This window comes from Leucobacter triazinivorans (assembly GCF_004208635.1).
In the GTDB taxonomy this organism is placed as follows: domain Bacteria; phylum Actinomycetota; class Actinomycetes; order Actinomycetales; family Microbacteriaceae; genus Leucobacter; species Leucobacter triazinivorans.
Window position 1 is genome coordinate 2,918,383 of sequence record NZ_CP035806.1, and the last position, 56,570, is coordinate 2,974,952.

52 protein-coding genes, 1 tRNA gene and 2 pseudogenes (2 of these 55 only partly in view) are annotated in these 56,570 nt (G+C 67.3%); 37 read left to right on the top strand and 18 right to left on the bottom strand.

Annotated elements, in window-relative coordinates; genetic code table 11:
- The 4 genes in view from EVS81_RS13230 to EVS81_RS13245 are tightly spaced (at most 60 nt apart) and all read right to left on the bottom strand, a layout consistent with a single transcriptional unit that may run on beyond the window.
- Nucleotides 1-202, bottom strand: partial view of a thiamine pyrophosphate-dependent dehydrogenase E1 component subunit alpha gene (locus tag EVS81_RS13230; RefSeq protein ID WP_130110782.1) — the start only. The gene continues 905 nt to the left of window position 1, outside the view; only the first 202 of its 1,107 coding nucleotides appear in the window; its start codon is at nucleotides 200-202; the stop codon falls past the left edge of the window.
- The gene (locus tag EVS81_RS13235; protein ID WP_165384269.1) at nucleotides 199-1,395 is read right to left on the bottom strand and encodes a glycosyltransferase; all 1,197 of its coding nucleotides are present in this window, start codon (nucleotides 1,393-1,395) and stop codon (nucleotides 199-201) included. The genes EVS81_RS13230 and EVS81_RS13235 overlap by 4 nt, the downstream gene beginning before the upstream one ends.
- Nucleotides 1,385-2,128: a patatin-like phospholipase family protein gene (locus EVS81_RS13240; protein WP_165384270.1), complete on the bottom strand. Its 744-nt coding sequence runs from the start codon at nucleotides 2,126-2,128 to the stop codon at nucleotides 1,385-1,387. The genes EVS81_RS13235 and EVS81_RS13240 overlap by 11 nt, the downstream gene beginning before the upstream one ends.
- 60 nt (nucleotides 2,129-2,188) lie before the next feature.
- Nucleotides 2,189-2,764: a TetR/AcrR family transcriptional regulator gene (locus EVS81_RS13245; protein WP_130110785.1), complete on the bottom strand. Its 576-nt coding sequence runs from the start codon at nucleotides 2,762-2,764 to the stop codon at nucleotides 2,189-2,191.
- Between the two features lie 146 nt (nucleotides 2,765-2,910).
- Between EVS81_RS13245 and EVS81_RS13250 the strand changes: the two genes are divergently transcribed.
- The 3 genes from EVS81_RS13250 to EVS81_RS13260 all read left to right on the top strand — a co-directional run bounded on the left by EVS81_RS13250 (nucleotide 2,911) and on the right by EVS81_RS13260 (nucleotide 5,981).
- Nucleotides 2,911-5,217: an MMPL family transporter gene (locus EVS81_RS13250; RefSeq protein ID WP_130110786.1), complete on the top strand. Its 2,307-nt coding sequence runs from the start codon at nucleotides 2,911-2,913 to the stop codon at nucleotides 5,215-5,217.
- A gap of 90 nt (nucleotides 5,218-5,307) precedes the next feature.
- Nucleotides 5,308-5,511 (top strand): twin-arginine translocase TatA/TatE family subunit, encoded by a 204-nt coding sequence (locus EVS81_RS13255; RefSeq protein ID WP_130111511.1) that lies wholly within the window; start codon nucleotides 5,308-5,310, stop codon nucleotides 5,509-5,511.
- A 113-nt stretch (nucleotides 5,512-5,624) separates the two neighbouring features.
- Nucleotides 5,625-5,981 (top strand): hypothetical protein, encoded by a 357-nt coding sequence (locus EVS81_RS13260; protein WP_130110787.1) that lies wholly within the window; start codon nucleotides 5,625-5,627, stop codon nucleotides 5,979-5,981.
- On the opposite strand, the gene EVS81_RS13265 is transcribed toward EVS81_RS13260, so the two are convergent.
- A protein-coding gene (locus tag EVS81_RS13265; protein WP_130109595.1) for an IS5 family transposase occupies nucleotides 5,964-6,843 on the bottom strand; the annotation gives its coding sequence in 2 pieces (ribosomal slippage) (nucleotides 5,964-6,485 and nucleotides 6,487-6,843; 879 coding nt in all). The two genes, EVS81_RS13260 and EVS81_RS13265, sit on opposite strands and share 18 nt — an antisense overlap.
- A 171-nt stretch (nucleotides 6,844-7,014) precedes the next feature.
- Between EVS81_RS13265 and EVS81_RS13270 the strand changes: the two genes are divergently transcribed.
- The 21 genes from EVS81_RS13270 (at nucleotide 7,015) to EVS81_RS13365 (ending at nucleotide 28,536) form a co-directional block, all read left to right on the top strand.
- Nucleotides 7,015-7,389, top strand: a complete 375-nt coding sequence (locus EVS81_RS13270) for a helix-turn-helix domain-containing protein (protein ID WP_240739856.1) — start codon at nucleotides 7,015-7,017, stop codon at nucleotides 7,387-7,389.
- Between the two features lie 226 nt (nucleotides 7,390-7,615).
- Nucleotides 7,616-8,698: an ArdC-like ssDNA-binding domain-containing protein gene (locus EVS81_RS13275; protein ID WP_205879341.1), complete on the top strand. Its 1,083-nt coding sequence runs from the start codon at nucleotides 7,616-7,618 to the stop codon at nucleotides 8,696-8,698.
- On the top strand, nucleotides 8,698-9,594 hold the full coding sequence (locus EVS81_RS13280) for a bifunctional DNA primase/polymerase (protein WP_130110789.1): 897 nt from the start codon (nucleotides 8,698-8,700) through the stop codon (nucleotides 9,592-9,594). The genes EVS81_RS13275 and EVS81_RS13280 overlap by 1 nt, the downstream gene beginning before the upstream one ends.
- A complete protein-coding gene (locus tag EVS81_RS13285; RefSeq protein WP_205879342.1) occupies nucleotides 9,594-10,286 on the top strand; it encodes a DUF2637 domain-containing protein in 693 nt (230 codons plus the stop codon). The genes EVS81_RS13280 and EVS81_RS13285 overlap by 1 nt, the downstream gene beginning before the upstream one ends.
- A 158-nt stretch (nucleotides 10,287-10,444) precedes the next feature.
- The gene (locus tag EVS81_RS13290; RefSeq protein ID WP_130110790.1) at nucleotides 10,445-10,714 is read left to right on the top strand and encodes a hypothetical protein; all 270 of its coding nucleotides are present in this window, start codon (nucleotides 10,445-10,447) and stop codon (nucleotides 10,712-10,714) included.
- Nucleotides 10,715-10,789: 75 nt separating this feature from the next.
- Nucleotides 10,790-11,668, top strand: coding sequence for a hypothetical protein (locus tag EVS81_RS13295; protein ID WP_130110791.1), 879 nt, complete (start codon nucleotides 10,790-10,792; stop codon nucleotides 11,666-11,668).
- Nucleotides 11,665-12,732: a ParB N-terminal domain-containing protein gene (locus tag EVS81_RS13300; RefSeq protein ID WP_130110792.1), complete on the top strand. Its 1,068-nt coding sequence runs from the start codon at nucleotides 11,665-11,667 to the stop codon at nucleotides 12,730-12,732. The genes EVS81_RS13295 and EVS81_RS13300 overlap by 4 nt, the downstream gene beginning before the upstream one ends.
- A gap of 80 nt (nucleotides 12,733-12,812) precedes the next feature.
- Nucleotides 12,813-13,511: a hypothetical protein gene (locus EVS81_RS13305; RefSeq protein WP_130110793.1), complete on the top strand. Its 699-nt coding sequence runs from the start codon at nucleotides 12,813-12,815 to the stop codon at nucleotides 13,509-13,511.
- Nucleotides 13,512-13,694: 183 nt separating this feature from the next.
- A complete protein-coding gene (locus EVS81_RS13310; RefSeq protein ID WP_240740081.1) occupies nucleotides 13,695-14,702 on the top strand; it encodes a M23 family metallopeptidase in 1,008 nt (335 codons plus the stop codon).
- A complete protein-coding gene (locus EVS81_RS13315; protein ID WP_130110795.1) occupies nucleotides 14,699-14,965 on the top strand; it encodes a DUF6112 family protein in 267 nt (88 codons plus the stop codon). Before EVS81_RS13310 ends, EVS81_RS13315 begins: the two co-directional genes overlap by 4 nt.
- A 117-nt stretch (nucleotides 14,966-15,082) precedes the next feature.
- Nucleotides 15,083-15,352: a DUF6112 family protein gene (locus EVS81_RS13320; RefSeq protein ID WP_024355940.1), complete on the top strand. Its 270-nt coding sequence runs from the start codon at nucleotides 15,083-15,085 to the stop codon at nucleotides 15,350-15,352.
- Between the two features lie 30 nt (nucleotides 15,353-15,382).
- The gene (locus EVS81_RS13325) at nucleotides 15,383-16,795 is read left to right on the top strand and encodes a TrbL/VirB6 family protein (protein ID WP_130110796.1); all 1,413 of its coding nucleotides are present in this window, start codon (nucleotides 15,383-15,385) and stop codon (nucleotides 16,793-16,795) included.
- Between the two features lie 3 nt (nucleotides 16,796-16,798).
- Nucleotides 16,799-18,262, top strand: coding sequence for an SCO6880 family protein (locus tag EVS81_RS13330; protein WP_130110797.1), 1,464 nt, complete (start codon nucleotides 16,799-16,801; stop codon nucleotides 18,260-18,262).
- A 12-nt stretch (nucleotides 18,263-18,274) separates the two neighbouring features.
- The gene (locus EVS81_RS13335; RefSeq protein ID WP_130110798.1) at nucleotides 18,275-19,096 is read left to right on the top strand and encodes a hypothetical protein; all 822 of its coding nucleotides are present in this window, start codon (nucleotides 18,275-18,277) and stop codon (nucleotides 19,094-19,096) included.
- Complete coding sequence (locus tag EVS81_RS13340; protein WP_420813290.1) at nucleotides 19,057-20,574, top strand: ATP-binding protein; 1,518 nt, start codon at nucleotides 19,057-19,059, stop codon at nucleotides 20,572-20,574. Before EVS81_RS13335 ends, EVS81_RS13340 begins: the two co-directional genes overlap by 40 nt.
- A gap of 181 nt (nucleotides 20,575-20,755) precedes the next feature.
- Entirely contained in the window at nucleotides 20,756-21,769 is a 1,014-nt protein-coding gene (gene dprA, locus EVS81_RS13345; protein ID WP_130110799.1) for a DNA-processing protein DprA, read from the top strand.
- Nucleotides 21,666-24,863, top strand: coding sequence for an RHS repeat domain-containing protein (locus EVS81_RS16145; protein WP_240740082.1), 3,198 nt, complete (start codon nucleotides 21,666-21,668; stop codon nucleotides 24,861-24,863). Before dprA ends, EVS81_RS16145 begins: the two co-directional genes overlap by 104 nt.
- 249 nt (nucleotides 24,864-25,112) lie before the next feature.
- Complete coding sequence (locus tag EVS81_RS13350; protein WP_240739857.1) at nucleotides 25,113-25,595, top strand: hypothetical protein; 483 nt, start codon at nucleotides 25,113-25,115, stop codon at nucleotides 25,593-25,595.
- Nucleotides 25,592-27,409 carry a type IV secretory system conjugative DNA transfer family protein gene (locus EVS81_RS13355; protein WP_130110800.1) on the top strand — a complete coding sequence of 606 codons (1,818 nt, stop codon included), beginning with the start codon at nucleotides 25,592-25,594 and terminating at the stop codon, nucleotides 27,407-27,409. Before EVS81_RS13350 ends, EVS81_RS13355 begins: the two co-directional genes overlap by 4 nt.
- 47 nt (nucleotides 27,410-27,456) lie before the next feature.
- Nucleotides 27,457-27,921, top strand: coding sequence for a single-stranded DNA-binding protein (locus tag EVS81_RS13360; protein ID WP_130110801.1), 465 nt, complete (start codon nucleotides 27,457-27,459; stop codon nucleotides 27,919-27,921).
- A 9-nt stretch (nucleotides 27,922-27,930) separates the two neighbouring features.
- Nucleotides 27,931-28,536 (top strand): hypothetical protein, encoded by a 606-nt coding sequence (locus tag EVS81_RS13365; protein WP_130110802.1) that lies wholly within the window; start codon nucleotides 27,931-27,933, stop codon nucleotides 28,534-28,536.
- A gap of 114 nt (nucleotides 28,537-28,650) precedes the next feature.
- On the opposite strand, the gene EVS81_RS13370 is transcribed toward EVS81_RS13365, so the two are convergent.
- The gene (locus tag EVS81_RS13370; RefSeq protein WP_165384271.1) at nucleotides 28,651-30,132 is read right to left on the bottom strand and encodes a recombinase family protein; all 1,482 of its coding nucleotides are present in this window, start codon (nucleotides 30,130-30,132) and stop codon (nucleotides 28,651-28,653) included.
- An 83-nt stretch (nucleotides 30,133-30,215) separates the two neighbouring features.
- Between EVS81_RS13370 and EVS81_RS13375 the strand changes: the two are divergent.
- Both EVS81_RS13375 and EVS81_RS13380 read left to right on the top strand, forming a co-directional pair.
- Nucleotides 30,216-30,713, top strand: a pseudogene (locus tag EVS81_RS13375) (ABC transporter ATP-binding protein); the annotation flags it as partial.
- Nucleotides 30,714-30,780: 67 nt separating this feature from the next.
- Nucleotides 30,781-31,510, top strand: a pseudogene (locus EVS81_RS13380) (transposase); the annotation flags it as partial.
- Between the two features lie 110 nt (nucleotides 31,511-31,620).
- On the opposite strand, the gene EVS81_RS13385 reads toward EVS81_RS13380, so the two are convergent.
- The 3 genes from EVS81_RS13385 to EVS81_RS16295 form a co-directional block, all read right to left on the bottom strand.
- Nucleotides 31,621-32,040: a type II toxin-antitoxin system VapC family toxin gene (locus EVS81_RS13385; protein WP_130110804.1), complete on the bottom strand. Its 420-nt coding sequence runs from the start codon at nucleotides 32,038-32,040 to the stop codon at nucleotides 31,621-31,623.
- Nucleotides 32,037-32,270, bottom strand: coding sequence for a FitA-like ribbon-helix-helix domain-containing protein (locus tag EVS81_RS13390; RefSeq protein WP_130110805.1), 234 nt, complete (start codon nucleotides 32,268-32,270; stop codon nucleotides 32,037-32,039). The genes EVS81_RS13385 and EVS81_RS13390 overlap by 4 nt, the downstream gene beginning before the upstream one ends.
- A gap of 95 nt (nucleotides 32,271-32,365) precedes the next feature.
- Complete coding sequence (locus EVS81_RS16295) at nucleotides 32,366-33,571, bottom strand: zinc ribbon domain-containing protein (RefSeq protein ID WP_240739858.1); 1,206 nt, start codon at nucleotides 33,569-33,571, stop codon at nucleotides 32,366-32,368.
- 650 nt (nucleotides 33,572-34,221) lie between these two features.
- On the opposite strand from EVS81_RS16295, the gene EVS81_RS13410 reads away from it, so the two are divergent.
- The 4 genes from EVS81_RS13410 (at nucleotide 34,222) to EVS81_RS13425 (ending at nucleotide 38,405) form a co-directional block, all read left to right on the top strand.
- Nucleotides 34,222-35,721 (top strand): arylsulfatase, encoded by a 1,500-nt coding sequence (locus EVS81_RS13410; protein ID WP_130110808.1) that lies wholly within the window; start codon nucleotides 34,222-34,224, stop codon nucleotides 35,719-35,721.
- Nucleotides 35,718-36,653 carry a formylglycine-generating enzyme family protein gene (locus EVS81_RS13415; RefSeq protein WP_130110809.1) on the top strand — a complete coding sequence of 312 codons (936 nt, stop codon included), beginning with the start codon at nucleotides 35,718-35,720 and terminating at the stop codon, nucleotides 36,651-36,653. The genes EVS81_RS13410 and EVS81_RS13415 overlap by 4 nt, the downstream gene beginning before the upstream one ends.
- Entirely contained in the window at nucleotides 36,650-37,540 is an 891-nt protein-coding gene (locus EVS81_RS13420; RefSeq protein WP_130110810.1) for an HAD family hydrolase, read from the top strand. The genes EVS81_RS13415 and EVS81_RS13420 overlap by 4 nt, the downstream gene beginning before the upstream one ends.
- Before the next feature lie 106 nt (nucleotides 37,541-37,646).
- Complete coding sequence (locus EVS81_RS13425) at nucleotides 37,647-38,405, top strand: SDR family NAD(P)-dependent oxidoreductase (RefSeq protein ID WP_130110811.1); 759 nt, start codon at nucleotides 37,647-37,649, stop codon at nucleotides 38,403-38,405.
- On the opposite strand, the gene EVS81_RS13430 is transcribed toward EVS81_RS13425, so the two are convergent.
- Nucleotides 38,389-39,846: a pyridoxal phosphate-dependent decarboxylase family protein gene (locus EVS81_RS13430; protein ID WP_130110812.1), complete on the bottom strand. Its 1,458-nt coding sequence runs from the start codon at nucleotides 39,844-39,846 to the stop codon at nucleotides 38,389-38,391. The genes EVS81_RS13425 and EVS81_RS13430 overlap by 17 nt on opposite strands.
- 182 nt (nucleotides 39,847-40,028) lie before the next feature.
- Between EVS81_RS13430 and EVS81_RS13435 the strand changes: the two genes are divergently transcribed.
- Nucleotides 40,029-41,114, top strand: a complete 1,086-nt coding sequence (locus tag EVS81_RS13435) for an S-(hydroxymethyl)mycothiol dehydrogenase (protein ID WP_130110813.1) — start codon at nucleotides 40,029-40,031, stop codon at nucleotides 41,112-41,114.
- A gap of 50 nt (nucleotides 41,115-41,164) precedes the next feature.
- Nucleotides 41,165-41,800 carry an MBL fold metallo-hydrolase gene (locus tag EVS81_RS13440; protein ID WP_130111522.1) on the top strand — a complete coding sequence of 212 codons (636 nt, stop codon included), beginning with the start codon at nucleotides 41,165-41,167 and terminating at the stop codon, nucleotides 41,798-41,800.
- Between the two features lie 312 nt (nucleotides 41,801-42,112).
- Here the strand turns inward: EVS81_RS13440 and EVS81_RS13445 are convergent, their stop codons facing one another.
- Nucleotides 42,113-42,799 carry a TetR/AcrR family transcriptional regulator gene (locus tag EVS81_RS13445; RefSeq protein ID WP_130110814.1) on the bottom strand — a complete coding sequence of 229 codons (687 nt, stop codon included), beginning with the start codon at nucleotides 42,797-42,799 and terminating at the stop codon, nucleotides 42,113-42,115.
- Between the two features lie 174 nt (nucleotides 42,800-42,973).
- Here EVS81_RS13445 and EVS81_RS13450 point away from each other — a divergent pair, with 174 nt between their 5' ends.
- A complete protein-coding gene (locus tag EVS81_RS13450; protein WP_130110815.1) occupies nucleotides 42,974-44,200 on the top strand; it encodes an acyl-CoA dehydrogenase family protein in 1,227 nt (408 codons plus the stop codon).
- Nucleotides 44,201-44,293: 93 nt separating this feature from the next.
- On the opposite strand, the gene EVS81_RS13455 is transcribed toward EVS81_RS13450, so the two are convergent.
- Nucleotides 44,294-45,895, bottom strand: coding sequence for an aminotransferase class I/II-fold pyridoxal phosphate-dependent enzyme (locus EVS81_RS13455; protein WP_130110816.1), 1,602 nt, complete (start codon nucleotides 45,893-45,895; stop codon nucleotides 44,294-44,296).
- Nucleotides 45,896-45,969: 74 nt separating this feature from the next.
- On the opposite strand from EVS81_RS13455, the gene EVS81_RS13460 reads away from it, so the two are divergent.
- Nucleotides 45,970-46,926: a LysR family transcriptional regulator gene (locus tag EVS81_RS13460; protein ID WP_130110817.1), complete on the top strand. Its 957-nt coding sequence runs from the start codon at nucleotides 45,970-45,972 to the stop codon at nucleotides 46,924-46,926.
- Here the strand turns inward: EVS81_RS13460 and EVS81_RS13465 are convergent.
- From EVS81_RS13465 to EVS81_RS13485, 5 genes are all read right to left on the bottom strand, one after another.
- Complete coding sequence (locus tag EVS81_RS13465; RefSeq protein ID WP_165384273.1) at nucleotides 46,857-47,975, bottom strand: amidohydrolase; 1,119 nt, start codon at nucleotides 47,973-47,975, stop codon at nucleotides 46,857-46,859. The genes EVS81_RS13460 and EVS81_RS13465 overlap by 70 nt on opposite strands.
- On the bottom strand, nucleotides 47,972-49,408 hold the full coding sequence (locus EVS81_RS13470) for a YfcC family protein (protein ID WP_130110819.1): 1,437 nt from the start codon (nucleotides 49,406-49,408) through the stop codon (nucleotides 47,972-47,974). Before EVS81_RS13470 ends, EVS81_RS13465 begins: the two co-directional genes overlap by 4 nt.
- Nucleotides 49,405-50,520, bottom strand: coding sequence for a mandelate racemase/muconate lactonizing enzyme family protein (locus tag EVS81_RS13475; RefSeq protein WP_130110820.1), 1,116 nt, complete (start codon nucleotides 50,518-50,520; stop codon nucleotides 49,405-49,407). Before EVS81_RS13475 ends, EVS81_RS13470 begins: the two co-directional genes overlap by 4 nt.
- A gap of 147 nt (nucleotides 50,521-50,667) precedes the next feature.
- The gene (locus EVS81_RS13480; protein WP_130110821.1) at nucleotides 50,668-52,077 is read right to left on the bottom strand and encodes a hypothetical protein; all 1,410 of its coding nucleotides are present in this window, start codon (nucleotides 52,075-52,077) and stop codon (nucleotides 50,668-50,670) included.
- 88 nt (nucleotides 52,078-52,165) lie between these two features.
- Nucleotides 52,166-52,813 carry a TetR/AcrR family transcriptional regulator gene (locus EVS81_RS13485; protein ID WP_130110822.1) on the bottom strand — a complete coding sequence of 216 codons (648 nt, stop codon included), beginning with the start codon at nucleotides 52,811-52,813 and terminating at the stop codon, nucleotides 52,166-52,168.
- 154 nt (nucleotides 52,814-52,967) lie between these two features.
- On the opposite strand from EVS81_RS13485, the gene EVS81_RS13490 reads away from it, so the two are divergent.
- Nucleotides 52,968-54,683 (top strand): amidase, encoded by a 1,716-nt coding sequence (locus EVS81_RS13490; RefSeq protein ID WP_130110823.1) that lies wholly within the window; start codon nucleotides 52,968-52,970, stop codon nucleotides 54,681-54,683.
- A gap of 26 nt (nucleotides 54,684-54,709) precedes the next feature.
- On the opposite strand, the gene EVS81_RS13495 is transcribed toward EVS81_RS13490, so the two are convergent.
- Nucleotides 54,710-55,246, bottom strand: coding sequence for a MarR family winged helix-turn-helix transcriptional regulator (locus EVS81_RS13495; protein WP_130110824.1), 537 nt, complete (start codon nucleotides 55,244-55,246; stop codon nucleotides 54,710-54,712).
- Nucleotides 55,247-55,349: 103 nt separating this feature from the next.
- On the opposite strand from EVS81_RS13495, the gene EVS81_RS13500 reads away from it, so the two are divergent.
- Nucleotides 55,350-55,421 (top strand) — tRNA-Gln (locus EVS81_RS13500).
- A 135-nt stretch (nucleotides 55,422-55,556) separates the two neighbouring features.
- Nucleotides 55,557-56,570: the 5' portion of a bifunctional UDP-N-acetylglucosamine diphosphorylase/glucosamine-1-phosphate N-acetyltransferase GlmU gene (gene glmU / locus EVS81_RS13505; RefSeq protein ID WP_130110825.1), read on the top strand. 429 nt of this gene lie beyond the right edge of the window; 1,014 of the gene's 1,443 nt are visible here — the first part of the coding sequence; the start codon lies at nucleotides 55,557-55,559; the stop codon falls past the right edge of the window.

A 56,570-nucleotide genomic window follows, 5' to 3' on the forward strand; every position in this document is an offset into this window, starting at 1 on the left:
ACAGTGCGAGCTCACCTTGTCGTTGGAGTGCGGTGGATGCGTCGTCGAGCCGACGGGTGAGGGTCATCTCCCGGTAGAACCGTAGGAGGTCGTCGGTGCTGAGCGTCTCGGCGTCTGTCGCATACGGTTCCGCGACCGCCTTTGGCTGGTATAGCCCTTGCGGGGTGAGGAACTGGATCGGTGCAGGGTCGTGCTCGTTCATGCCACAGGGGTCCAGGTTTGGCGGTAGAGCTGTTCATACTGCGCGGTAACGGTGAGAGCGTCGTGGGTGCGGGCGGTCGCGAGGGCGGCCTCGCTCATCCGCATGTACTTTTCGGGTTCGAGGTGCAGGATGCGTTCGATGCTGTCTGCGAACTCGCGAGCGTTTCGTGGGTGTACGAGGTATCCCTCGCGCCCGGAGGTGACGAGATGTGGGAGGGCCATTGCGTCAGCGAGGATGACGGGGGTTCCCGAGGCCATAGCTTCGAGGGTCGCGATGGATTGCAGTTCGGCGGTGGACGGCATGACAAACACGGTTGCCCGGCGGTGTATGTCGGTGAGTTGATCATCACCGACGTAACCGTGGAAGGTGACCCTATCTGTGATGCCGAGGGCTTGTGCGTGTTCTTGGAGGCGGGAGCGTTCTGAACCGCTACCAACGATGTCCAGGTGTGCGTGGAACTCTGCCGAGATGAAGTTGAACGCGGTCAGGAGTGTGGCGAGGTTCTTTTCTGGGTCGAGACGACCGACAAACAGCACCCGGTTCTCGACGGGTCGTGTCTGCTTCGGGGTGAAGCGGTCGACATCGATACCGCAGGAGACGGGGATCACGTCGAGGAGTGATGTCTGTGCTTCGAGGTATCTCGCGGCGATCGCGGTGGGGCTGGTGACGATGTCTGCTTTGGAGTAGACCTTCGAGGCGAGGTTCCACCCGTATCTGGTCAGTCGGGGGTGGAAGCGTTCGGGGAGGCCACTGAATTCGACGATGTTGTCGGGCATGACGTGGTTAGTGGCTACGATGGGCACCCCGAGTTTGTGAGCTTCGTAGGCAAGGCCCCGGCCGATGTCGATGAAGGACTGTATGTGCACTACCGCAGGTGCGACATTCAGGAGAATCTGGCGGGCCTGGGTCCGCACCTCCCAGGGCGGAGTGACGCGCAGCCAGTCGTGGAGCGGCCATTTCACACTCCGGAGCCGGTGCACGGTGATCCATTGCCCGTCGAATACTTCCGTCCGAGAGAGGGACCGCGTGTTCGTGGCGGGGGCGACGATGTGCACATCGTGGCCGCGGCGGGCGAGGCGTACCGCATGGTCTTGAGTGAACCGAGCGGCCCCGTTGATATCGGGGAAGAACGTGTCTGCGCCGATCAGGATGGTCGCTCGGGTGTCGGTGAAGGGACCAGTCTTAGGCGGCATGGCGTTGTGTGACCCTCCAATCCTGGAGCGCATCGTGCGCGGCACGATATCCAGCGTCGATGATGCGCGGTACATCGTTTCTCGACCACTGCGAGAGGCCGGCAAGGTCTGGGCGGATCACGAGCACATCGGAGCGAGTCTCCAGTTCCGCGATCGCGTCCGCGGAGCGGACGACGGGCACGTACTCCCACTCCGGTCTCAACCGGACTGCGATCGTGAACGTCGCGCCGAGATGCTGTGCTGCTTCGATGGGCAGATTTGCGGCGAGACCGCCGTCGACCAGCAGCCTGTCGCCGATCACGATGGGTGAGAAGACTCCGGGCACGGCGATGCTCGCCCGCAGCGCGGGTCCGAGGCGGCCCCAATCGAGGATCACTCCTTGCCTGGTGCGGAGGTCGGTGGCGACCGCGGCGAACCGGCGTGGCATGTCCTCGATCAACGGTTCCCCGCCAAGCCGGTCGATCGTATCCAGCAGAGCAGCGCTGTCGAGGAGGCCGAAGCGTGGGCTGGGGCGGAGGCGTCCGAACACGGACCAGTCTGCATCCCTTACGTTCTGATCGATCTTCGCCAGCGGAAGACCCGCGGCGTATGCGGCACCGACGAGTGCGCCGGCGCTGGTTCCAGCGATGACTTTCAGGTGAATGCCGTGTTCATGCACCGCGCGCAACACACCGACATGCGCAGCCCCCAGCGCACCGCCACCACCGAGCGCAAGTCCCACGATCGGCCGCACAGAGCCGGGCTCGTCCCTTACGGATCGCATCACATCATCCTTCTTCTAGGGTTCATGGGGTCAGATGGCGGGCAGCCGGTGGGCCTGGGCGGGGTTCAGACTGTCCAGTAGCAGGCTGAGGTAACGGCGACGGTGCGGACCCACGGGGATGGACCCGAATCCGGCGGCGATCATCGTCATCAGGTTCGGGATGTCCTCCGGGGTAATATCTGCCCGCAATGTCCCTACTGCCTGTGCGCGCCGCACGGCCTGCTCGTTCGCATCCGTGTTGCGGCTCATCAGCTCACGGGTCGCTTCGGCCAGGTTTGCGAGCGAGCGCACGAGGCCCCGTTCGCGGTCAAGCACAGCCAGAAGACGTTCCCCGAGTTCGAGGAGCACATCGCGGGGCGCGTCCGTCTTCTCGAACTCATCGAAGATCGGCTGCACCTCGGCCGCGAACACCTCGTCGTAGACCGCGAGGGCAAGCGCTTCCCGGTTCGGGAAATGCCGGTACAGGGTCGCGATCCCCACCCCGGCCTCTTTCGCGATCCGATTCAAGGTGCCTGATCCGTCGCCTAGGGAGAACACCCGCCGCGCGGCGCCGAGAATCTTCGACATGCTCGCCGCCGCATCCACCCGTATAACACCCGCATTCATCGTCCGCTCCTCCCGTGTCAGTTTGACAACCTCGCAATGTGATACCAGACTATCACAAGTGATAGCTCACTATCACTTGTTCGCGTTGAGGCGGCGTGCGCGGTCCTCACGGGCCACGCGTGCCCGGAAAGAGAAGAGGATGTCGGATGTCGTCACTGCTGTATCGATGGGGTGCGCTCGCGTACCGAGGGAAGTGGTGGGTCACCGCGATCTGGGTGGTGCTGATCGCCGCGATCGTGGGCCTGATCGTGATGAGCCCCCCGAAGCTCAGCAATGAGATCCGCATTGATGGGACGGCCGCGCAGGAAGTGATTGACGATCTCGCCGACCGTCTCCCCGATGCGTCCGGCGGGCAGGGCATCCTCGCCCTGCACTCCACTGACGGGGAGCGCATCGACGAGGGCGACAACCTCGCCGCGCTCCTGGACGCCGTCGAGGAGGTCTACGCCGAGGAGCACGTCATCGATGCCCGTGAGGTGATGGCCGATGAGCTGGCGAAGGGTCCCGAAAGTCTGCTGCTGCAGGCTTCCGGCGCGATCGCGCAGGCACAGGCCGCCGAGGGCACCCCCGCATCGGATGCGCCCATGCCGCTCGTCGTGGAGCAGATGCCCGTCCCGGGTGTCGTGATTTCTGCCGATGGTGAGACCGCGCTGTTCCAGTTCGTGTTTGACGCGCAGACGTTCGAGCTCCCCGAGGGGACCGTGGACGACACGATCGAGGCCGCCGAGTCCGCGTTCGAAGGTGAGAACGTGGAGGTACTGCCCTCATCGACGATGATCCAGATCCCTGAACTGATCGGTGTCGGGGAGGTCGTCGGCGTGCTCATCGCCGCGCTCGTCCTGATCGTCACACTGGGCTCGCTTGTCGCGGCTGGCTTGCCGCTGGTGTCCGCGCTGTCGGGTGTCGCGGTCGGTGTGGGCGGGGCGTTCGCGATCTCGAGCTTCGTCCCGATGCACTCCCTGACCGCGGTGCTCGGATTGATGCTCGGGTTGGCGGTCGGGATCGACTACGCCCTGTTCATCGTGAACCGGCAACGCCGCTTCATCCTCGACCAGCGCCTCACCGCCCCCGAAGCCACCGCCCGCGCGATCGGCACCGCAGGCAGCGCCGTGTTCTTCGCCGGTACCACGGTCATCATCGCGCTCCTCGCACTCATGGTCGTGCAGATCCAGCTGCTCACGACGATGGCACTCACCGCGGCCGCGACCGTGCTGATCGCCGTGCTCTCCGCGATCACCCTTCTGCCCGCCCTGCTCGGGTTCATCGGGGAACGCATCTGCTCGAAGAAGGCACGGTTGAATGCGGGCACCGCGCACGACACCGGTTCTTCGCACCGCATTGCGAACACCTGGTCCAGACTGCTCGTAAAGAACAGGTGGGTCGCCGCGGTCGGCGCAGTCGTGATCGCGGGGGTGATTGCCGCACCAGTCCTGGACATGAACCTCGGCCTTCCGTCCGGGGCGAGCTACAACCCGGACACCCCGCAGCGTGACAGTTTCGAGGTCACCAGTGACGCATTCGGCGAGGGATACAATGGCCCCCTCGTCGTCGTCGCCACCTCACCCGATGATGAGACGATCCCCGCGACCGACCTCGCCGCCCTATACACCGACCTGAGCAACATTGACGGCGTCGAAGCGGTCTCCCTCGGCGGACTTGACGACGAAGGTACGACCGCCGTGTTCTCTCTCGTTCCCGAGACCGCACCGACCTCCCAGGAGACCGCGGACCTCGTCACTCACATCCGTGACCTGGCCCCAGAGTTCGCGGACGATTACGGTGTGGATCTTGGCATCACCGGGTTCGCAGCCCTCGCAATCGACGTCTCCGAACGCCTCGCCGATGTTCTACCCCTGTACATCGGGGTCGTCGTTGGGCTATCGCTGATCGTGCTGCTGCTCGTGTTCCGCTCCATCATCGTCCCCCTCAAAGCCACCCTCGGGTTCCTCCTCTCAGTCGCAGCGACCTTCGGAGCCACGACTGCGGTGTTCCAGTGGGGCTGGCTGCAACCGGTGTTCGGAATGGACGCCACCGCACCCGTGCTGAGCCTGCTGCCGATCATCATCACCGGCGTCCTGTACGGGCTCGCGATGGACTACGAAGTGTTCCTCGTCTCCTCCATGAAAGAAGCTCACGTCCACGGGTACCAAGGCACCGAATCCGTCACCCGCGGATTCGCGGTCGCCAGTCGCGTCGTGGTCGCCGCCGCGATCATCATGACGAGCGTGTTCGCCGGGTTCATCTTCAACCCCGAACCCATGATCGCCCAAGTCGGATTCGCGCTCGCGTTCGGCATCCTTGTCGACGCGTTCCTCGTCCGCATGACCCTCGTGCCGGCGGTCATGGCGATCTTCGGCGACAAAGCCTGGTGGCTTCCCCGCTGGCTCGACCGCGCCCTTCCCGACCTCGACATCGAAGGAGACAAACTCACTAAACAACTCGAACGCGCATAACCACGCCGAGGTGGGGTAGGCGCGCAATCGCCTGCCCCGCCCGACATGTACACCCCCAATGTCAGCGGACCTGACAGGAAAGAGAGCCACATGCTTCGCGGACTGGAAGCACCCGAATTGCTCATCCTCGCCGCACTCATCCTCGTTTTGTTCGCTGGCCCCAAACTCCCAGAATTCGCACGCAGCCTAGGCGCTTCGCTCCGAATACTCCGCAACGAATCACGAAGCCAAGACTCCGAGTCATCCACCAACCACGAACGTGATACCGGCGGCTCAATCAATACAGAAGAATGATCGACACGCCCCAAGCGCCACAAGCCACGCTTTCCTCGCGCGCGGACTACACGCCAATCAGCGTTCGAACGCAGTCAGCGTACTCTCTAGTTCCGCCTGTCGCTTTCGACTGCGTGAAGATCATTGTCATTCGTTCTGGCAGTTCAAGACTGTTTAGTGAGTTCGGATGTGTCCATGTCAATCTCGGTGATGTTGTTGTGTTGTCCGCGAACACACTCTGCGGCGCTGAACCTGAGGGACGAGTAACAACGACAACCCTGTACTTGGATCGAGATTATGTCGTTGACCAAGTGTTCTGGCAGCACGTCGCAGCTTTCGAAGACCGTCTCGATGCAGGCAAATATCTCGACACAAACTACGCAGAGCCGACGCAAGTAGTGCGCCTTGGTGAGGAACGAGCTGGAGTTCTCATGCCATGGTTAGACGAATTGACCGACCTGAGCGCAAAAGGGCTAGGGTATGTCTCGTAAATAGTTGAGCCAGGCTACGACCCCATTGAGGACGACCGCGGCCCGGTACACAATCGCGAGCTTGTCGTAACGGGTCGCGAGCCCGCGCCATTGCTTGAGCCGACAATAGCCACGCTCGATCACGTTCCTGCCCCGGTATTTCTCGGCATCAAATTTCGGTGGCCTGCCACCGGTACGGCCGCGGCGCTTTCGGTGTGCTTGCTGGTCGCGGGGCTCAGGAATGACCGCCTCGACGCGATGTTCTCGAAGATACTCGCGGTTCTTGCGTGACGAGTACGCCTTGTCACCCAAGACCGCATCGGGTCTGGTGCGGCGGCCGATCTGCACGTGCTCCATGAGCGGGACGAACATCGGCGAGTCCCCGTCTTGACCTGCGGTGCAGATCGTCACAAGCGGCAGACCCTGCCCATCGACCAGCTGATGCGTTTTCGTGGACAGGCCACCCCTGGAGCGGCCTACCGCGTGGTCAAGCGGCTCGATCAGCAGATTCTTGTAATTCGACGAATCCCTTTTTTAGGCGTGACACGTTCGTCGCGTGCTGATGCGCACGCGCGATCGTGGAGTCCACCGACACCGACCAGTCGATGAGTCCCTCGCGATCCGCGAGCGCGTGTAGCCGCTGCTGCACCTGATCCCAGGCGCCATCACCGGCCATGCGGCGGTGCCACCGCCATACCGTCTGCCACGGCCCGAACGCTTCGGGAAGGTCGCGCCACGCGATCCCGCACCGATACCGGTAGATGATGCCCTCGACCATCGTGCGGGCATCGGCGAACGGGCGGCCCTTTCTCCCGGTCGGGCCGGGCATCAGATCCGCGATGAGTTCCCATTGGTCATCCGAAAGGAGCTGGAATCGTGACATGACTCCACGATCCCAGCTCTATCAAGAAAATTTACGAGACACGCCCTAGCCTCAGAACACTTTTACCGAGTTCAATCGCTCTTGTCCGCCGTGCTCCATGTTGTCGTTCCGAATCTTGAGACGACTGGTCAGCGGAGAACCTCCACGCAACGCAGCACTGTCAATCCGACTATGCCTCGACATCGTGCGTTTCAACCATTGCGTCCAGAGGCTCGTAAAGCTGCAGAACTCCTTCGCCAAGATCTTGATCGACGGTGGTTGGTAAGTGAACTATCCGACCTAGTCCACCTGTCACCGTCTCAATTCAGACGCATATTCGTCGACGCATTCGGCAAATCACCTATTGCGTATTTGACAATGCTGCGTGCAGAACGGATGGCGCAATTACTTAGAGAAACCGACTTGCCAATCACTGCCATCGCGAGCGCGGTCGGATGGAGTGATCCTGACTTCGCGTCTCGTCAGTTCCGGCGTAGCGTCGGCGTCAACCCGAGCGAGTATCGGCGCATCAGCCACAAGACGCCATCACCGATGCACCCGGACTAAATGCGCGTGACGCCGGGGGAAACGGTCATGATCCGATGGTCGGATCACCGGGGTCTGCACTTCTGAGATAGTGCTGGGTTGACCACGTCGGGTTCAGTGATGCACCTGACGGTCGCCCACAATCTGTCCGTCGTCCGTCTCGATTGTCTTCTCTGAGTTCCTTCGCGCACCTTCTGGTCGCAGAGGTCACCCGCCGTGTGCGGAGACTTGCGGAAGGAGGACGATGATGGCGATCACCGAAGAAGCTCGGGCTGCGCGGGATGCGAAGCTCGACGCGCTACACGAACAGCTCACCGGCGCCGTGGAGTCGTTGGTGTCGGGTGAGGACTGGAAGCAGGCGTTGGAGTTCGCGGCCAGGTTTCGTGCCCGTTCGTTCAACAACACGCTGCTGATCTTCGTGCAGCATCAGGCTGCGTTCGAGGCAGGCCGGGTGCCGGAGCCGGTGCCGTCGTATGTGGCGGGATTCAAGCAGTGGCAGGCACTCGGCCGGCGAGTCTCGAAGGGCCAGTCAGGGTACATGATCCTCGCCCCGGTCACGGGCCGGTTCGCGTCGTTCACGCCGAAGGCGGCGGAGTCGTGGCGCAGGCTCGGTCGGTTTGAGAAGCCGAAGCCCGGTGAGGCGGTGCGGTCGCGCATGGTCGGTGTCCGCCCCGCCTATGTCTGGGATGTCTCGCAGACCGCCGGCGATCCGATCCCTACCCCACCATCCCCGCGGCTCCTGGAAGGCGAGGCGCCCGACGGGCTTTGGGAGGGCATCACCTCGCAAGTCGAGGCGCAAGGGTTCACCGTGATGCGGGTGCCGCACGAGGGCGTGATCCTCGGCGCCAATGGCCTCACCGACTTTGGTGCGAAGACAGTGGCGGTGCGGGAGAACATGCCCGACGCCGCGCAGGTGAAGACTCTCGTGCACGAGCTAGCCCACGTTCTCCTCCACGGGCCGGACAATCCTGACGCGACAGGGCATCGCGGAATCGGTGAAGTGGAGGCGGATTCGGTGGCGTTGATGGTCGCTGCCGCGCACGGCATGGACACCAGCGATTACACAGTGCCATATGTGTCCGGGTGGGCGGCAACGGTGCCGGAGAAGTCCCCGGTCGAGGTCGTCCAAGCCACCGGCGAACGAGTCCGCAAGACCGCTGCCGCGATTCTTGATCAGCTCCCGACGGTGCAGCTGGGCAACGGTGATCCTCCCGGCCTCGCCCGTGACATCCCCGCGAGGAAGCCTCCCGTGGCGACGGTTGAGGCGGCTGCTGATTCGTTGGCTGAGGAACCACGCCATCCGGTCGCATCCTCATCGAGGAGTCTCTGATGGGTGCCGTTGATCTGTTCTCCGAGATCAGCCGGGTGCCGCTCCACGAGGCCGCAGCACGGTTCGCGGCGGCGGGGGTTCCGGTGTTTCCGTGTGTGCCGGGTGAGAAGCGGCCACTGGTGCGCCGCGGCTTCCACGACGCCACCGCTGACCCCGCCCAGATATCGGAATGGTGGTCGAGGTGGCCGTCCGCGAACATCGGCATCCCCACGGGTGCGGCGTCCGGGTTGGAGGTCATTGATGTCGACGTGCACGCCACTGGCACCGGCTTCCCTGCGTTTCGCAATGCACACCATGAAGGCTTCGCCGCAGGGTGGGCTGCGCTCGTGCGTACGCCCTCGGGCGGGCTCCACGCTTATTACCCGGCAGACCCGGAGCGGTCGCAGTCTTCGCGGCAAGTGGCGCGGGCGCATGTTGATTTCCGTGGTGACGGCGGCTACATCATCGCCCCGCCCTCTCGCGTGCTCCGCCCCGGCGGGGTGCGTGCCCCGTACCGGCTGATCGTCGCCGGCAACAGCCCAATGCCGGTGGATGCGGTGCGGTTGCGCGAGTTCCTCGACCCTCGCACGCCGATCCCGCTCGAACGTGCCCGTGCTCTACGTTTGGAGCGGCGGGGTTCGGATGCGAAGGTGCTCGCGGGATGGGTGGCGGGGCGCGGTGAGGGTGAGCGGAACCGGGGCCTGTTCTGGGCCGCGTGCCGTCTCGCCGAAGCCGGAACCTCACCGGATGCGACGCTCGAAGCTCTCGGTCCGGCGGCTGAACATGCGGGGCTGGGGTCGCGAGAGATCATGGCGACGATCCGCTCCGCCTATCGCACCACCCATCCCGCACCCCGAACTGCAGAACCCGTGGATCAGCGTCGTCTCGTGCGCGAATCTCCAGGACGGGTGCTCTGATGAGCACCGCGGAGACGGTGATGCCGCGGGGTCGCCGGTTGGCGGTGGTGACGGCGATCACGGGCACGGTGTTCATCGCAGGCGGGGCGTTCTGGCTGTCGTTCACGGCGCTTGCTGATCTGGCGCGTCGGTCTGGGACTGACGTGGGGCAGGCGTGGGCGTGGCCGTTGATCGTGGACGGCATCATCGTCGTCGCGACCGTCGCCGTCGTCGCCCTCGCCAGTCAGCACCGACCCACCTTATACCCCTGGACGCTGCTTGCCGCGGGGGCTGTGGTGTCGGTGACTGCGAACGCGATCCACGCGATCATCGCCGCCGACACCGATGTCCCCAGTGTGCTCGCCGCGTCGGTCGCTGCGATCCCGCCGCTGGTGCTGCTGGCAATCACGCACCTCACCGTCATCCTCACCCGCCCCATCCCGTCCGTCACGGAGGTAAGCGAGACAACGCCGGAGTTGCCTCCGGCCGTACTGACTGAGGTGAAGACCGATGATGTCGTGCTGGGGCTGGAAGACGCGCCCACGCCCTCGCTACCGGTCGCGGTGGGGTCGGTGAGTGAGCGGCGGGCGGAGGCGGCGCAACTGCGGGAGGTGGAGGGGTGGTCGAACAAGCAGATCGCCCGGCACCTGGGGGTGCACCCCTCGACCGTGGGTCGCTGGTTCGGTGCTGAAGCGAAGGAGGAGACACCGTGAACGACGTTGCAGAGACGAACCACACCGAGTTGCAGGAGGCAAGAATCGAGCCGAGTGACGCGGCGGAAGCGGAGCGTTCGGCGTTCGCTGTGCATCGCGACCCCTCACTCACCAGAGGCACTGATTCTGGTTCGCGAGTAGGGCGCGGAATCGCATGGGTGCGGCCGAGTGATCTGATCGCATCGAGCACCGCCCGGATCGCCGGCCGCGGCATCAACCTCCAGACCGAGCTCGCGCATCGTGCCCGCCGCGCACCAAGACGCGCCTACCGGGCGACCCGAACTGGTGTCCGTGACTATCGGGATCGCCGCGTCGAACGGGCGGTGCCCGGTGGGGCGTCGGTGTTTGAGCCGTTCGACGTGTTCGAGCCGCAGGAGCGGCATCGTTCTTCGTCGTGGGTGCGACCGTCTGGGATCGGGCTGGGGTGAGGACCCGTGTTCCGGGATGCGCCGGGCCAGGCTGACGGGGATGCGGTGCGCACCTTCCTGTCAGGAGGTGCCACCATGCCACAACATCACGACCCCGATCACGATCACAGTCGACGCAATCGCCGGCGCGGTTTCGAGAACTCCGAACGACTCCGAGAACTCCTCACCCGCCTCGACATCGACGGGCCGGGCGCCTGGCGCAGCGACCCGGAAGCGGCAGCCCTCATGCGGCACGCCGCTCAGAAGTATGCGGCTCTCGCGAGGAAGCATGGGCTTGACCCGTGGGAGGCGGCAACAGCGGCGTTCGAGGCGATGCGCACCGCCGCTGTCCGCCGGGCGGATGATCCGTGGGCGGTCATCACCCGTGCCGTGCAGATCACCTGCATCGCGGAGAACCGTGCGAACGGGCTGCTGTGCTCGGTGCATCAAGCACGCCGCCCCAGGTACTCGAGTTTCCATGACGCCGAGCGCTTCTCAGACCGCGAGAACCCTCTCACCGACTACCACCCCGCGTTCCGCGCCGACCCCTTCACCGACGATGAGGAAGATGCTGACGACGAGACGCACGACTCGGGGGCGACGGGTGTGGAGTCTGCGGTGGAGGACACCATCGCGTTGCTGTGCTGGCATGGGTGGGAGCCGGAGATGGCGCGTGCCGCGGTGGAGTGCATCTGCGCACGCCTGGCCGAATCCGTCTCTCGTGCCGGCGCGTATGAGTCTTTGCGTCGGGATCGTCACGCCCGTGCCCTCCTCGACATCCCCGCCCCGTCTTGGTATCGGCTGCTGCGCATCATTCTCGGTTCACCCGATGCGCACCTGGTCGGCACGAATGCGGCGCGCGGGGTGCTGTTGCGGCTGCTGATCGGCGATTCCCTCCGCCACCTCATCACCGATAGCGAGTTGGAGACGGCGATCAAGGTCGCCGCTCCCGGCACAATGCGGGGCCGGCCGTGAGCGAGCCAGGCCATATCGAGCTGGAGCGGGCGGTCGATTCGATCTGGGCAGGCCGCCGTCACCGGGAAGACTACGGCGACCTCGATTCCCTCGTGGCCTCGATCATGCGGGATGGGTTGTTGCAGCCGATCACGATCACCCCTGATGGGATGCTGATCTGCGGTGCCCGCCGTCTCGCCGCGATCCGCAAACTCGGGTGGAAGACCGTGAACGTGTGGGTGCGATCCGGTATCTCCACCCCGCTCGGGCAGCTCCTCGCAGAGCAGGACGATAATCTTCTCCACAAGCCGCTTACCCGCACTGAGGAAGCGACCCTGTATGCCGAGCTGAAAGCGCTCATGGCCCAGGATGCGGCGGGTCGTCAGGAAGCGTCACGGTTCACCTCGAAACAAGAAAACCCCAGGTCACACGGTGCCGCCACCGTGGCGGCACCGCAAAAGGGCGAAACCCGTCAGCAAGCCGCGCTCATGGTCACCGGCCGCAACTCCTACACCTCACTGGAACGCATCAACGAACTGCAGCAGATCGCCGCTGACCTCTCCCAGGCCGAGGATGTGCGGGAACGGGCGTCCCGTGAGCTTGAGCGGATCGACGCGGGCGAGTCGATCACCGGGGCGCAGCATCGCATTCGTGCCGCGCAAGCTCTCGCCGAACTCGACACCCTCGCCACCGACCCGACGCAACCAGCAGGTATCCGTGACGCCGCCGCAGCAGGCGCCGCACGCCTCAGAGACCTGGAACAAACGGCACGACCTGCGGACCTGCAACGGTTGGCGGAGATCGCGGTCGAGCGGGCGAAGACCGCGACGAAGAAGCGCCCCAACCAGCTCGCATCCGCGCGCCTGCGCGCCGTCGAGGAACCAGTACGGGAGTTTCTGCCGGTGCGTTCGTTCGTCTACCTCTGGGATGAACTCTCCACCTGGACTGAACGCTACGACCCCACAGCTATCGGCCCCGCCCTCTCCAACGAGCAATGGGTGATGTTCGAGCACGCCGTCACCATGACGATCGCATTCCTTGATGCCGCGCGTGCTGCACGGAACGCGCGCCGCGACACCGCCTGAACCCACCCGCATCCCTTCCATTCATGGGCGCGTGAGTGCACCTGTCTGGTGATCCGCTCACTGTCGGGAAGGACACCAGGATGGACCCCACAGAACGCCGCCGCCGCACCATGCTCATCGCCGCCATCACCGGCGGCCTCATCCTGCTCATCCTCGTCGGCGTCGGCGTCTACGGCCTCATCCGAGGACCACACACCACCGAACCGGGAAGCGCAGCTCCGACGGACAGCCCAGCAGCGACGCACCCGGCAGACAGGTCGCCAGCCGGGCCGGAGCCGGTGGTCGCGACAAGTGGGCCAGAGGAGTTCGCCGTCGCGGTCGCGAAGGCGCTGTTCACCTGGGATACGGCCAGTGGATACGGGCCTGCCGACTATGCGCAAATGCTTGCCGATGTCAGCGCTGACGAGGAGGCTGACGCCGCAGCCTCCGATGTGCGCTCCTATCTGCCGAGCCAGGAAGCGTGGGCGCAGTTGCGCACGCATCAGACGAGGCAGTGGCTTTCCATCGACACCATCGAGGTCCCGGTCGTGTGGGAGGACGCGATGGCGCAGGCGGCGCCGGGGCAGATTCCCGACGGCACGATCGCGTACACGGTCACGGGCACTCGCCACCGCACCGGCTACTGGGGCACCGACCCAGTCACCACCACTCATGAGGTGGCGTTCACCGTCTTCCTCACCTGCACACTCGAACGAGACCCAGCACCGCCGTCTGCTGATTCGGTCACTGAGACCTGCGCGCTCTTGCGTCTGTCGCAGCTCGACAACCCGCTGCGGTGACCGATCATGCTCAAGAAACTCCTCGCCACCCTCGCCATCGCCGCGGTGTGCTTCGGCCCCGCCACCGCGCTCCTGTCCGTCGCTGTCCTCGCGAACCCTGCGGTCGCCGCGTGCGCACCGGGATCGTTGATCGTGGGGCCGATCCCTGACTCGCTTACCGCGACCACGAAGAACGGTGAGACGGTGACGTTGAACCGTCAGCAGCTCACCCACGCGGCCACGATCATCACTGTCGGTGGGCAAACCGACGGGGCGGGGCGTCCTGGGGTGGTGATTGCGTTGATGGCGGCGCTCACCGAGTCGTATCTGCGGATGCTCGCCAACACCGGCGCCTACCCCGAATCGGCGAACTACCCCAACGACGGTGACGCGTCAGACCACGATTCGCTGGGGCTGTTTCAGATGCGCCCGCAAGCCGGATGGGGCACCGTCGCAGAACTCATGGACCCGAACTACCAGGCTCGCGCGTTTTACGGTGGATCGGCCGGACCCAACTACCCTTCACCGCGGGGGCTTCTCGATATTCCAGGGTGGCAGCAACTCGACCCCGGCGAAGCAGCGCAGGCGGTCGAGGTGTCGGCGTTCCCGGATAGGTATCAGAACTATCAGCCGGTCGCCGAAGCGATCCTCACCGCCCTCACCCGTCCCGCGCCCTCAAACGGTGGTGGCGGTGGCGGTGGCGAGGTCGTGGTGCCGGAGACCACCCGCGTCGTGTTCCCTCTGCCGGAGGGTACCTGGGTGCGGACGAGTGCGTTCGGGTGGCGCACCGACCCGATCACCTTCGAGCAGGCATTCCACTCCGGCAGCGACTTCGCCGCCGCTGACGGCACCCCGATCTTCGCCGTCGCCGACGGGATCGTGACTCACGCCGGATACACCGGTTCCTGGGGCGGGCTCATCATTATCGAGCACACCGTCGGCGGGGAACGTGTCGCGTCATACTACGCGCATATGTGGGAGTACGGCATCCATGTCACCGAAGGGATGACCGTCACCGCCGGGCAGCACATCGGCGATGTCGGCTCCTCCGGGAAATCCACCGGCCGCCACCTCCACCTCGAAATCAGGCCCGGCGGCACCGGGCAGCCGGCGATCGACTCCGACCAATGGCTCACCGACCAAGGAGCGGAAGGCATCACCGGCGGCACCAGTTCCCGAGCATCCTGCACGCTGGGTGGGGGTGAGCGCTGATGGTGTTCCCCGACTTCGGGGGCGTCGGCGCCGAAGGCGACCTGCGCACCGTGATCGGTGCGCTGCTGATGTTCGTGCTCATCATCGCCGTGCTGATGCTGATCGTCTCCGCAATCGTTTGGGCTATCGCATCCTCCGCTGGCAACGCGCATACCGCCACCAAAGCCCGTATGGGTGCCTGGGTTGCCCTCGGTGCCGCCGCCCTCGCCGGAGCCGGGGTCGCCTGGGTGAACTTCCTCCTCGGTATCGGCGAGAACCTGTAACGCACACTCCGGGGTCTGGTGCCGCGGGCACAGCTCGCACCGTTCCCGGTGAGCAGAGGTGCACCTGGCTGGCAAGTCCGCCTTCGTAGTGGCGGTGTGAGCTAAAAGGAGCCTCCTGTGATTGATATAGATCCGAACGGCACCGGGCTTCCCGGTATCGAGCAGTTGCGCATCATCGTCGGCGCGGTGATGACTGTCGGTCTGATCCTGTCCGTCCTCGCATTGATTGTCTCGGCGATCGTGTGGGGCTTCGGTGCGAACAGCAGTAACCCGCATCTCGCGTCGCGCGGGAAGGTCGGGGTGCTCGTGTCGTGTGGGGCGGCGATCATCTGCGGAGCCAGCGTAACGCTCATCAACTTCTTCTGGGGCGTCGGCCAAGCCGTCTAACCCCAACGTTTCCGTGGGAAGGAGGTTGCGATGAGTGTGTGTGATGTGCCGGTGATCTCTGCCGTGTGCGAGACCGTCGGACAAGGCGCTGCGACGTTGATTGCGGCACCGTTCGACTGGCTCGCCCAAGCGATGGGAGGCGCCGCAGCCTGGTTGTTCGAGGCCGTCTGGGCGGTGTTTGACACCACCACCCTTGTCGATGTCACCGACGAGGGCTACATCGGGGTGTACAACATCCTGTTCGGGGTGGCGGTCTTCGTGGTGCTGATCTTCTTCTGCCTGCAACTGATCACCGGCCTCATCCACCGCGACCCCACCGCCCTCACCCGCGCCGCGCTCGGAGCTGCGAAAAGCATCCTCGGCTCCTTCGTCGCCATCGGCCTCACCGGACTGCTCTTAGAGATTACGGATCAACTCGCGATCGGGATCGTGCAAGCCAGCGGCAACACGATGGAGGGCATCGGCGACCGCATCACTCTCCTTGCGGCCGGGTTCGCGGGGATCAACATCGCCGCCCCTGGTGTCGGGGCGATTGTCACGATCTTCCTTGCAGGCCTCGCTATCAGTGCGGCTGCGATCGTGTGGTTCTCTCTCCTGATTCGCAAAGCCCTCCTGCTGGTGGCGATCGTGTTCGCACCCATCGCCCTCGCCGGATTCTCCTGGGATGCCACCAAAGGATGGTTCGGAAAGTGGGCGACGTTCGTGATCGCCCTGATCCTGTCGAAGCTCGTCCTCGTGGTGATCTTCCTCGTCGCCATCACCCAAGTCAGTGCGCCGATCGAGCTTGATCTTGCGTCGATCAGCGACCCCATCGCCGGAGTCGTCCTTATGTTCATCGCCGCGTTCGCCCCGTACATGACGTACAAGTTCCTCTCCTTCGTCGGGTTCGATATGTACCACTCGATGAGCGCCGAACAAGAAGCCAAGTCCGCGCTCAACCGCCCCGTCCCGGTGCCGTCCGCACCGAAGGCCGATGGTGCGAAGAAGGTGCTCGACGGCGCCGGCGACAAGAGCAGTGGTGCGGCACCCTCAGGTGGTGGCACCCCACCCGGAGCAGCAACCGCATCGGCCGGTGGTGGCGGGGCTGCGGCGACCGGTGGTTCTGGCGCTGCCGCCGGTGCTGGTGCAGGGGCGGGAACTGCAGGCGGTGGTGCGGGCGCGGCTGGTGCCGGGGCCGGTGCGGGGGCCGCCGCGGCGGGCCCTGCGGCTGCGGTCGTGATCGGCGCGCAAGTCGCGAAAGCCGCTGCGACCGCGGGACCGAAACTTGGTGGCGCTGTCGGTGGTGCTGCGGAAGGTCACGCGGCCGGTGCCGGTGAGACCGTGCAGCCGGCACCGCCTCCCGCACCGAACCACACACCCACGGCACCGACCGCTTCGCCTCCGGTGCCCCCGGCGAAGCAGACTCCGCCGCCGGCTCCGAAGCCACCGATTGGGAAGGAGTAACCGATGTCGAACCAGCAGAGCACGATGGAGTTCGGGTTGCGGGCCGTGCAGTTCTCCCGCCTCACCCGCCGCGGCATCCTCCTCGGCCTCTCCCTCCCACAACTCATCGTCCTCGCCATCGGCGTGCTCTCCATTGTTGGTGCCCTCTACGCAGGTGGCGGCATCCTCTTGGCCTGGACCGCTCCCATCTGGCTCCTCTCCGCAGCCCTCGCGTGGACACCGGTTGGGGGCAGGAAGCTCATCGAATGGGTACCTGTGACCTTTCGGTGGGTCGCCCGCACACAGGCCCGGCAGATCGTGTTTCGGCGTAGGATCGTGAAACCCCGGCCTGCCGGAACCCTCGCACTCCCGGGCGATGCGGCAGCCCTCCGGGAGTGGGAAGACCCGGAGACGGGGGCGGCGATGATCCACGACCCCCACAATCAGACGCTCACCGCAATCATCGCGGTGTCACATCCCGCGTTCGTGCTCCTCGACCCCGGCGAACAAGAACGCCGCGTCGCCACCTGGGGCCGGGCACTTGCCACCACCTGCCGATCCGGGAGAATCGCCCGCCTCCAAGTCTGCGAACGAACCCTCCCCGACGGTGGCTCCGGCCTGGTCGAATGGTGGCGACAGCACGGGCGCGATGACGGGTCATGGACCTCGACGGTCTACCGGGAACTCATCGACCGTGCCGGTCCCGCTGGGGAACGTCACGCGACGACGATCAGTCTCGCCCTCGACCTGCGCGCGGCAGCCCGTCAGGTGCGGACGAACGGGGGTGGGATCAAGGGTGCGGCTGCGGTGTTGCGGCAGGAGATGACGACGCTCGTTACGGCGCTGCGTGCAGCGGAACTCACCGTCGGCACCTGGCTCACCCCCAGCGAGGTCGCCGTGATCCTCCGCTCCGCCTACGACCCCGCGACCGCAGCGCTCCTCGAACGTCACGGCGAGATCGGGAGGAGCCTTGCGACTGCGGGGCCGGTCGCGGTCACCGAGTCGTGGGATCGGCTGCGGTCGGACTCCGCGCACCACGCGGTGCTGTGGATTAGCGAGTGGCCGAGGTCGCAGGTGTATCCGGGGTTCCTCGCCCCGGTGTTGCTGTCGTCTGGGATTCAACGCTCGTTCTCGCTGGTGTGTACGCCGATCCGGTCGGATCAGGCGGCCAGGGACATCAGGAAGAAGAAGACCGAGCTGATCTCGGATGCGGCGCAACGCTCCAAGATGGGGCAGATCGAAGATGCCTCCCAAACCGCCGAATACGGTGACGTGCTCCAACAAGAAGCCGACCTCACCGCAGGTCACGGCGTCCTCCGCTACACCGGCCTCATCAGCGTCTCCGCCCCCACCTCAGAGGAACTGGATACCGCGGTCGCGGCGATCGAGCAGGCCGCGATCCAAGCATCCTGCGAAACCCGCCGCCTGGTCGGGCAGCAAGCCCAAGCCTTCACCGTCGCAGCGCTCCCGCTGTGCCGCACCGTCTGACAGGAGCACGTTATGCCGACTTTCCAGAACCCGACCGCCGACGCTGCGGAAGCATCCGAAGCGCTCCGGGGGCTTGCGCACGCGTCCCGAGTGTTCGAGGACCCCGCCGACACCTATACGGTGCTCGGTGATCTGCTTGCCGGGGTGCGATCGCTCCACCAGGTGCTCGACCAGCTCGCGACCGCCCACGTCACGCACCGGGTTCGCGCGCACGACGATGCCGGTGATCAGTCGGTCGGCGCAACCTACGCGCTGGCTGCGACCCGGGATTTACAGCAGGCCGCCGAGTTGCTGGACGGGGTGCTGTACCGAGTGGATCAGGCAATGGTGGCCTCCGGGCAGATCGCCTGGCACCCCGAACCCACAGTCCCACCGTCAGTGTCGAGGTGGGTGAGCGTGGTGTTCCTGCAAGGGCAGGACGCCGACGAGGTTCTAGCGATCATCGACCGTGACGGCACGGACGCGGCGATCGAGCACCTGGCCGGGTACGACTACGGGGAAGACACCGTGCAGGCTGCGCTCGTGAATGGGTACGTCTACGACACCCCTCCGACCGGGGCGTTGGACAAGACCGCGACCAGGGACGTGTACACCCTCACCTACAGCCCGTTCCTCGGGCATGTGGGACTGCTCCGCCAACACGACGCGATCCCCGACCCCGCCCTCCTCGACATCGACACCTCCAAGCCTGTGCCGCACCCCGGACATGACCTATCGCACGCCGCGTCGAACCGTTCGCTGTCGCGCCGTGCTCGGCGTCAGGAGATGGTGGAGGAGGACGATGAGTGGGGGCCATCACGTTCGGGGTCGGTGCCTCCGGGGCGGTCGCTGTGACCGACAATGACCGCCGGCTCCACACCGCCGCGCTGGTCGAACCCGCCGGGGAACGGCGCCGACACCGCCGAGCACGTAAACACGCCGCTACGAAGATCGAAACCGACGCACGCGCACACGAACAAGCGATGGAACGCGAGCGAATCGCGGCAGAACGTGCCGAACGCCGCAACACCACCTATCTTCCTGCCGCTGGTGAACCCGGAGCCGCGACGCTCAGGACACCCGGGCGATTCCGGTTACCCCGACATCAGGACACCTCCGCAACCCTCGCCGGCGCCTACCCGTTCCTCGCGGAAGGTGGCCTCGGCGCGGACGGGGTATTCATCGGGCAAGACCTCTACTCCGGAGGTTCGTTCGTCTACGACCCCTGGACACTGTATGCGCGCGGCATCATCACCGCTCCGAACATCGTCCTGGCAGGCATCGTCGGCTCCGGCAAGTCCTCCCTCGCGAAGTCCCTCTACACCCGGTCGATCCCATTCGGGCGCCGCGTCTACGTGCCCGGTGACCCGAAAGGCGAACACACTGCGGTTGCGGAAGCCGTTGGCGGGCGGGCGATCGTCCTCGGGCATGGGCTGCGGAATCGTCTCAACCCGCTCGATGAAGGGCACCGCCCCGGCGGTCTCTCGGATGCGGAATGGGCAGCACAGGTCGCCTCCCGGCGCAGGGAGTTGATTGGTGCGTTGGCGGAGACGGTGCTGGATCGGGTGTTGTCACCGTTGGAGCACACGGCGATCGACCTTGCCCTCCAAGAGGCTGTCCGATCCAGCGAGGTGCCGATCCTGCCGATGGTCGTCGACCGGATCCTGAATCCCAATCCCGCAACCGACATCGACGGCCGGCTTGCCGAAGACGGTCGTCTCGTCGGCCACGCCCTCCGCCGTCTTGTCGCGGGCGACCTCGCGGGCCTGTTCGATGGGCCATCTACGGTCAGGTTCGACCCATCACTGCCGATGGTGTCGCTCGACCTGTCGCGGGTTGCGGAGAACTCGACGCTGATCTCGGTGTTGATGACCTGCTCTTCGGCGTGGATGGAGTCGGCGTTGATGGACCCGAATGGTGGGCACCGGTGGGTGATCTACGACGAAGCCTGGCGTCTCATGGCCTACCCAGCGCTCCTGAAACGCATGGATGCACAGTGGCGGTTGGCGAGGCATTACGGGATCGCGAACATGCTGATTTTCCACAAACTCACTGACCTCGACAACGTCGGCGACCAAGGTTCCGCGATGCGTGCCCTCGCCAACTCACTCCTGGCGAACGCGGAGACGCGGATCATCTACCGGCAAGAACCCGACCAGCTCGGAGCCACCGCCGCAGCCCTCGGCCTCACCGGCACCGAACAGAAACTCCTCCCGAGCCTGGGCACCGGGCAAGGGCTGTGGCGGATCAAGGAACGCTCCTTCGTCGTGCAACACCAACTCCACCCGGCGGAACTCGCCGCGTTCGACACCACGGCACGGATGAAGGGGTAAGTGCTCAGGTTCAGGATTTCTGAACCCTGAATCCGCGCCGGTCCGCCGATCTCAACCGATCCGTTGACGCGTGTGAGGGTACATGTTCCCGCTGTCACCGGTTCATACACAGCGATCGCCTCGGCGTGCGGGGTCGTACCTATCCCTCGACTGATCCACCACGACCGAGGGAGACGCACCGATGGACACGATCAATGAACTGGCGGCCGAGGAGCGCACCGCGAGGATCATCCTCGCGCTCGCTTCCGAACCCGGCGACTCGGTCACGGGGCGGATGATCCGCACCGTCGGAGCATCCGAGACCGTCGCGCGGGCCATCGCCGACGAGGCGCCGTCGGGGCCTGACGGGGATACCTGGCAGCGGCACCTCGCGCCTCGCATCGACCCATACCAGGTGCGACGGGTGCTCGCAGAGACGGAGCGTCACGGGATGCGGGTACTGATACCCGGCGATGCGCACTGGCCGGCCGGGATCGACGTACTCGGGGATCGTGCGCCGGTGGCGCTGTGGACCAAGGGCGACACCGAAGTGTTGACCGGACCGCTGTGGGATCGCCTCGCCATCACCGGTGCGCGTGCATCCACCGGGTACGGGGAGCATGTCACGACGGAACTGGTGCAGTCAGCGGTCGCGGACTCGCGAACCGTGCTCTCCGGTGGTGCCTACGGCATCGACGGTGCCGCGCACCGTGCAACCCTCACATCACGCGGTTCTACGATCGCAGTGCTCGCCGGCGGCCTGGACCGCCCATATCCGTCAGGGCACACCGATCTGCTCGCCCGGGTCGGCAAGGACGGGCTGTTGCTCAGTGAGTTGCCGCCGGGTGCGGCGCCAACAAAGTGGCGATTCCTGCAACGCGGCAGGCTCCTCGCCGCGCTCTCCGGCACCGTCGTCGTTGTGGAAGCCGGGTATCGGTCCGGTACGCTCCACACCGCCGCCCGCGCGATTGAGCTGGGCCGACCCGTCGGTGCAATCCCGGGACCGCTCACCAGCGCGACATCCGCAGGATGCCACCGGCTGTTGCGTGATGGGCTCGGATCGATCATCACCGGGTACGACGATGTGCGCGAGCTGCTGCACGAGGTTCGTGATGGGGCGCACCGTGCGGTACGGGAGCGGGCGGGACTCGAGGACGCACCGCTCGATCAGAAGACACCTGGACCGGGGCGGCGGCCGCACGGACCCGGCTTATGACGTCGAGGGTCGGGGTGGTGCACCTGCTGTGAAGGCGACCCGATGTTGGGTTGCTGCTCACCAGAACGTCAGGAGGTACCTCGTGTCAGGATCACTCGTCCACATTCCGCAGCCGGTGGCTGCGCCACCACCGACCAGGCTGAGGCGATGGCTGTCCGTCCTCCTCGCCCTGTTCCTGCTCGCCGGATCGTTTGCGCTCAGTGCGCAGCCTGCGCACGCCGCGAGTGAGGGCGTCGGCTACTGGTCTGACGGTGCGTTCCTCGGCGCGTACAACACCGGCGTCGATGGCCGGCAGGCGTACTGCGCCGATCTCCACGCTGACGCGCCGTACGGGAACACGGCGGGGCCGGAGCGGATTACGTCGCTGGATTCGCTGTCGCGTCAGCAGCTCGCCGAGATGAACTATGTGCTGGATCGGTGGGGGCAGTCCGGTGATGCGAATGTGACGGCGGCGGTGGCCTTGTATGTGTGGTCGGTCGCGAGCCCTGGCATGTACAACTCGCACGGCATGTCCGGTGACGATTACTACGTCGCCCGCGCACCCGCGTCGGAGCGGGGCACAATCCTCGCGAACCTCTCAACGATGCGACAGGAGGCGGCAGTGAACGCGGTGACCGACCCGTCGTTGTCGCTCGCGTTGGATATGGCGGATCAGTACAACGGCACCCTCACCGTCACCGCCCACCCCGCATCTCTCACCGGGAGCGCGTCGCTCACGAATGCGGTGTTCACGGACGGGGCCACGACGCGGAATCTCGCTGTCGGTACGCACCCGATCACCGGCACCCCCGCCGACGGGGTGCCGTCGTACAAGATTGGCGCGTCGATGAACATCGCCGCCGCCGGGTACGGTGCCGCACTTGACCTCTATACGACGCCTGGAAAGCAGCGTCTCGTAGCCGCCGTCGCAGGCTCCTCCACGGGACTGTCGGCGTCGGTGGAGTCCCCGGTGATCGAGCTGGACTTCCAGCCGGAGATCACCACCCAGGTCGCCTCCCGCTTCGTTGCTGAGGGTGATGCGTTCGTGGATGGGCTGACGGTCACGGTGTCGAAGGGCACCTGGATTCACCTCAACGGCGCACCTATCGAGGTGACCGCGACCGGCACCCTGTATGGGCCGTTCGATGAGCAGCCCACCGAATCAGACACCCCACCCGCCGGCGCACCCATCACAGGCACCGAGACCGTGACGCTCACGGAGGCGGGGTCGTACACGTCACCGGGCACAATCACCGCACCCGAGTCCGGGTTCTACACCTGGGTGTGGGCCATCGACAGGGACGCGCACGGGGAGAACGCGAAGTACCTCACCGACTCGTTCACCGACCGGTTCGGACAGGTTGCAGAGACCTCGGTGGTGCCGTTCCAGCCCGTCGCCGTCTCCGAAGCCGACCAGCGCCTCGCCGTCCCCGGTGACGCGCTGACGGACACGATCACCGTATCCAGCTCGAATGGTGCGTGGTTGAAGAAGGACGGCGCGCACATCCCCGTGGTGTTCGAGGGCACCGCCTACCAAGTCCCCGGCACGCTACCCCCGACGCAGAACACGGTCATCGACTCGAACGCCGTACCCCTCGGCACCGTCACGGTCACGGCGGATGGCCCCGGTGTCTATACCTCGCCGTCGGTGGTGGCACCGTCGGGTGGTTTCGTGACGTGGGTGTGGGAGGTCAAGAAGTCATCGCAGCCGGAGTGGGTGCTTGACTATCTCGCCGCCGACTGGCAGGACGACTACGGCATCAATGTCGAGACGACGTCGGTGCGGTGGCCGATCACGGTGGCCTCCTTGATGCGGGAGTACAACGTTCACCCCGGCGGGCGGGCGTTCGATGTCGTCACCGTCAGCGGGCTCCCGGCGAACCACGGTGACTTCACCGGCGATGGCTACTGGAACGCCGACCTCGACGTGCTCCGCCACACCGTCTACGGTCCGTTCGCTACCGACGCGGAGCTCACGGATGACCTCGACCTCACCACAGCCCCGGTGCTCGCAGAACTCACGACGCCGGCACGGAACGGGGTCTACAAGCTCGGCTACACCGATGACGACAAGATCGTGCCAACCGAGCCTGGGTTCTATGTGCTTGTGACGACGTTCGAGGGTGACGACCGCGTGCAGCCCTACCAGTCATCTCCGACGGATGTGCTCGAACGCTTCTACGTCCCACCGACCGGCACGGAAGTGCCGGTGACGGTAATCACGCAGGCAACACCGGAAGCGCTCGTCGGCGAACCGTTCTCGGACACAGCGCTCGTGCAGGGCACGAAGATTCCGGACGGCGCATACCTGGTTTTCCGGGCCTACGGGCCGCATCCGGCAGAGACCGGGGCGGTGTGTGAGTCGCCGTTCTACGTCAGCGACGAGATCCCCGTCAGCGGGGCCGGCATCTACAGTTCTGGCACCACCACGGCGGACGCTGCGGGGAATGTGTTTTGGGTCGAAACCCTCTACGCCGCCGACGGCGACGTGATCGCCGAGGGTACGTGTGGGGCGCCGGGTGAAACGACGGTCGTCACCGAGCAGCCGGACGAGCTGCGGGTGAAGACGAACGCGGTGCCGACGGTGGTGCTGGGTGAGCCGGCGCATGATGTCGCAACCGTCACCGGAACCGTCCCTGAGGGTGCGCGGCTCGTGTTCGAGGCGTATCGGCAGCACACGGATGAGGCGCTGTGCACGGCGGAAGAACTCGTGTTCACCTCCGCCGTGATCGACCTGAACGGCCCCGGCGAACACTCCTCTGACGAGGTGATCTTCGATCAGGTCGGCACCTATTACTGGGTGGAGACCGTGATCGACCAGGACGGACTCATCCTGCACCGCGGCCTGTGCGGTGCACCCGATGAGACCACCACCGTCACCCCAGTGCCGGAGACGCCGGAGGAATCCGGCAAGCCGGATGAGCTGGCACAGACCGGCGGTGGTAACTGGTGGCCGCTCGGCCTCGCCGGTGGCCTGATCGCCGCCGCAACCGGTGGCGTGTTGCTGTTCGGTCGTCGCCTCGCGATCGCCCGCGAACGAAATGGGTACGTCCGCGAGGAAGACATGCCGTTCGAGGAGTTCAAAGCCCAGTTCGAGGGAGCAAAGGAGGAGTAACCACAGGCGGCTGACCCGCTGGCGCCCCCACTATGGCGGGTCAGCACGGGAGGGCACGAACCACCCCCAGGTTCGTGCCCTCCCACCTTTCTGCGTGCGGGGGCGCGGGCGCACCTGCATGGCGACTGCTGTTCATCGTGGAAGGACCCGCCTGTGACCCCGAAACCCCGCTACCGCCGGACCAACCCCGACGCTCAGCCCCCGGCAGCACCTGTGCCTCCGAGTGGTGAGCCGGTCATCGTGCCGGCGGTGGAGTTCACCATCAGTGCGGACGGAGCGATGACCGTCACCGTCGACGGGGCACCGTATCTGCCGGAGCCATTCGCGCCAGGATGGCGACGCGAATCATTCCCCGCGATCCTTGACGCTCTTGCTGCGCGCTACCGGACACCGTTGCGGGTGCAGGTGCGGGAAGCGGACGGGTCAACATTCACCGACATCATCACCCCACCACGCGAACGCCCCGCCGCGAGACCCTGGGAACGACCCGCACAGGAGGTGGCGGCGCCGCCTGTAGCTGCTGTGCAGCCGGTGTTGCATCAGGTCGCAGGTTCCGGGTTCGTGCCGGGTGAGGATGTCGCGGTCGCGATCATCCACGCCCACTCAGACGCCAGCCCCGACGGCACCGCCCGCGCCCTCCTCACTACAGAGCAAGCGGCGACTGCGGTGACGGGTGAAGTAATCCTCCTCGGCCGCATCTCGGGCACCATCACCGTCAGCAGGCTCCCATGAGCACCCCCAGGCAGGGCGGAGCGCTTGGTGATGAGCTCGCCAACCTCGGCATCATCGCCCTCATCGTAGCCGTCGTCGTCGCCGTCATCCTCCGTGCCGCTGGCACGGTGACCGCGTGGGTCACGGGTGTCACTCAGCCGACCGGCGGCATCGACGCTGGTCTCGGCGTGCTCCTGCATCCCACTGACCCGGGCACTGCGCTTGGTGCCGATGGGCTGAACCCCGTCGTCTACTGGGTCGTCGCTGGGCTGTTGATCGTCAGCGCTGGTGTTGTGGGCTGGTGGGTGTGGCGATTCTTCCGCGAGCATTCACGGCAGGCGAGGGTTGATCCGTATCGGATCGTAGGGATCGCGACCCGCACCGATGTCACCACGACCGCATCGGAGAAAGCACTCCTACGCCGGGCCGGGCAACTCCGCCCCTCACTGTCAAAGCCCGTTGCTCAGGATGTCGGCTATCTGCTTGGTGCCTCACGGGGTGTGGACGTGTGGGCAAGTGTCGAGGACTCGATCCTGCTGATCGGACCACCCCGCTCCGGCAAGGGCCTGCACGTCGTTATAAACGCGATAATCGATGCACCCGGAGCGGTCGTCACCACCTCCACCCGTCCGGACAATCTCACCGCCACCCTCACTGCCCGCAGCGTCCAGGGGCGGCCGGTCGCGGTGTTCGACCCGCAACACCTCGCCGAAGGGGTCCCTGCGGGGCTGCGGTGGTCGCCGATCCGGGGGTGTGAGGACCCGTTGACGGCGATGATTCGCGCCACCGGTCTTGCCGCAGGCACCGGCCTGTCTGCTGGTGGTGTCGAAGGCGGTGACTTCTGGGAAGGGAAGACCCGCACTGCCCTCCAAGCCCTCCTTCACGCGGCAGCGCTCGATCACCGCACCCCGGCAGAGCTGTTCCGGTGGACTCTCGACCCCGCTGCTGCTTCCGATGCGGTCGCGATCCTCACAGCAAACCCGATGGCTGCGACGGGGTGGGCGGACTCGTTGCAGGCGATGATCGACTCCGACCCCCGCACCCGGGACTCGATCTGGCAGGGCGTCTCCCTTTCGCTCGCTGCCCTTGCCGACCCACGGGTGCTCGACGCCGTCAGCCCCGGCCCGGATGAGCGATTCGACCCAGAAGAGTTCCTGCGCAAGCGTGGCACGGTCTACCTCCTCGCCACCGGGGCGGGGGCGAACAACAGTGCGGCGTTGGTGTCGGCGTTCGTGGAAGACCTCGTTGAAGCCGCCCGACGCCTCGCCGCCAGATCACCATCCGCCCGACTCGACCCGCCCCTGTTGCTTGCCCTCGATGAGATCGGCAACCTCGCCCCGCTCCCATCCCTGCCGACGCTGATGGCCGAGGGCGGAGGTACGGGGATCACGACGATGCCCGTGTTGCAGTCGCTCGCGCAGGCCAGGGAGAAGTGGTCGGAGAACGCGGCCGGTGCGATCTGGGACGCCAGCATTGTGAAGATCATTCTCGGTGGGGCATCCAACAGCCGCGACCTCCAAGACCTCACCACGCTGATCGGTGAGCGCGACGAGATCACCGATTCCACCACTATCGGCGACCAGGGCTCCCGCTCCGCGCAACGCTCCATCCGGCGGGTGGACATCATGCCACCCGACGTGATCCGCACCCTCCCATTCGGAACGGGCCTCATCCTGTTGCGTGCCGCCCCACCCATCGTCGCGAAACTCCGCGCCTGGACGGGGCGCAAGAACGCGGGCGAGCTGCAATCGCAGCGCCGCGGGGTGGAGGAGCTGCTGCAGCACGGCGTCCCAGCATCGGCTGGCGGGCAGGGGGCTGCGGGCGCACCTGAGTGACAGAACACCCCGAACTGCGGGGTGTCGATCATCACGAGGAGTGTCCAATGGCCATCCACACGCAAGAGTCCCTGTCCGGATTCATCGCTTCCGAACCTCACCTGTCGTTCACCGAGAGAGGTGATGCGCGCCTGTTCGTGAAGATCGGGCAGGAGCATTACCGCCGCGAGGACGACGGATCGTTCACGCAGACCGAGACCACGTTCCACGACCTCGTCGCGTTCCGGAAGACCGCCGAACGCGCCCATCAGCGCTTCGCGAAAGGCGACAAGTTCGTCGCCGAGGGCTACACCCACCACTACGACCGCACCGACGACAACGGGCAACCAATCAAGGTCGAAGAGTTCGTCGCGAAGAAGATCGGACACGACCTCGCCCGCACCCGCTACACCGTTGACCGGCCTCGGCGTGCTCAAGAGCACGACTCGCTGGATGCCGGAATCGAGGATGCGGCGCTGTCTCCCGACGCGCCGCGTCGCACCTCGGCTACTGCCACTGCGGTCGTGAGGTGAGGGCGGATCATGGTCGATGAACTGCCCGAGACCGGTGAAGTCGATCCGGGTGAGGTTGCGGAGGACGAGTTCGATGAGAGCTACGACCCCGACACTGATGCCCCCGGTCAGGACGAGGACCAGGCTGGGCCTCCGGGGCCGGTGAACTGGAACCTCCTCACCGCAGATGCCGCAGAGGAAGAATGGCTGGCACTCAACGAATGGGTGCACTGGCTCCGCCACACCTACGGCCTCCCCGTCGCGGTGATCCCGCCATTCTGGCACCGCCACCCAGGACTGGTGTGGGAGCTGTCCGCGCTGCACATCCATTGGCTATGCGCGATCCACCCCGAAGCCAAAGGCTCCGCGATGCTCGTCTGGCACCGCGACTTCACCGAAGCCCAAGAACGACTCCGGCACTGGACCGCCGCCTGCGGCACCCGCCTCACCACCGATCGCCCTACACGCCGCATCGCCTGGCCTGGCGAACCCGACACCGACCCCGTCGAAGACACCGTCATCCCCAACCGGGAAGAAAACTTCGTGGAATACATACACGCCGACGTGGAAGCACGACGACGTGCAGAGGACCAGTTCATCGCGGGCCTTGTCCTGAGCACGGGAGAAGTCCTGTGAGTGAGCCTGTTCACGAGGATGAAAGCCCCGAGTTCACGGCACTGCGCGAAGCAGGGCGTGAACTCGGGGCTTCGTTCCTTCCGATCACGAAAGATCAGGGTGTGGTCGTGCGAGCTACGCTACGCTCCGCCACTGATAGGTCTCGGGAGCCACGAATCTCGGCGCGATCTTGATCCTCGAGTAATCGAAGATACCGCCCATGAGTTGCGACTTCTCGATGCGGATATCCAGCAGCATTTTCAGGAGTCGGCGTTGTTCCAGCAGATCAAGAAGCTCCCACGCCGTCCGGATGTCATTGGCGTTGATGAGATCGAGAACCGTCGCATCAGCTACCGGAGGCACGGCTTCTCTCGCCGCTTGCTCGATCTGCGGTGTCAGTCGCTGTTCCACGTTTGCCAGCATCGCCAGGCTGATCTTGCCTTCTGCATACTGTTCGGCGGCCTGGTCCAGTCGGTCGCGGAGAGCGACCGCTTGCTCCTCGGCCTCGCGAACACGGTCGTTCCAGTTGTCATCAGAGCCAGCCAACACGGCCAGGCTCTCCGGAGTAGAGAGCCAGCTCAGCAAGGCTTCGAGCACGTAAGCGTCAGTACGCTCGACATCGATACTGATGCGACGGCATCCGATGTGCTGACACACATAGTTATTGCGGGGCTTTCCGTTCTTGCGCGGGACCACATTGAGAACTCTCGCGAGGAACCGGCCGCAGAACCCGCACCTGGCGACGAACGACAGTAGCCACTTGGGGTGGCTGTGATTGTCTTCCTCGACATACCGAGTTCGGCGAGCCTTGTCTGCCAGGACCCTATTGACCTTCTCCCACTTCTCGATGGGGATGATCGCTGGCCAGTCGGCTTCTCCGATCACCTCGCCTTGGTACTTACGCAAGCCTGCGATCGTCGGGCTGCGGATGATCTGGACCAGCGTCGCGTTCATCCAGCCGCGTGTCTTGTCGCTCAGCGGCTTCATCGGCGTCGGGATGCCGTCGCGGTTCAGGCGCGTTATGATCCGGTTCACCGGCACCCCGTGGAGGATTTCGTCCACCGCAGTCGTGATGATCGCCGCCTTCTCAGGGTCTATCTCCTGTCGCAGCAGAACGCCGGTGTTCTCGTCGTAGACCCGCCGGTAGCCGTAGGGGAGTCGACCGTGTGGTCGCCCCTTCTGCGCATTCAGGCGCACAGTGCGCAGCTGTCGCTCGCGGATCACTGCGGCGTCCTTCTCCGCAGTCAGGAACTCAAGACCCATCATGAACGCGTCATCGCTGCGCGCGAAGTCATAGACCCGCCCCTTGGTCAAGTAGAGGACACCCGCGGCCTGGCACGCGGCGCGGAGTTGGATGTAGGCCGCGAGCTCGCGGCCGGCACGAGACGGCTCCCAAGTCACGAATGCCGCGTACTCCTTGGAGGCGATGAGCTGCAGAGCTTCTTCGAAGCCTTCACGCTCGCGGGTTCGCCACTGTGAGGCGGAGCGATTGGCGTCGGTGATGACCCTGGCTACCCTCCACCCCTGCTGGTCGCACCAGGAGCGACAATCAGTCTCTTGGTCGTCCGTGGATCGCATCAAGTAGTGGCGATCCATCGAAGCACGGGTGTAGATCAAGGCGGCAGTCTCTGATTCGGGTGAGCGAGTGATTGCTTTGGCATCCATAGTGGGCAGGTGCTCCTTCTGTATCTGCCCCGGACATGCTGGGTGAGCCGACCAACGATCTCGACACCGACATGCTCGCTGCGATGGAGGATCTGCTCGACTCGTGGCCGGGCACCCTCATCGTGGTGTCGCACGACCGGTACTTCTTGGAGCGCGTGACCGATCAGCAGTACGCGATCCTGGATCGGCGCCTGCGGCACCTCCCGGGCGGAGTGGACGAGTACCTGAAGCTGCGTGTCGCCGAGGATCGGATGGCCGAAGCCCCTGCGGCTGCGTTGAAAACCGCTGATCAAGCGGCGAAGCCCGCGCTTTCCGGTGCCGAGCTGCGCGCCACCGAGAAGGAGCTCTCTGCGGTGGAGCGCAAGATGGAGCGCCTGCAGTCAGACATCACGAAGTCACGAGACGGCCTCGCCGACCTCGACCAGACAGATTTCCAACTACTCAACGTTGAGATGGCGAAGATCACTGCGCTAGAGGATGAAGTCACAGTCCTCGAGGAGCGCTGGCTCGAGCTATCTACGCTATTAGAGTAGTGGGGCTGATGCACGTTGAGGTGACATTCAACCTGGCTAGTTTCGGCTGGCCTGGAAGGATGAACCTATGCCCCCTCGCTACCCCAAAGAGTTCCGTGACGACGTCATCCGGATCGCGTTGGATCGTGGCCCGGAAGTGACACTCGCGCAGATCGCGAGAGACTTCGGCATCCACGTCGGAACCCTCGATAGATGGTTGCGAGAAGAACGCGTCGAACAGGGCCAGAAATCTGGCGTCACACGTTCTGAGAACGCTGAGCTGCGTGAGCTTCGCAAATGCAACAAGCTCTTTGAGCAAGAGGTGGAAGTGCTCCGTCGCGTGGCCGCGTATCTCTCGCAGGCGCACCTACCGGGAACAGGCTCTGCCCGCTCGTAGCAGAGCTCGCCGGCGACGGGATTCCCGTCGTGGTGTCGTGCCGGGTATTGAAGCTTTCCCGCCAGCCGTGCTACCGCTGGTTACGCAACCCCGTCACTAAACGAGACCTTACGCAGGCGTATCGCGCGCACGCGCTACACCACTTTATGGGGCATTACTGCGCGCGCTCACCGGTCATGGCATGGCCGGTTCGATGGGACGGGTGGGCGCTGCTGCCGATAACGCTGCGATGGAGTCGTTCTTCAGCCTGCTCCAGAAGAACGTCCTGAATCGCAAGACCTGGGGCACCCGAGGCGAGCTCCGGTCAGCAATCGTGGCATGGATCGAGCGCACCTACCATCGACGCCGCAGACAGGTCAGATTGGGCCGTTTGACGCCGATCGAATACGAGACCATCATGAACAAACAGGTCGCACTCGCTGCCCAACCAAACTGTCACCAAAACGTGCATCAGACCGTTGAGGCGTTGGAGCGCCCTGGCAATGTGTCTGGGGTAGCCGCGTCAGGGAACTGCGGCCGGACACTATCCAGTCAGGGCACCCACGGATTGAGGAGTTCGACCCCGGTCTCAGCGAAGTCCTTTGTGTTGCGGGTTGCGCAGCTTGCCCGGTGGCTACGGCAGATCGCTGCGATCTGGGCATCGGCCATCGTGATCGGAAGGCCGGATCGTTCTCGGGCTACCACGATATCTGCATAGTGCTCGGCGGCAGCATCATCGAACCCCAGAACCGCGCTCGTATCTCGATACGACTGCATCGCCGTGTTGATGCTCGTCATGAGTACCGATTTGCGGCGGCCGTCTGGCCGTCGGCGAACACCGGCGAGGAGCTCGGCGAGCGTGATCGTCGTGATAGCCACGTCTCCGGTGAGTGATTCGAGCCAGGCAACGACCTGGGGGTTCGGTTGCGGCTTGAACACCTCCGAGATCACGTTCGTGTCGAGAACGATCACTCGAGATCCACCATCCGTGCCGCGTCGGTGCGTGCCGGAATCTGCAACTCATCAATCCCGCCCACATCTTGGGCTGCCTGCATGAGTGCCAGCCCGACATGAGGGCGACGAGCGGCCCGAGTCAGAATGTCACGAACCTCCGCCTCCATGGAGCGGCCGTGCTCCTTTGCCTGCTGCGTCAGGCGCTGCTTGACCGACTCATCGAGCCCGCGAACCATAATCGATGTCATCACTCTCACCTCCACCGAACGAGTGCTAACACTCATGCTAGCACTTTGCCTGTAGGGCCAGCCGCGAGTTCCTCGAGGTCGCCGATTTCCATCTGTCAGCCTCGATCCGGGGTTCTCGGGCTGATGATCACTCGTTCGGGTTGTACGCTGTTGGGTCCGTGTCGGGGTGCCTGGGTGATGCGGATGTCGAAGAGGAGCTTGAGGATGCGTCGTTGCTCGAGCAGACCGATGTTGTCCCAGGCGTTCTGGATGTCTTCGGCGGTGAGGACGTTCCGCACTCCGTCATCGACGATGGTCGGAGTCGCGGCCTTCTGCGCTTCTTCGATCTGCGGCCGCAAGGTGCTCTCGATACGAGCAAGGACCGGGGCGCTGATCGCGCCGGCGATGAACTGATCCGTCGCATCATCGAGACGAGCCTGCAGCTCAGTGGTGAGCTTCTCGGCATCTACTGATCGTTCGTGCCAGCTGTCGTCGTCGGCACTCAGCGCGGCGATGCTGTCCGGGCGGCTGAGCCACGCGACCGCAGCAGCTGAGACGTATTCATCGAGCCACTCAGAGGCGATCATGACTTTCATACAGCCTCGGAAGCGGCAGGCATAGCGGCGGGCCCTCGGGCCACCGTTCTTGCTGCGATTCTTGTTGGTCGTATGTGCGAGAGCTCTTCCGCAATAGTGGCATTTCGCGATGTGCGACAGTAGCGCCTTCGGCGTAACGCCATCGTGGTGATGGATCCTGCGTGCGGGATCGAACAGGATCGTCTGCAGCCGCGCGAAATCACTCTCTGAGATCAACGGCTCCCATGCCGCGTCGCCGACCACTTTCCCGGTAGACGCGTTTGCCTGCGATCGTGGGGTTCCGCAAGATCTGCTTGATCGTGATCGCACTCCACCCGCGGCTGGTGTCTTCGTCTCTCGGTTTTTGGGGGAGTGGCTCGCCAAGGTCTTGCAGCATGTTCGCGACTTTGAAGCTGTCGCACCCGAGAGAATCTCGCGCGCCATCATCTTCACGAGCTCACCAGTGTGCGGGTCGGGCTCTTGTCTGATCAGTGCCCGAGTGTGCTCGTCGTAAATGCGGCGGTACCCGAACGGGAGCCTGCCGTGCGGGCGTCCGCGTTCAGCGTTGAGTTTCACCGTGCGGAGCTGGCGTTCGCGCATGGTGTTCGCGTCGGCTTCCGCACGGAGGAACTCGAACCCGAGCATGAACGCGTCATCTGAGCGTGAGAAATCGTAGACGCGACCGTGGGTCATGTACAGCACCCCGGCCTGCTGGCAGGCGGCGGGCGCGCTGATCCCTCTCGCCATTCTGCGGGAGCGAAGCGCGTCGCAGGATCCAGATCCAACGTGGATCCTGCGACTTCGCGCAGGATGACGGAGGTGGATCCTGCGACTTCGCGCAGGATGACGGAGGTGGATCCCGCGACTTCGCGCAGGATGACGGAGGTGGATCTTGCGGCTTCGCGCAGGATGACGGAGGTGGATCCTGCGACTTCGCGCAGGATGACGGAGGTGGATCCTGCGACTTCGCGCAGGATGACGGAGGTGGATCTTGCGACTTTGCGCAGGATGACGGAGGTGGATCCTGCGACTTCGCGCAGGATGACGGAGGCTGCAGGCCGACGCGGCGAAGGCTCGCGACGGTCTCGCGATGCTCGACCAGAGCGACTACACCCTGCTGAACGCGGAGATGACGAAGATCACCGCGATCGAGGACGAGGTCGCGGCGCTCGAGGAGCGCTGGCTGGAGCTGTCGGCGCTCCTCGAGTAGGGTCCGCCGGCGGGGCGGGCGGGTGTCGACTCGGCTGCGCCTCGCTCGACCGGCGGGCCGACGTCGGCGTCACCCCCTGAGGGTGAGACCGGCAGTGCTGCTCCGCCCGTGCGGCCGATACTGGGGCCCTGGCCGCTCCGCGGGGCGCGGTCGGAGACCCGATTCCGGCTCGACGAAGGGCAGCACCATGGCAGAGCAGCCGAACATCCTGATCATCTGGGGAGACGACATCGGACAGTCGAACCTCAGCTGCTACAGCGACGGCGTGATGGGCTATCGCACGGAGCACATCGACCGGATCGCCGAGGAGGGGGCGCGCTTCACCGACTACTACGGCGAGCAGAGCTGCACGGCGGGACGCGCGGCGTTCATCACCGGCCAGAACCCCTATCGCACCGGCCTCACGAAGGTGGGCATGCCCGGTGCCGACGTCGGCCTGCGGGCCGACGATCCCACGATCGCCACCGCGCTCAAAGACGCGGGCTACGCGACGGGGCAGTTCGGCAAGAACCACCTGGGCGATCGCGACGAGTTCCTGCCCACCGCCCACGGCTTCGACGAGTTCTTCGGCAATCTCTACCACCTGAACGCGGAGGAGGAGCCCGAGTTGCCCGACTACCCGCGCGAGGAGGACTACCCGAACTTCCGCAAGAACTTCGGCCCGCGCGGGGTGATCCGATCCTGGGCGAACGACGACGGCACGCAGCGCATCGAAGACACCGGCCCGCTCACGAAGAAGCGCATGGAGACCGTCGACGAGGAGTTCCGCGACGCGGCCATCGACTTCATGCAGCGCAAGGTCGAGGGCGACGAGCCGTTCTTCCTCTGGTTCAACTCGAGCCACATGCACTTCCGCACCCACCCGAAGCCGGAGAGCATCGGGCGCGCGGGTCGCTGGCAGTCCGAGTACCACGACACGATGCTCGACCACGACGACCTCGTGGGCGACCTGCTCGGCACGCTCGACGAGCTGGGGATCGCCGAGAACACGATCGTCGTGTACTCGACCGACAACGGCCCGCACATGAACAGCTGGCCGGACGCGGGAATGACCCCCTTCCGCAACGAGAAGAACTCGAACTGGGAGGGCGCGTACCGGGTGCCCGCCCTGGTCCGCTGGCCCGGACGCATCGAACCGGGCCAGGTGCTCGACGGCATCGTGAGCCACAGCGATTGGTTCGTGACGCTGCTCGCGGCGGCCGGGGTGCCGGACATCGCCGACCGCCTGCGCTCGGGCACGACGCTGAACGGCCAGGAGTACCACGTTCACCTCGACGGCTACAACCAGCTCGACTACCTGACGGGTGCCGCCGAGGAGAGCCCCCGGAAGCACTTCTTCTACGTCTCGGACGACGGCGATCTCACCGCGCTGAGATTCGACAACTGGAAGTTCGTGTTCCTCGAGCAGCGCGCCGTCGGCACGCTCTCCATCTGGCAGGAGCCCTACATCGAGCTGAGATTCCCCAAGCTCTTCAACCTCCGCACCGATCCCTACGAGCGGGCCGACATCACCTCGAACACCTACTGGGACTGGGTGCTCGACCACGTCTTCCTGTTCGTGCCGGCGCAGAGCTACGTCGCGAGCATGCTCGCCAGCCTCGCCGAGTTCCCGGCCCGGCAGAAGCCGGCGAGCTTCAGCATCGACCAGGTCATGGCCAAGCTGCAGGCGGGGGCCACGAGCGCATGACCCGTGTGGAGCTCGCGGGCGGCGAGTTCTGGATGGGGTCGGACGCGCACTATCCGGAGGAGGCGCCGGCCCACCGCGTGCGGGTCGGCCCCTTCGGGATCGACGCCCATCAGGTCACGAACGCCCGCTTCGCCGAGTTCGTCTCGGCGACCGGGTACGTGACGGTCGCCGAGCGCCCACTCGATCCGCAGGAGTTCCCCGGTGCTCCGGCGGAGAACCTGCTGCCGGGCTCCATGGTCTTCACCCCCACCCCCGGGCCCGTCGATCTCCGTCATCTCAGCCAGTGGTGGGAGTGGACCCCGGGGGCCTCCTGGCGGCATCCCGAGGGGCCCGCGTCCGGCATCGACGAGCGCGGCGACCACCCCGTGGTGCACGTCGCGCACGAGGACGCCGAAGCATTCTGCTCCTGGGCCGGCGCGGTGCTGCCGAGCGAGGCGGAGTGGGAGTTCGCGGCGAGGGGAGGGCTCGATCGCGCCGAGTTCACCTGGGGAGCCGAGCGGCAGCCGGACGGCCGTATCATGGCGAACACGTGGGACGGTCCCGATTTCCCGTGGCGCTCCAGCGGCGAGTCGGGGTTCGCGCGCACCGCGCCGGTCGGATCGTTCCCGGCCAACGGATTCGGTCTCTTCGACACTGCCGGCAATGTCTGGGAGTGGACCGCCGACTGGTGGTCCGGGCACCCCGCCGAGGCCGCGTCCGACTGCTGCGTGCCGGTGGACCCGCGCGGGGGCGCCGCCGAGGGCAGCCTCGATCCGCGGCAACCGCAGTTCCGGGTGCCGCGCAAGGTGATCAAGGGCGGATCCCACCTCTGCGCCGACAGCTACTGCCTGCGCTACCGGCCGGCCGCGCGGCGGCCCCAGATGATCGACACCGGTATGAGTCACGTCGGCTTCCGCTGCGCGTGGCGGACGAGCGACGAGGAGACACGATGATCCTTCCATCCTGGCGGCCGGGGGCCGCACGAGACCGGCTCGTCGCGCTGCTCGACGCGAGCGAGGAGATCCCGGAGGAGGAGCGGCTCGCGGTGTTCGACAACGACGGCACCCTGTGGTGCGAGCGCCCGCACTACGTGCAGGAGGCGTTTCTCATCGACGCGCTGGCGCGCCGGGCCGCCGAGGATCCCGCGCTGCGCGAGCGAGAGGAGTTTCGGGCGCTGCTCGATGCCGATGCGGAGGCGATCGGGCGGATCGGGATGGTGCGCATCGCGGTGGCGCTGATGGAGCTGTTCGCCGGTCAGGATCCGCGCGACTACACCTCCGAATCGCGCGCGTTCGCGGAGCGCTGGGTGCATCCGACCCTCGGTGTGCACTGCGAGGGACTGGTCTATCTGCCGATGCTCGAACTGCTCGAGGAGTTGCGCCGTCGGGGCTGGACGATCGGGATCGTGTCGGGCGGCGGCGTCGAGTTCGTGCGCGCGGTCTCTCGGAGGCTCTACGGCGTGCCGCCCGAGCTGGTGGTCGGCAGCGTGATCGAGCACGAGCTGACCGACGACGGCGAGCTGCGGCGCACGGCGAAGATCCTGGGCGCCGTGAACGAGGGGGCGACCAAGGTCATGAACCTCCAGGGGGCTCTCGGGCGCCGGCCGCGCTTCGCGGCGGGCAACTCGGGGGGCGATACCGAGATGCTCGCCTGGACCGCGGCAGGCGGCGGGCTCGCGCTCGTGCTCGAGCACGACGACGCCGAGCGGGAGTTCGCCTACGAGGGGCGCGCCGAGAGCTTCGCCCAGGCCGAGAGCCTGGGCGATACGGCGCGCCGCGAGGGGTGGGCCGTCGTCAGCATGCGCGACGACTGGGATCGGGTCTTCCCGCCCGCCGGGTGACGGCGCCGCCCGGAGGCGCCGAGACGAGCCGCGACGGCGAGGAGGCGTGCGGATAGCATGGCCGTAGCCGGTCGTGCGACCGCGCAGTATCAGAGAGGATCCAGCCGTGGCAGCAGAATCGTTCGCAGCGCAGCCCGTTCCCGCACTCGCCCCGGGCCTGTTCTCGGGGAAGACCGTGCTCGTCACCGGCGGCACCTCTGGCATCGGCCTCACCACCGCCGAGGTCTTCGCGCGACTCGGCGCGCGCGTGGTCGCGATCGGCCTCGGGGCCGATCAGACCGAGGTGGCGCCCGACGTGGAGATCGAGCTGCACGGCGTCGATGTCACGGATGACGCCGCACTGCGGGCGGTGATCGACCGGCTGGATCGGCTCGACGTGGTCGTGCCCGCCGCGGGTTTCAGCCTGGGGGAGCAGGAGCTCGAGTGGGAGCCGTTCAACCGGGTGCTGTCGGTGCAGCTCGGCGCCGTCTACCGCGTCGCCGAGCTCTCGCGCGCCAAGCTGCGCGCCGCCGGCGGTTCGCTCGTCACGATCGCCTCGATGTTCGCCTACTTCGGCGGTGGCAGCCGCGTGGCCTACTCGGCGGCGAAGGGCGGCGTCGTGCAGATGACCAAGTCGCTCGCGGAGGCCTGGGCCGGTGACGGGATCCGCGTCAACTCCGTGGCGCCCGGGTGGATCGAAACGCCGCTCGCCTCGGGCCTCGACGACGACGCGAAGGAGCGGATCCTGTCGCGCACCCCGCTCGCGAGATTCGGTGCGCCGGAGGAGGTGGCGCAGGTGATCGCCTTCCTCGCCTCCGACGCGGCCTCGTTCGTCACGGGGGCCGTGCTGCCGGTCGACGGCGGGTACCTCACGACCGCGATCTGATCTCCGGCGCCGAGGGCTCGGCGACCGCGGCCCGCATCTCCTGCCACAGGGTCTCGACGTGCTCGCGCTCGGTCTCGAGCGCACCGATCGAGATGCGCACCATCCAGCGATCCTCGATCGTCGACAGCGACACCCAGGCCCGGCCCGTCGCGTTCACCCGCTCGGCCCAGGCGCGGGTGTGCCGGTCGAGCGCCTCGCCGCTCAGCGCGCCGCCGTCGCGGCCGGTCGGCTCGTGCCGCACGCACACGGTCTGCAGGTGCACCGGCGCGAGCACGCGCCAGCCCGGCTCCGCCTCGAGCTGCGCGGTGAGCCACTGCGCGTTGTCGAGATCCCGGCGTAGGCGGGCGCGCAGCGCCTCCGCACCCTCGGCCGTGAGCATGAACCAGAGCTTGAGTGCGCGGAAGCGCCGGCCCAGCGGAATCCCCCAGTCGCGCAGGTTCGTCACGTCGTCGTCGTGCGCCGACCGCAGGTACGAGGGGTTCGTCGACATCACGCGCTCGAGATGCGCGGGATCCTTCACGTAGTACAGGGAGCAGTCGAACGCCACGCCCAGCCACTTGTGCGCGTTGACCACGAGCGAGTCCGCCAGCTCCACGCCCTCCCAGAGGTGCCGGCACTCGGGCAGGATCATGGCCGAGCCGGCCATCGCGGCGTCGACGTGGAACCAGAGCCCCTCCGCCCGTGCGATCTCGCCGATCGCGGCCAGCGGATCCATCGCGGTCGTCGTCGTGGTGCCGCAGGTGGCCACCACCGCGGCGGGGACGCGGCCGGCCGCGCGATCCGCGGCGATGGCCTCCGCGAGGGCGTCCGGACGCATGGCGAACGTCTCGTCGGTGTCGATCCAGCGAATGTGATCCGTGCCGAAGCCCGCCAGCAGGGCTGCCTTCGGCACGGAGGAGTGCGCATAGCGGGACAGGTAGGCGACGAGGGGACGGTCGAGCGCCGCCAGGCCGCCGCCGGACATCGAGAACTGCGAGGCGTGCTCGCGCGCCTCGAGCAGGGCGAGCAGCGTGGAGGTCGACGCGGTGTCCTGGATCACGCCGCGCCAGTCGCCGGAGAGCCCGAAGAGCTGCCGTACCCAGTCGGTCACCCGCAGCTCGATCTCTGAGAGGGCGGGGCTCGACTCCCAGGAGAGCCCGATGACGCCGAGGCCGGCGCTGGCGATGTCGCCCAGCACCGAGGAGAGCTCGCTGTTGGCCGGGAAGAAGTTGAAGAAGCCGGGGTGCTGCCAGAGCGACAGCCCCGGCACCACGATCTCGTCGAGGTCGGAGACGAGGGATCGCCCGGCGTCGCCGGTCTCCGGGGCGGAGGCGGGCAGTTTCGCCGCCACCTCTCCCGGTTCCACCTGCGCCAGCACGGGCAGCTTGGAGATCCCTGCGCGGTAGTCGGCGATCCAGTCGATGAGCTGATGCCCGTGGGCGCGGAACTCTTCGGGGGTCATGGGGTCCTCTCGTGCGGGCCGCGCTCGGCGGTGCGGGCCGGTGCGGGCCGGTGCGGGCCGGTGCGCCTCGGCTGCCGTTCCATGCTACGGGGCGCGGCGGAGCCGATGCGACCGGTAGCCTGGAGAGGAGCGGCCCGTTCGGGTTCGGGCCGAGGCGAGGACAGTCTCGAAAGGAGTCCCACATGGTCTATCGGGTGCAGGGCGTGGTGGTGCGCGAGAAGAACGCGCCGGCGGTGATCGAGACGATCATCGTGCCGGAGCCGGGACCGGGCGAGGTGGTGGTCGACGTGCTGAGCTGCGGCGTCTGCCACACCGACTACCACTACCAGCAGGGCGGCATCAGCGACGACTTCCCGTTCCTGCTCGGTCACGAGTCGACCGCTCGCGTGGCCGTGGTCGGCGAGGGCGTCACCGAGGTGGCGGTGGGCGACCGCGTGATCCTCAACTGGCGCGCCGTGTGCGGGCAGTGCCGCGCGTGCCGGAAGGGGCAGCCGCAGTACTGCTTCGCGACGCACAACGCGACGCAGAAGATGACGCTCGAGGACGGGACCGAGCTGTCGCCCGCGCTCGGGATCGGATCGTTCGCCGAGAAGACGCTCGTGGCCGCGGGGCAGTGCACCAAGATCGACGAGGAGTCGGACGCGGCGGCCGTGGGACTGCTCGGGTGCGGCATCATGGCCGGGATCGGCGCCGCCATCAACACGGGAGAGGTGCAGCGCGGCGAGTCCGTCGCCGTGATCGGGTGCGGCGGAGTCGGTGCGGCGGCGATCGCCGGTGCGCAGCTGGCGGGCGCCACGACGATCGTCGCGGTGGACATCGACGACGCGAAGCTCGAGCAGGCGAAGCGATTCGGCGCGACCCACACGGTGAACTCGCGGTCCGAGGACGCGGTCGAGGCGATCCGGGCGCTCACCGACGGCTTCGGCGCCGACGTGGTGATCGACGCCGTCGGTCGCCCCGAGACGTACGCGCAGGCTTTCTACGCGCGGGACCTCGCGGGACGCGTGGTGCTCGTGGGGGTGCCGACGCCGGAGATGCAGCTGCAGCTGCCGCTGCTCGACGTGTTCGGACGCGGCGGTTCCCTGAAGTCGTCGTGGTACGGCGACTGCCTGCCGAGCCGCGACTTCACGATGCTCATCGACCAGTACAAGCTGGGGCGGCTCGATCTCGACGGCTTCGTCACCGAGCGCATCGGCCTCGGCGACGTGGAGGAGGCGTTCGGCAAGATGGCCGGCGGCACCGTGCTGCGATCGGTGGTCGAGCTGTGAGCGAGGGGACGGGGCACGATGGCGCGGCGAGCGGCGTCCAGGTGATGGCGATGGGCGAGTCTGGAGCGCGCATCGAGCGGCTCGTGACGAGCGGTACGTTCTCGCTCGACGGCGGCACCTGGGAGGTGGAGAACAACGTCTGGATCGTCGGAGACGACGCCGAGGTGATCGTGATCGACCCCGCCCACGACGCGCGGGCGGTGGCCGCGGCGGTCGGAGGGCGCAGGACGCAGGCGATCCTGCTCACGCACGGGCACGACGACCACATCCGCGCGGCGCGCGAGACGGCCGATCTGCTGCGGGCCCCGCTCTTCCTCAATCCGCACGATCGTGTGCTGTGGGACGCGGTCTACGACGAGGCGCCCGACGCGCAGATCGCCGATGGCGACGAGTTCGCGATCGCCGGCGTGCAGCTCACGGCGATGCACACCCCGGGCCACTCGCCGGGATCCACCTGCTTCGTCGCGCCGGCGCTCGGCGCGGTGTTCACGGGCGACACGCTGTTCCAGGGTGGTCCGGGGGCGACCGGGCGGTCGTACAGCGACTTCCCCACCATCATCGATTCGATCCGGGATCGACTCCTGCAGCTGCCCGAGCAGACGGCGGTGTACACCGGCCACGGCGAGACCACGAGCATCGGGGCGGAGAAGCCGCACCTGCAGGAGTGGATCGACCGCGGGCACTGAGCCGCACCCGCCGGGTGAGCGGGCGCGGGGGAGTTGTCATCCTGCGCGGAGGCGCGCAGCGCCGCAGTCGCAGGATCGACCGGCGGCTGAGTTGTCATCCTGCGCGGAGGCGCGCAGCGCCGCAGTCGCAGGATCGACCGGCGGCTGAGTTGTCATCCTGCGCGGAGGCGCGCAGCGCCGCAGTCGCAGGATCCATCGGGGCGGATCGCGGTTTCGACTCGCTGCGCTCAACCGGCGGGAGCTGTGGATCCTGCGATCTGCTGCGCAGCCGCAGGATGACGGGGGTGCTCGCTCAACCTGCTGACGGGGGTGCTACTGCTCGCGCTCCAGCTGCGTCGCGATCGCGCCCAGCACGGCGTCGGGCGATCCGGCCGCGTCGTAGACGGCCACGAGCACCCGCGGCCGGCCATCGGCGGCATCGGGCGAAAGCCAGCGTTCGTAGAGGGCGGTGAGCTGCCGCAGGTCCCGGGTCACCGTGCGCGGGGCGTCTGCGACGCGCCCGCGCAACCAGTCGCGCAGCGCCGCGTTGTGCACCGCCACGAGTGACGCCGCGAGGGCGGGCGCGGCCCAGTGCGGGCTTCCCGGCTGCAGCGCGTCGTGGATGTAGCGGGCGAAGACGCGCTCGTAGCGGTGGGTGATGATGAGCTCGCGATCGCGCAGCGCCGGCGTGTGCCGCATGAGGTCGAAGCGCAACCGGGCGGCCTCGGGGTCGCGTACGAGCAGGCGCAGCACGTCGGCGGTGCCGACCACGAGCGCCTCCTCTGCGGGCAGCTCGGTTGCCGAGAGAAAGGCCTCCAGCTGCTCGAGCGCGTGATCGTGGTCGGCGAAGACGACGTCGTCTTTGCTGCCGAAGCGTCGGAAGAAGGTGCTGCGGCTCATCCCCACGGCCTCGGCGAGGTCTTCCGCCGTGGTGGCGTCGTATCCCTGCTCGGCGAGGCGGCGGATGGCGGCCGTTGAGCTGTCGGGCGCGGCCGTGGCGCGGGGCAAAGTGGTGGCCATACGCCGAAGGTAGCACAGAAGACGATTCTGACACTAGGTATCACGCGCTGGATCGTTGCGCGCAGTGTGATTCAAGGGAGATGTGTCCAGGGCGTGGTCTTGACGTGAGACCCGGTCTCAGGCATGCTCGAAGCACCGGCGCCGGTGCACGACTCGGCGCGGAGAGGAGCACCGATGTCGCACGCCAGGTCTGCAAACGCCGCCCAGGGCACCGAGGAGCCGGGGTACGAGCTGTGGGAGCCGCTCGATCCCGATGTGGCGGGGGCGTTCCGCGGCGTGTCCGCGGAGGATCTTGCCTACCGCGATCGCGCTCGCGACTTCGTGCAGAACGAGGTGCGCCCGGTCATCGCCGGGGTGTGGGACCGCGCCGAGTACCCGCTCGATCTGGCCCGTCGCCTGGGCGAGCTCGACCTGCTGCGCGACGGGATCGATGTGCCCGGGTATCCGCGCCAGAGCCTCCTGGCCGCGAGCCTCGCGATGATGGAGCTCGCGCGCGGAGACGGTTCGGTCGCGACGATCGCCGGAGTGCAGGGCGGCCTCGCCCTGCGGTCCATCGCGGTGTGCGGCTCCGAGGCTCAGCGCGAGCGCTGGCTCGAACCGCTGGCGCGCGGCGTCGAGCTGGGCGCGTTCGCGCTGACCGAGCCCACGCACGGCTCAGACTCGGTGAGCCTCGAGACCCGGGCCGAGGGCGACGGAGACGGCTACGTGCTCACCGGTCGCAAGAAGTGGATCGGCTCGGGCAGCGTCGGGCAGATCGCCGTGGTCTGGGCGCGCGGCGATGACGGGCAGGTGCAGGGCTTCCTGGTGCCGCAGGATGCGCCGGGGTACCGCGCCACCACCATCGAGGGCAAGGTCTCGCTGCGCGCCATCTGGCAGGCCGACATCGTGCTCGACGGCGTGCGGCTCCCCGCCGAGGCCCGCATGCCGGGCGCCAACAGCTTCAAGGACACGGCCCGGGTGCTGCAGGCGACCCGGCTCGGCGTGGCGTGGTCGGCACTGGGGCACGCGCTCGGGGTGTACGAGACCGCGGTCCACTACGCGAAGCAGCGGGTGCAGTTCGGGCGTCCGCTCGCGGCCTCGCAGATCGTGCAGGCTCGGCTCGCCGAGATGCTGAGCCAGCTCACCTCGCTGCAGACCCTGCTCATGCAGCTCACCCGGGCCGAGGAGGCCGGCGAGCTGACCGGGCCCGGCGCGTCCCTCGGCAAGTACACGGCGACGCGCACGGCCCGCGCGATGGCCGCGAACGCGCGCGACCTGCTCGGGGGCAACGGAATCCTGATCGAGCACCGCGTGGCGCGGCACTTCGCCGACATTGAGGCGCTGCACACCTACGAGGGAACGGAGACGGTGCAGGCGCTCATCATCGGCCGCGAGATCACGGGGCTCTCGGCCTTCGCCTGATCGGCCGCCCGACTCCTCCCGGTCCGGCCCGGCCCGGCACGGCCCCGCCCGCGGCGCCTCGGGGCGCCGCAGCGCCTCGGGGCGCCGCGGGCCTCAGGCGACGACGCGAAAGGTCGACACCTCCGGGTCGGCCGCGCCGCGCACGTGGCCCGAGGGCGACGCCGCGGTGGCGCGCAGAAACCCGATCACGTGCTCGTCGAGCACCTCGCCCGGCATGACGTTGGGCACTCCCGGAGGGTAGGCGGCGAGTGAGTCTGCGCTGACCCGGCCGATCGCCTCGGAGTGCGGTACGGTCTCGACTGCGCTGAAGAACGCCTCGTCGAGCCCGATGGCGCGCTCGCACGGCGCCGGCAGTGCGATGGGACGGTCGGGCTCGAGCTCGGCCTGCGGCAGCGACTGGAGCGCCTCCCAGACCCGATCCACGTCTGCGGGCGAGGTCGCGCCGACGAGCAGCAGCAGGGCCGCGGGCGTCGACAGCTCGCAGGAGACGCGGTGGTCGCGCAGCAGCAGGTGCTGCGCGTCGTCGCCGGTGATGCCCGCGCCCCGCGTGTCGATCGCGATCTTGAACGGATCGTGCGCGATGGCGTCGGGACGGTTCAGGATGTCGGGGGTCGCGTCGCGGAAGCGGAGATCTGCGCGCACCAGAGCCCTGATCCGCTCGGCCGAGGCGAGCGCCCGCTCGATCATGTCGGGCCGGGTCACGAGATGCCGGCGCGCCTCGTCGAGCGAGGCGAGCAGCAGGCCGCTCGTGCTGGTCGACTGGTACGAGCGAACGACCCGGTCGACGAGAGACTCCAGGCGCTCGGCCTGCGGCCCGTGCCCGAGGTGCAGCATCGCCGTCTGGGCGAGGGATCCGGCACCCTTCTGCGTGCTCGAGACGACGAGGTCGGCCCCGAGCCGCGCCGCGTTCACGGGCAGGGCCGGATGCAGACCGAAGTGCGCGCCCCAGGCCTCGTCGACGATGAGCGGCACGCCGTGCCGATGCGCGACCTCGGCGATGGCGGCGACGTCGGCCACCGCGCCGAAGTAGCTGGGGGAGACGATGTAGACCGCCGCGCTCGCCGGGTGGTCTGCGAGCGCGGCCTCGACCTGCGCGGCGGTGACGCCGTGCGACGACCCCAACCCGGTGTCGACCGAGCCGTGCACGAAGCGCGGGGTGAGGCCGACGCGGGTGATGCCGTCGATGACGCTCGAGTGCACGCTGCGCTGCACGACGGCCTCGGTTCCGAGGCCCCGCACCGCGGTCGTGGCGATGTGATTGCCGCCGGACGCCCCCGTGGTGAGGAACCAGGTGCGGCTCGCTCCCCACGCCTCGGCCGCGAGCTGCTGAGCGCGTGCGATCGGCGTGCTGCGCCCGGGGGCGACGAGGCGCCAGCTCTCCTGATCCGCGTTGCTGAAGAGCATGGGGAAGTCGAGCTGCATGGTGCCGGCGCCGATGAGGTTCGAGACGCCGGGTGCGTTCTCGGGCCGCCCCTGGTGCGCCGGAACGTGGAGGCGCTGCCAGTCGTGGGCGGCGAGGGAGCGCAGTGCGTCGGCGAACGGGGTCTCGAAGTGGCGGGCGGGCACTTCGCCCGGGGCCTGGGCAGCGGCGGGTGCGGCGGGTGCGTCGGGTGCGGCGGGTGCGGCGGGTGCGGCGGGTGCGGCGGGTGCGGCGGGTGCGGCGGGTGCGGCGGGTGCGTCTGAGGTGTGGAGCATGATCCTGAGCGTAGGGGCAGAGGCACCCCGGCGATATAGCAGGAATTCGTCTCTCGTGACATAGTCTCTATTCCATGATGAATCTGCAGCAGCTCCGGGTGCTGCTCGCGGTGCGGCAGCACGGCAGCCTCACGAGTGCCGCTCGGGTGCTGCAGTACGGCGTGCCCACCGTGACCCACCACCTGCGCGGGCTCGAAGCCCACCTGGGCGCGATGCTGGTGGAGCGCAGCCGCTCGGGCACGCGGCTGACGCCGATCGGCGACTCGTTCGCCGAGGAGGCCGAGGCGGTGCTCGCGCGTCTCGACCGCGCGGAGCAGGCGGTGGCGGATCAGCGCGACGCCGGCCTCACCACGCTGCGCGTGGGCACCTTCGCGTCGATCGGCTCGCGTCTGCTGCCCGCGGCGATCGCCGCGCTGCAGCAGCGCACCTCGGTGCGCGTCGAGGTGGTGGAGGCCGAGCCGACGGAGGTGGTGCGGCTGCTGCGCGCCGGCGAGGTGCACGCCGGGCTGATCTACGACGCCTCTGCCGAGCCGGCGTTCGAAGCGCCGGATCTCGCCCTCGAGACGCTGCTGTCTGAGCCCTACCGCGTGATGGTGGCCCGTGAGAGCGAGTGGGCGCTGAGAGACACGCTCGACTTCGCGGAGCTGGCGAGCGTCGCGTGGCTGTGCAGCCGCAGCGACGACGAGGCGTCCGACCGGGTGCTGCGCCGCGTCTGTCGTGCGATGGGGCATCCGGTGCGCGCGCTCATGCGCACGGACGACCTGTACATGATCCACGGTCTGGTCGCGGAGGGCCTGGGGTGCGCGCTCACGACCGCCGCCGCGGTCGACGCGGACTTCGACGTGGTGCTGCGGCCCACGGTGCAGGATCTCGGTGAGCGACGCGTGATGTTCGTGTCCCAGCGCAGCGGGGGCCCGCCCGTGGTGCGGTGGCTCGGGGAGACGCTGCAGCGCATCGCAAGTCAGGCGGTTCCGTCGAGACAGGCCGCGAGCAGGATCTGCACCGCCGGCTCGAGTCGCGACGCGTCGTAGCGCATCTCCGGATCGTGCAGGCCCGGAGTCGCATCGGCGCCGATCCCGAGCATGGCGGCCTGCAACTGCGGGCGTCGCAGCGTATAGAAGTGGAAGTCGTCGGAGCCCGAGGTGACGCTGCGCGGCGCGACCGCCTCGGCGCCGGCGACGGCGCGGATCGCGGTGCTGAGGCGCCGCTCGGCACGATCGCCGATCACCGCCGCCGGCACGTAGTCCTCCTCCGAGAGCCGGATCTCGACGCCGTGGCGCAGTTCGAGCGCCGCGCCGATTCGGGTGATCTCCTCGCGCAGCCTGGCCATCGCCTCGTTGCTCTGCGCCCGCAGGTCGAGGCCGAACGCGGCCGATCCCGGGATCACATTGAGGTTGTCGCCTCCGGCGCGCACCGAGGTGAGCTTGGCCGAGGAGGGGATCTGCGGGTCCACGCGCAGCGCCGCGACCATGCCCGTGAACTCGGCGACGACCTCGATGGCGTTGACGCCGAGGTGGGGCCTCGCCCCGTGGTGGTCGCGACCAGTGATCGCGCCCCGCACGAAGCAGCAGGAGCCGTGGGAGATCGCCGGCGTGAAGCGCGGCGAGGGGAGCTCGCTCCCGGGCCTGAGGTGCACGCCGAACAGCAGGTCGAGGTCGTCGGCGACGCCCAGGTTCGCTACGGCGGCGGCGCCGTTCCCCTGTTCCTCGGCAGGTTGGTAGATGGCGCGCACTCCGTGCGGCAGGCGATCGCCGAGTTCGGCCAGCCGCAGCACGGTCTCGGTGACCACGGCCATATTGGCGTCGTGGCCGCAAGAGTGCACTACGGCGGTGCCTGCTTCCGTTCGGTGCGCGAGCGCATCGAGGTCGGCGCGCAGCCCGATCTGCGGCTCCCCGGGGCCCACGTCGACCGTGAACCCCGGGAACTCGGCGAACGGTCGCGGCTTCAGGCCGGCCTGCGTGAGCAGGGCAGCGAGGTAGCCGGACGTGCGATGCTCGCTCCAGCTCGGCTCGGGGTGCGCGGCGAGGTGGTCGCGAATCCTCTCGAGCCGAGTTGGCGCGTGGACAGCGGTCGAGGTCAACTGGGCACTCCGAATGCGGCGCCGATCATCAGCGCGATCGCCGCGATCACCATCCACATCACGATGAGCTTCCAGATGAATTTGAACCACAGTTCATAGGGGATGCGCGCGACCGCGAGGTACCCCATGAGCGCCCCCGAAGTGGGGATGATCGAGTTGGTGATGGCGTCTCCGTACTGGAACGCGAGCACCGCGACCTGGCGGTCGATGCCGAGCAGGTCCGAGAGCGGCACCATGAGCGGCATGGTGGTGGCGGCCATGCCGCTGCCCGAGGGGATGAAGAAGTTGAGGATCGACTGGAAGACGAACATGCCCAGCACGGTGAACACCGGCGGCCAGTCGGAGATGCCCGAGGCGATGAAATTGATGATGGTGTCGAGCGTCTGGCCATCCTGCATCACCACGAGGATCGCGCGGGCGAAGCCGACCACGAGCGCGCCGAACACGACCGAGCGCATGCCCTCGACGAGACTGGTGAACGAGCCGTTGACGCCGAGCTTGCCCACGAGACCCGAGAGCATGCCGATGATGAAGAAGCTCGCTGCCAGTTGATCGAGGAACCACCCCCAGTTGAAGACGCCCCACATGTTGATGCCGATCCCGACCGCCAGCATGAGCAGCACGAGTGCGCGGCGACGGGTGAGCTCGGGAATCGTCTCACTCACGGCGTAGTCGGTGGAACCGACCGCGCCGACGCGGCCGTAGAGGATCGAGGTCGAGGGGTCGTTTTTGACGCGGGCGGCGTACCGCATCACGAATACGATCGCGACGGCGAGGATCGGCACGTAGACGGCGGCGCGGAACCAGAAGCCGGAGAACAGCGGAACCTCGGCGATGCCCTGCGCGACGCCCACGGTGAACGGGTTCATCATGCCCCCGATGAACCCGGCCGCGGCCCCCGTGGCGACCATCGCCGTGCCGACGATGGCGTCGTAGCCGAGCGAGAGCGCGATACCGATGCCGATCGGGACGAAGATGATGCACTCCTCGGCCATGCCCGTCGTGAAGCCGAGCACGGAGAACACGATCATGACGAGCGGAATGATGAACTTCTGGCTGCGACCGATCTTCTGCACCAGCCGGTTGATGCCCGCATCGATCGCGCCGGTGGCCCGGATGACGCCGAACGCACCACCGACGAGGAAGATGTAGAAGACGATCTGCGCCGCCTCTTGCATGCCCCGAGGAATCGCCGTGACGATGTCGAACGGAGAGATGAGGGTCTTGGCGATCGTCTGGAAGGTGTCGGGCACGACCATCAGTCGACCGTCGACGTCGGCGCGCTCGAACTCGCCCGAGGGGACGACGTAGGAGAGCACGCCCATGAGGATCACGATCGAGAGAATGATCGCGTAGGTGTGAGGGATGCGGAGCCTGCTCCTGATACCGGGCTTCGGTGAGGACTCGGCAGTGTCCGCGGCATTGACGGTCATTCGACGATCAGCTCCTTTGCTGTGACGGTGAGGCGGTCGAGGGTGTCGAAGTCGAGGGTCACTCCCAGCCCGGGCCGGTCGGTGATCTCGACGCGGGGAAGCGGGAAGCGGAGATCGCCCGGTTCGATCGCGAATGCGACCGGGCCTGAGAGTTCGGTGGAGACGATGTCCCGGTGGGCGAGGGCCAGGTGATAGCCGGCGGCCGAGGAGACGCTGGTCTCGAGCATGGATCCGATCTGCACCGAGAGGCCGCCGAGCGCCGCCTGCGTGGCAAGGCGCTGGCAGGGGAGGATCCCGCCCGACTTCATGAGCTTGAGGTTGACCATGTCGACCGACTCGTCGAGCACCAGCCGCGCGAGATCCCCCTCGGTGATGACGGCCTCATCGGCCATGATCACGGCGTCGGTGTGCGGTCGCAGCCGCCGGAAGCCCAGCAGGTCGTCTGCGGCGATGGGCTGCTCGATCCAGTCGATGTCGAAGGGCTGGATCGCGGCGATCATGCGGCGGGCAGTGGGCACATCGCGCCAGCCCTGGTTGGCGTCGACCCTGATCCCGACGCCGGGGCCCACAGCCTCGCGCACGGCGCGCACCCGTGCGATGTCATGGGAAGCGTCGGAGCCGAGCTTCATCTTGAGGTGGGTGAACCCCTCCTCCACGGCTTCTCGCGCCTGCGCCGCCAGCTCTTCGGGCGGCAGGATGCTGAGCACCTTGGCGATCATGGGTGCTTCGGGCTTGCGCCCGCCGAGCAGGGCATGGACCGGCAGCCCGGCGTGCTTTCCGAGCAGGTCGTAGCAGGCGATGTCGACGGCGGCCTTCGCGGCTCCGTTGGCGACGAGGGCGGCGCCCATGCGTTCGTGCACCAGATTGAGGTTGCGCGGGTCGGTGTCGCGAAGCGCCGGGAGCAGGTGGGTCGCGAGCGCGGCCACCACGCCGTCGACGTTCTCGCCGGTGACGTGCTCATCCGGCACCGCCTCGCCGTAGCCCACGAGACCGGTGTCGGTGCGCAGTCTGAGGATCACGCTGGGCATGACGTCGTAGCGGGCGTAGGAGACGATGAATGGCACCTTGAGCGGCACCTCGATGACCCTGATGTCGGCGCTGACGATTCTCATCGGAGATCTACCTCTTCGTAAAATAGTGTCGTTTGAATGTCGCTAATAAGTGACAGTAGATGTTCGGCGAGGTCGCTGTCAATGCCACGAGCCATGATCTGCGCGCAGCGCTGCAGAGCCTTTCGATACCTCCCGCGCCCCTCTTGCTCAGAGCTGATGCGATGCGAGCGCGCGGGCGCGAGCCTCGAACTCGGCCGCGAGAGCGTACACCGTGCGCGGCCGGCCCGCGTCGAGCGGCTGCTCCTGACCGACGACCACGACCGCCCCGGCGTCGAGCAGCTTGCGCACCGCGCGTTCTGCCGTCCTGGGGGAGGTGCGGCTCGCCGCGGCCCACTCGGACGCCGTGAACGGGAGGAAATTGCGCCCGCCGAGGAACGTCAGCAGCCTGGTCACCGAGCGGGTCTGCATCGACGCGCTCGCCGCCAGGGCGTTCAGCCACGGTTCCGTATGCCGGGCGGTCTCGACGGTGGCTGGGCCGCCCAGTGGGCCGTGCACGCGCGTCTCCTCATCGACGAGAAATGCAGCATCGCCGGGAAACGCGAGGGCTCGCCGCAGCGCCTGCATGGCCCGATCCTCGGCCTCGTAGATGTGCCGGCCGATCCCGGCGCCGAGCGAGACCGAGTCTTCGACCCCGATCTCGGATGCGGTGCGTGCGGGCGTGAGGTGCTCGGCGGCGGCTCGCACCGCGACCGGGCGCCCCGCTTCACCGCCGAGCGCGGCGGTGAGCTCGGGCAGGCGCGCATCGAGCTCGGACCGCGTCGTGTAGAAGAGATCGAGCCCGCTCTGCTGCCAGGTGGCGAGACGGTGCGGCACCGGGGTCGCGAAGCCCTCGAGGATCGCCGAGAGCCGTGCCCGACGCCCGGCAGTCGCAGACTCCTCGGCGATCCCGCGGCTGCTGGTGAGGTAGACCGCAGCCAGCAGTGAGCCCTTCAGTCGGGTCACCGAGACCCGCTGTCGAGCGGCCTGCAGCAGATCGATCTCGTGCTGTACGGCGTCGACCATGAACATCACCGGCACTCCGGCCAGCTGCAGTCGGTCATGCACTGCGTGCACGCTCGTGATCGCGAGACGGGCGCCGTCCCGTTCGCGCCTGGCGACGTGGAAGTCGACGAGCGCGTCGATATCCACGGGGCGCGAGAAGCGGGACTCGTACACCCAGCGATAGTCGAACACCTGCCCGGGTGAGAGGAGGACTCCGGTGTCGCGTTCGACGGTCGGCACGATCTCCGGATTCGGCACGTCGATCGACAGGAGCGGGATCGGTACCCGATTGCGGACCGTTGCGCTGAGCAGCGAGGCCACGAGGACGTAATCGTTGAAGCGCCCCACGAGCACCGGCGTCGCGCTGTCCAGCTCTCTGCGGCGGTGATAGTGGGCGATGATGCCGGAGAAGCACACGGCATCGTTCTCGGCGAGCGCCGCGCGGTACTGCGCCCCGGTGTCGAGCGGGTCGGTGTAGGTGTAGCAGCGCAGCTCGATCCCCGCCGGAAGCTCCTCCGTCGAGCGCAGCCGCTCGACGGAGTGCTCCGATCCGATGAACCCGATGCGAACCGTCACCCACCCAGCTTGGCACAGCCGCTGCCGATGCTCCCCGCAGGCGCGATACCGCTGCGCAGGTCCCCTCGATTCTCGGTCGCGTGAGACGTCAAACGATGTCGACGAGCAGGCCCTGGGCGCGCAGGGCCGTGCGTACCGCCTCTTGCGCCTCGACCGCAGCGATCTGGCCCGTGAGCCAGCGGCCCGAGAGGCCCTCGACGAGCGCGGTGAGGATCAGCGCGGCCGCGTCGGGGTCCGCGGCCGCGGTCGTGTGCGGCTCGCCGTCGCGGGTGGCCTCGCGCACGAGGTCTCGCACCGCACGCTGCCAGTCGGCGGTCGACCGCGCGACCGCCGCGGCGCGGTCGGCGTCGAAGACCGCTGCCGCGCGCAACTCGTTCCACGCGGTGGAGCCGGCGCGCACCTGCGGGTCGTCGCCGAACTCGGAGCACAGCAGCGCGGCGAGGCGTTCGCCGGCGAGGGGCGCCGGAGTCGTCGAGTGAGCGGCGGATCCCGCGCCCGCAGCGGTGGATCCCGCGTCCGCAGCGGGGAGTGCCGCGGCGCGCCTGGCCGCGCTCTCGTTCACGTGATCGAGCGCCGCCTGCAGCAGCCCGTCGCGATCGCCGAAGTGGTAGGGGAGCAGCCCGATCGACACCCCGGCTTCGCGCGCCACATCGCCCATGCGGAACCCCCGCAGGCCCGCGCGCGCGATCACCCGCTCGCACGCCTCGAGAATGCGATCCCTCGCGTCGTTCGCCATAGTCGCAGCTCCTTCCTCGCCGCCGGATCCGCTCGGCCGCTTGACACTCGGGCGCTCACGACTGAAACTGTTTTCAGGATACGCTCTGCGCATCGATCGGGGCAACGGCCGCGATGCGGCTGCGGGGCGTCTGGCACAGAGAGACGAGGAATCCATGGGCGACCGCACCGAAGCGTTCGAGCTGATCGAGGCGAGCATCGCAGACGTGCTCCAGGCCCTGCGCAGCGGCGAGATCACGAGCGTCTGGCTCACCGAACGCTATCTCGCCCGCATCGAGGCCTACGACCGGGGACCGGACGGGCTGCACGCCGTGGTCGTGCCGAACCCTGCAGCGCTCGACGAGGCGGCGGCCTCCGACCGGCGCTGGCGCGAGGGAACCCCCCGGCCGCTCGAGGGCGTCCCGTTCACGGTCAAGGACTCCTACATGGCGGCGGGGCTCACCGTCGCCTCCGGTTCGCCCGCGTTCGAGAAGCTGGTGGCGCAGTGGGACGCGTTCTCCGTGGCCCAACTGCGCGAGGCGGGAGCGGTGCTGCTGGGCAAGACCAACATGCCCCCCATGGCCGACGGCGGCATGCAGCGCGGTGTCTACGGCCGCGCCGAGAGCCCGTACAACCGCGACTACCTCGCCGCCGCCTACGCGTCGGGCTCGTCGAACGGCTCGGGCGTCTCGACCGCCGCCAACCTCGCCGTGTTCGGCATGGGCGAGGAGACCGTGTCCTCCGGCCGCAGCCCGGCGTCCAACAACGGGCTCTGCGCCTACACCCCGAGCTGGGGGATCCTGAGCATCCGCGGCAATTGGCCGCTGTTCCCGGCGCGCGACGTCGTCGTGCCGCACACCCGCTCCATGCCCGACATGCTGCGCCTGCTCGACGTGCTGGTGCAGGACGACCCGATCACCCGGGGCGACTTCTGGCGCAACCAGCACGCGGTGGCGCTGCCGCGACCCAGCGAGCACCGTCCCGCCTCCTATCTCGAACTGCTGGAGCCCGCGGAGCATCCCGAGCCGCTGCGCGGCAAGCGCTTCGCCGTGCCGCGCATGTACCTCGGCGAAGATCCCGAGTTTCCGATCGCGGTGCGGCCGTCGGTGCTCGCCCTCTGGACGCAGGCTAAGGCGCGGTTGGAGCGCCTGGGCGCCGAGGTCGTGGTGACCGGGTTCCCGCTCATCGAGCAGTACGAGGGGGATCGGCCCGGCCAGGAGAACGTCGGGGCGCTGGGTGTGCTGCCCGACGGGTGGATGGACACCGAGTTCACCGACTTCCTCGCCTTCGGCTGGGACGACTTCCTCAAGGCCAACGGAGATCCCGCCATTCCCGAGCTCGCGGTCGTCGATCCCGACACGATCTTCCCGCAGCCCCCGGGCACGCTGCCGGACCGCTACGAAGAGGTGGAGGACTACGCCAACCGCTACCGTGCGACGGTGGCGTACGCGCGGGCGGGCATTCCGGATCCGCGCGAGCGCGACGACTTCGCCGACGGCCTGCGCGCCCTCGTACAGCTGCGCGAGCGCCTCTTCGAGAGCTGGCTCGCCGAGAACGGCTTCGACGGCGTGGTGTTCCCGGCGAACGCCGACGTGGGGCGGGAGGACGCAGAGCGGGATCCGGATGCGGCCGACCACGCCTGGTCGAACGGCGTCTTCTTCTCGAACGGCAACTACGCGCTGCGCCATCTCGGAATCCCGACGGTCACCGTGGCCATGGGAGTCATGGACGACATCGGCATGCCCGTCGGGCTGACATTTGCGGGTGCCGCGTACTCGGATCCGCGGCTGCTCGGCTACGCGGCGGCCTTCGAGGCGGGCGAGTCGGGCACCCTGCGCCGTCCGCCGGCCTCCGCTCCGGCGCTGCCGCAGGACCGCGTCCCCGCCGGTTGAACGAGCGGACCGAGTCGAAACCCAGCTCAATCGGTGCGCGGCAGCTCGATCGGCCCCGTGATCGGTTCGAACCGGTCGACGCTCAGGGCGAGGCGCCGCAGCAGTACAGCGAGACGGTCCCGCTCCGAGCGGGGCAGTCCGCCGAGCAGCCGCTCCTCGGCGTCGCTCAGACGGGTCATCGCCGCGTCGACGAGCGTGAGTCCCAGCTGAGTCATCTCGACGAGCACCCCGCGGCCGTCATTGGGGTCGGTGAGCCGGCGCACGAGCCCCCGTTCGACCATGCGGTCGATCCGGTTGGTCATCGTGCCGCTCGAGACCATGGTCTGGTGCACGAGCACTTTGGGGCTCTGGGTGAAGGGCTCTCCGCTGCGCCGCAGCACGGCGAGCACGTCGAACTCCCACGAGGTGAGGCCGGAACGCTCGAAGGCGTGCGCCCGTGCGCGATCCACGTGCTTGGCGATGCGCCACAGCCTCGAGAACACGGTGAGCGGAGCCAGGTCGAGATCGGGGCGCTCCCTGCCCCATGCGGCGATGATCCGATCGACCTCGTCCTCGTATTTCATTCCACCATTATCGAGCCTCGGACGGCCCACGTGCGAGCGCGCTCCCGCGGGCACGCGCGACAGGCCTCGATCTGGCAGAATTGTACGGTGCCGAACGGCGCGATCCGCCTTGGTGTAATGGCAGCACGACAGCCTTTGGAGCTGTGAGGTCTAGGTTCGAGTCCTAGGGGCGGAGCGAGCATCGGTGAAGCGAAGCTTCACCGACTCGCTCCGAAAACGGCGCTCACCAGCGCCGAGAATTGAGGGAAGCGCAGCTTCTCCGTGTGTCGGGAGCGGTCACCCCGCCCCGCGTACGAAAGGAAGAACCATCATGCCAGAACGCTCCCTAGCCGTCATCATCCTCGCGGCGGGTCAAGGCACTCGCATGAAGTCGTCCCTGCCGAAGGTGCTGCACCGCATCGGCGGCCGCTCCCTGATCGCGCACGTGCTCGACACCGCGGCCGGGCTCTCGCCCGAGCAGGTGCTCGCGGTCGTGCGGCACGAGCGGGAGCGCGTGGCCGAGGCTATCGTCGACCACGCGCCGGACACGGTGATCGTGGATCAGGACGCGGTGCCGGGCACGGGACGCGCTGTGGAGCAGGCGCTGGCCGCGCTGCCGCAGCACTTCGACGGATCGGTGGTCGTGCTCTCGGGTGATGTGCCGCTGATCGACGCGGGCACGCTCGACCGACTGGTGCGCGGGCACCTCGAGGGCGGGCGGGCGATGACGATGCTCTCCGCCATCGCAGAGAATCCCACGGGCCTCGGCCGCATCCTCCGCGACAGCGGCGGCTCGGTGACGGGCATCGTCGAGGAGAAGGACGCCGATGAGGCGCAGCGTCGCATCACGGAGATCAACGGGGGCGTCTACGTGTTCGCGCGGCGCGCGATCGAGGCGGCGCTCGCGGAGATCGATACGAACAACGCGCAGGGCGAGAAGTACCTCACGGATGCGGCGGCGCGGATCCTCGCGAGCGGCGGCGGGGTCGAAGCCGTCGCGACCGATGACCCGTGGCTCGTCGCGGGCGTCAACGATCGCGCGCAGCTCGCCGAGGCCGGGCGCGAGATGAACGCCCGCACGGTGCGCGCGCACCAGCGCGCGGGCGTCACGATCCAGGATCCCGCCACGACCTGGATCGACGCCGACGTCTCGATCGAGCCAGACGTCGAGATCCTCCCGGGCACGTTCCTGCAGGGGGCGACCTCGATCGCGAGCGGCGCGGTGATCGGGCCCGACACCACCCTCGTCGATTGCGAGGTGGGAGAGGGCGCTCGGATCCGCCGCAGCGAGGCGACGCTCGCCGTCTTCTCTCCCGGCGTCGAGGTGGGGCCGTTCGCCTTCATC

Bases quoted from the DNA above. Each gene is read 5' to 3' on its own strand.
- EVS81_RS13450 (WP_130110815.1), top strand. From the start codon at position 42,974: ATGTCGCACGCCAGGTCTGCAAACGCCGCCCAGGGCACCGAGGAGCCG.
- EVS81_RS13270 (WP_240739856.1), top strand. From the start codon at position 7,015: ATGCCTCGACATCGTGCGTTTCAACCATTGCGTCCAGAGGCTCGTAAA.
- EVS81_RS13250 (WP_130110786.1), top strand. From the start codon at position 2,911: ATGTCGTCACTGCTGTATCGATGGGGTGCGCTCGCGTACCGAGGGAAG.
- EVS81_RS13485 (WP_130110822.1), bottom strand. From the start codon at position 52,813: ATGGCGAACGACGCGAGGGATCGCATTCTCGAGGCGTGCGAGCGGGTG.
- EVS81_RS13430 (WP_130110812.1), bottom strand. From the start codon at position 39,846: ATGACCCCCGAAGAGTTCCGCGCCCACGGGCATCAGCTCATCGACTGG.
- EVS81_RS13245 (WP_130110785.1), bottom strand. From the start codon at position 2,764: ATGAATGCGGGTGTTATACGGGTGGATGCGGCGGCGAGCATGTCGAAG.
- EVS81_RS13275 (WP_205879341.1), top strand. From the start codon at position 7,616: ATGGCGATCACCGAAGAAGCTCGGGCTGCGCGGGATGCGAAGCTCGAC.
- EVS81_RS13365 (WP_130110802.1), top strand. From the start codon at position 27,931: ATGGTCGATGAACTGCCCGAGACCGGTGAAGTCGATCCGGGTGAGGTT.
- EVS81_RS13460 (WP_130110817.1), top strand. From the start codon at position 45,970: ATGATGAATCTGCAGCAGCTCCGGGTGCTGCTCGCGGTGCGGCAGCAC.
- EVS81_RS13495 (WP_130110824.1), bottom strand. From the start codon at position 55,246: ATGAAATACGAGGACGAGGTCGATCGGATCATCGCCGCATGGGGCAGG.
- EVS81_RS16295 (WP_240739858.1), bottom strand. From the start codon at position 33,571: ATGGCGAGAGGGATCAGCGCGCCCGCCGCCTGCCAGCAGGCCGGGGTG.
- EVS81_RS13280 (WP_130110789.1), top strand. From the start codon at position 8,698: ATGGGTGCCGTTGATCTGTTCTCCGAGATCAGCCGGGTGCCGCTCCAC.
- EVS81_RS13415 (WP_130110809.1), top strand. From the start codon at position 35,718: ATGACCCGTGTGGAGCTCGCGGGCGGCGAGTTCTGGATGGGGTCGGAC.
- EVS81_RS13455 (WP_130110816.1), bottom strand. From the start codon at position 45,895: ATGCTCCACACCTCAGACGCACCCGCCGCACCCGCCGCACCCGCCGCA.
- EVS81_RS13440 (WP_130111522.1), top strand. From the start codon at position 41,165: ATGGGCGAGTCTGGAGCGCGCATCGAGCGGCTCGTGACGAGCGGTACG.
- EVS81_RS13390 (WP_130110805.1), bottom strand. From the start codon at position 32,270: ATGACATCGATTATGGTTCGCGGGCTCGATGAGTCGGTCAAGCAGCGC.
- EVS81_RS13255 (WP_130111511.1), top strand. From the start codon at position 5,308: ATGCTTCGCGGACTGGAAGCACCCGAATTGCTCATCCTCGCCGCACTC.
- EVS81_RS13235 (WP_165384269.1), bottom strand. From the start codon at position 1,395: ATGCCGCCTAAGACTGGTCCCTTCACCGACACCCGAGCGACCATCCTG.
- dprA (WP_130110799.1), top strand. From the start codon at position 20,756: ATGGACACGATCAATGAACTGGCGGCCGAGGAGCGCACCGCGAGGATC.
- EVS81_RS13360 (WP_130110801.1), top strand. From the start codon at position 27,457: ATGGCCATCCACACGCAAGAGTCCCTGTCCGGATTCATCGCTTCCGAA.
- EVS81_RS13355 (WP_130110800.1), top strand. From the start codon at position 25,592: ATGAGCACCCCCAGGCAGGGCGGAGCGCTTGGTGATGAGCTCGCCAAC.
- EVS81_RS16145 (WP_240740082.1), top strand. From the start codon at position 21,666: ATGGGGCGCACCGTGCGGTACGGGAGCGGGCGGGACTCGAGGACGCAC.
- EVS81_RS13470 (WP_130110819.1), bottom strand. From the start codon at position 49,408: ATGACCGTCAATGCCGCGGACACTGCCGAGTCCTCACCGAAGCCCGGT.
- EVS81_RS13410 (WP_130110808.1), top strand. From the start codon at position 34,222: ATGGCAGAGCAGCCGAACATCCTGATCATCTGGGGAGACGACATCGGA.
- EVS81_RS13295 (WP_130110791.1), top strand. From the start codon at position 10,790: ATGCCACAACATCACGACCCCGATCACGATCACAGTCGACGCAATCGC.
- EVS81_RS13435 (WP_130110813.1), top strand. From the start codon at position 40,029: ATGGTCTATCGGGTGCAGGGCGTGGTGGTGCGCGAGAAGAACGCGCCG.
- EVS81_RS13445 (WP_130110814.1), bottom strand. From the start codon at position 42,799: ATGGCCACCACTTTGCCCCGCGCCACGGCCGCGCCCGACAGCTCAACG.
- EVS81_RS13335 (WP_130110798.1), top strand. From the start codon at position 18,275: ATGCCGACTTTCCAGAACCCGACCGCCGACGCTGCGGAAGCATCCGAA.
- EVS81_RS13305 (WP_130110793.1), top strand. From the start codon at position 12,813: ATGGACCCCACAGAACGCCGCCGCCGCACCATGCTCATCGCCGCCATC.
- EVS81_RS13420 (WP_130110810.1), top strand. From the start codon at position 36,650: ATGATCCTTCCATCCTGGCGGCCGGGGGCCGCACGAGACCGGCTCGTC.
- EVS81_RS13325 (WP_130110796.1), top strand. From the start codon at position 15,383: ATGAGTGTGTGTGATGTGCCGGTGATCTCTGCCGTGTGCGAGACCGTC.
- EVS81_RS13330 (WP_130110797.1), top strand. From the start codon at position 16,799: ATGTCGAACCAGCAGAGCACGATGGAGTTCGGGTTGCGGGCCGTGCAG.
- EVS81_RS13490 (WP_130110823.1), top strand. From the start codon at position 52,968: ATGGGCGACCGCACCGAAGCGTTCGAGCTGATCGAGGCGAGCATCGCA.
- EVS81_RS13285 (WP_205879342.1), top strand. From the start codon at position 9,594: ATGAGCACCGCGGAGACGGTGATGCCGCGGGGTCGCCGGTTGGCGGTG.
- EVS81_RS13475 (WP_130110820.1), bottom strand. From the start codon at position 50,520: ATGAGAATCGTCAGCGCCGACATCAGGGTCATCGAGGTGCCGCTCAAG.